47 protein-coding genes (2 of these 47 only partly in view) are annotated in these 57,671 nt (G+C 58.8%); 19 read left to right on the plus strand and 28 right to left on the minus strand.

What is annotated here, in order from left to right; translation table 11 throughout:
* On the minus strand, positions 1 to 978 hold the 5' portion of the coding sequence (gene tkt, locus ABFX35_RS11520) for a transketolase (protein WP_346081123.1). It extends 1,017 nt beyond the left edge of the window; 978 of the gene's 1,995 nt are visible here — the first part of the coding sequence; its start codon is at positions 976 to 978; its stop codon lies off the left edge, out of view.
* 237 nt (positions 979 to 1,215) lie between these two features.
* Between tkt and loiP the strand changes: the two genes are divergently transcribed.
* Positions 1,216 to 1,968 carry a metalloprotease LoiP gene (gene loiP, locus ABFX35_RS11525; protein WP_279024828.1) on the plus strand — a complete coding sequence of 251 codons (753 nt, stop codon included), beginning with the start codon at positions 1,216 to 1,218 and terminating at the stop codon, positions 1,966 to 1,968.
* Positions 1,969 to 2,063: 95 nt separating this feature from the next.
* Here loiP and speB read toward each other — a convergent pair whose 3' ends face one another.
* From speB to ABFX35_RS24190, 3 genes are all read right to left on the minus strand, one after another.
* Entirely contained in the window at positions 2,064 to 2,984 is a 921-nt protein-coding gene (gene speB / locus ABFX35_RS11530; RefSeq protein ID WP_279024826.1) for an agmatinase, read from the minus strand.
* 227 nt (positions 2,985 to 3,211) lie between these two features.
* Positions 3,212 to 5,200 carry a biosynthetic arginine decarboxylase gene (speA, locus tag ABFX35_RS11535; RefSeq protein ID WP_423783647.1) on the minus strand — a complete coding sequence of 663 codons (1,989 nt, stop codon included), beginning with the start codon at positions 5,198 to 5,200 and terminating at the stop codon, positions 3,212 to 3,214.
* A 220-nt stretch (positions 5,201 to 5,420) separates the two neighbouring features.
* Positions 5,421 to 5,564 carry a hypothetical protein gene (locus ABFX35_RS24190; protein WP_423783649.1) on the minus strand — a complete coding sequence of 48 codons (144 nt, stop codon included), beginning with the start codon at positions 5,562 to 5,564 and terminating at the stop codon, positions 5,421 to 5,423.
* Positions 5,565 to 6,076: 512 nt separating this feature from the next.
* Between ABFX35_RS24190 and metK the strand changes: the two genes are divergently transcribed.
* Complete coding sequence (metK, locus tag ABFX35_RS11540) at positions 6,077 to 7,231, plus strand: methionine adenosyltransferase (protein WP_346081125.1); 1,155 nt, start codon at positions 6,077 to 6,079, stop codon at positions 7,229 to 7,231.
* Between the two features lie 102 nt (positions 7,232 to 7,333).
* On the opposite strand, the gene fhuB is transcribed toward metK, so the two are convergent.
* The 6 genes from fhuB to hrpB form a co-directional block, all read right to left on the minus strand.
* Positions 7,334 to 9,322, minus strand: coding sequence for a Fe(3+)-hydroxamate ABC transporter permease FhuB (fhuB, locus tag ABFX35_RS11545; RefSeq protein ID WP_346081127.1), 1,989 nt, complete (start codon positions 9,320 to 9,322; stop codon positions 7,334 to 7,336).
* Positions 9,319 to 10,215: a Fe(3+)-hydroxamate ABC transporter substrate-binding protein FhuD gene (fhuD, locus tag ABFX35_RS11550; protein WP_279024820.1), complete on the minus strand. Its 897-nt coding sequence runs from the start codon at positions 10,213 to 10,215 to the stop codon at positions 9,319 to 9,321. Before fhuD ends, fhuB begins: the two co-directional genes overlap by 4 nt.
* Positions 10,215 to 11,009 carry a Fe3+-hydroxamate ABC transporter ATP-binding protein FhuC gene (fhuC, locus tag ABFX35_RS11555; protein WP_346081129.1) on the minus strand — a complete coding sequence of 265 codons (795 nt, stop codon included), beginning with the start codon at positions 11,007 to 11,009 and terminating at the stop codon, positions 10,215 to 10,217. Before fhuC ends, fhuD begins: the two co-directional genes overlap by 1 nt.
* A 45-nt stretch (positions 11,010 to 11,054) precedes the next feature.
* Positions 11,055 to 13,238, minus strand: a complete 2,184-nt coding sequence (fhuA, locus tag ABFX35_RS11560; RefSeq protein WP_346081131.1) for a ferrichrome porin FhuA — start codon at positions 13,236 to 13,238, stop codon at positions 11,055 to 11,057.
* A 223-nt stretch (positions 13,239 to 13,461) separates the two neighbouring features.
* Positions 13,462 to 16,002: a bifunctional glycosyl transferase/transpeptidase gene (gene mrcB, locus ABFX35_RS11565; RefSeq protein ID WP_346081133.1), complete on the minus strand. Its 2,541-nt coding sequence runs from the start codon at positions 16,000 to 16,002 to the stop codon at positions 13,462 to 13,464.
* Between the two features lie 99 nt (positions 16,003 to 16,101).
* Complete coding sequence (gene hrpB, locus ABFX35_RS11570) at positions 16,102 to 18,540, minus strand: ATP-dependent helicase HrpB (RefSeq protein ID WP_346081134.1); 2,439 nt, start codon at positions 18,538 to 18,540, stop codon at positions 16,102 to 16,104.
* Between the two features lie 136 nt (positions 18,541 to 18,676).
* Here hrpB and thpR point away from each other — a divergent pair, with 136 nt between their 5' ends.
* The 6 genes from thpR (at position 18,677) to folK (ending at position 23,638) form a co-directional block, all read left to right on the plus strand.
* A complete protein-coding gene (thpR, locus tag ABFX35_RS11575) occupies positions 18,677 to 19,219 on the plus strand; it encodes an RNA 2',3'-cyclic phosphodiesterase (protein WP_346081136.1) in 543 nt (180 codons plus the stop codon).
* Complete coding sequence (gene sfsA, locus ABFX35_RS11580; RefSeq protein ID WP_346081138.1) at positions 19,216 to 19,923, plus strand: DNA/RNA nuclease SfsA; 708 nt, start codon at positions 19,216 to 19,218, stop codon at positions 19,921 to 19,923. The genes thpR and sfsA overlap by 4 nt, the downstream gene beginning before the upstream one ends.
* A 182-nt stretch (positions 19,924 to 20,105) precedes the next feature.
* Positions 20,106 to 20,561, plus strand: coding sequence for an RNA polymerase-binding protein DksA (dksA, locus tag ABFX35_RS11585; RefSeq protein WP_095847315.1), 456 nt, complete (start codon positions 20,106 to 20,108; stop codon positions 20,559 to 20,561).
* Between the two features lie 64 nt (positions 20,562 to 20,625).
* On the plus strand, positions 20,626 to 21,537 hold the full coding sequence (gluQRS, locus tag ABFX35_RS11590; protein WP_095847314.1) for a tRNA glutamyl-Q(34) synthetase GluQRS: 912 nt from the start codon (positions 20,626 to 20,628) through the stop codon (positions 21,535 to 21,537).
* Between the two features lie 62 nt (positions 21,538 to 21,599).
* Positions 21,600 to 23,144, plus strand: coding sequence for a polynucleotide adenylyltransferase PcnB (gene pcnB / locus ABFX35_RS11595; protein ID WP_423783648.1), 1,545 nt, complete (start codon positions 21,600 to 21,602; stop codon positions 23,142 to 23,144).
* Positions 23,144 to 23,638 (plus strand): 2-amino-4-hydroxy-6-hydroxymethyldihydropteridine diphosphokinase, encoded by a 495-nt coding sequence (folK, locus tag ABFX35_RS11600; protein WP_279024807.1) that lies wholly within the window; start codon positions 23,144 to 23,146, stop codon positions 23,636 to 23,638. The genes pcnB and folK overlap by 1 nt, the downstream gene beginning before the upstream one ends.
* A gap of 11 nt (positions 23,639 to 23,649) precedes the next feature.
* On the opposite strand, the gene qseC is transcribed toward folK, so the two are convergent.
* Positions 23,650 to 25,020, minus strand: coding sequence for a quorum sensing histidine kinase QseC (gene qseC / locus ABFX35_RS11605; protein WP_346081141.1), 1,371 nt, complete (start codon positions 25,018 to 25,020; stop codon positions 23,650 to 23,652).
* Positions 25,017 to 25,679: a quorum sensing response regulator transcription factor QseB gene (qseB, locus tag ABFX35_RS11610; RefSeq protein ID WP_279024803.1), complete on the minus strand. Its 663-nt coding sequence runs from the start codon at positions 25,677 to 25,679 to the stop codon at positions 25,017 to 25,019. Before qseB ends, qseC begins: the two co-directional genes overlap by 4 nt.
* A 172-nt stretch (positions 25,680 to 25,851) precedes the next feature.
* On the opposite strand from qseB, the gene panB reads away from it, so the two are divergent.
* The 3 genes from panB (at position 25,852) to panD (ending at position 28,219) form a co-directional block, all read left to right on the plus strand.
* Positions 25,852 to 26,646 carry a 3-methyl-2-oxobutanoate hydroxymethyltransferase gene (panB, locus tag ABFX35_RS11615; RefSeq protein ID WP_279024830.1) on the plus strand — a complete coding sequence of 265 codons (795 nt, stop codon included), beginning with the start codon at positions 25,852 to 25,854 and terminating at the stop codon, positions 26,644 to 26,646.
* Positions 26,647 to 26,705: 59 nt separating this feature from the next.
* Positions 26,706 to 27,560 carry a pantoate--beta-alanine ligase gene (panC, locus tag ABFX35_RS11620; RefSeq protein WP_346081143.1) on the plus strand — a complete coding sequence of 285 codons (855 nt, stop codon included), beginning with the start codon at positions 26,706 to 26,708 and terminating at the stop codon, positions 27,558 to 27,560.
* Positions 27,561 to 27,838: 278 nt separating this feature from the next.
* Positions 27,839 to 28,219, plus strand: coding sequence for an aspartate 1-decarboxylase (gene panD / locus ABFX35_RS11625; protein WP_279024800.1), 381 nt, complete (start codon positions 27,839 to 27,841; stop codon positions 28,217 to 28,219).
* A 51-nt stretch (positions 28,220 to 28,270) separates the two neighbouring features.
* On the opposite strand, the gene ABFX35_RS11630 is transcribed toward panD, so the two are convergent.
* Positions 28,271 to 29,041: an ABC transporter permease gene (locus ABFX35_RS11630; RefSeq protein WP_346081145.1), complete on the minus strand. Its 771-nt coding sequence runs from the start codon at positions 29,039 to 29,041 to the stop codon at positions 28,271 to 28,273.
* Complete coding sequence (locus ABFX35_RS11635; protein WP_095847305.1) at positions 29,038 to 29,961, minus strand: ABC transporter ATP-binding protein; 924 nt, start codon at positions 29,959 to 29,961, stop codon at positions 29,038 to 29,040. The genes ABFX35_RS11630 and ABFX35_RS11635 overlap by 4 nt, the downstream gene beginning before the upstream one ends.
* Positions 29,962 to 30,148: 187 nt before the next feature.
* Between ABFX35_RS11635 and can the strand changes: the two genes are divergently transcribed.
* Positions 30,149 to 30,841 (plus strand): carbonate dehydratase, encoded by a 693-nt coding sequence (gene can / locus ABFX35_RS11640; protein ID WP_279024794.1) that lies wholly within the window; start codon positions 30,149 to 30,151, stop codon positions 30,839 to 30,841.
* Positions 30,842 to 30,894: 53 nt separating this feature from the next.
* Here the strand turns inward: can and hpt are convergent, their stop codons facing one another.
* Together hpt and cueO are read right to left on the minus strand one after the other, a co-directional pair.
* Positions 30,895 to 31,431 (minus strand): hypoxanthine phosphoribosyltransferase, encoded by a 537-nt coding sequence (gene hpt, locus ABFX35_RS11645; RefSeq protein ID WP_346081148.1) that lies wholly within the window; start codon positions 31,429 to 31,431, stop codon positions 30,895 to 30,897.
* A gap of 141 nt (positions 31,432 to 31,572) precedes the next feature.
* Positions 31,573 to 33,168, minus strand: a complete 1,596-nt coding sequence (cueO, locus tag ABFX35_RS11650; RefSeq protein ID WP_346081150.1) for a multicopper oxidase CueO — start codon at positions 33,166 to 33,168, stop codon at positions 31,573 to 31,575.
* Positions 33,169 to 33,419: 251 nt separating this feature from the next.
* On the opposite strand from cueO, the gene ABFX35_RS11655 reads away from it, so the two are divergent.
* From ABFX35_RS11655 to speD, 3 genes are all read left to right on the plus strand, one after another.
* Positions 33,420 to 33,767 (plus strand): YacC family pilotin-like protein, encoded by a 348-nt coding sequence (locus ABFX35_RS11655; protein ID WP_121554469.1) that lies wholly within the window; start codon positions 33,420 to 33,422, stop codon positions 33,765 to 33,767.
* Positions 33,768 to 33,883: 116 nt separating this feature from the next.
* Positions 33,884 to 34,747: a polyamine aminopropyltransferase gene (gene speE / locus ABFX35_RS11660; protein ID WP_279024789.1), complete on the plus strand. Its 864-nt coding sequence runs from the start codon at positions 33,884 to 33,886 to the stop codon at positions 34,745 to 34,747.
* Positions 34,748 to 34,774: 27 nt separating this feature from the next.
* Positions 34,775 to 35,569: an adenosylmethionine decarboxylase gene (gene speD, locus ABFX35_RS11665; protein ID WP_346081153.1), complete on the plus strand. Its 795-nt coding sequence runs from the start codon at positions 34,775 to 34,777 to the stop codon at positions 35,567 to 35,569.
* Positions 35,570 to 35,697: 128 nt separating this feature from the next.
* Here the strand turns inward: speD and ABFX35_RS11670 are convergent, their stop codons facing one another.
* From ABFX35_RS11670 to ABFX35_RS11695, 6 genes are all read right to left on the minus strand, one after another.
* Positions 35,698 to 36,693: a VirK/YbjX family protein gene (locus tag ABFX35_RS11670; RefSeq protein ID WP_346081155.1), complete on the minus strand. Its 996-nt coding sequence runs from the start codon at positions 36,691 to 36,693 to the stop codon at positions 35,698 to 35,700.
* 460 nt (positions 36,694 to 37,153) lie between these two features.
* Positions 37,154 to 40,225: an efflux RND transporter permease subunit gene (locus ABFX35_RS11675; RefSeq protein WP_346081156.1), complete on the minus strand. Its 3,072-nt coding sequence runs from the start codon at positions 40,223 to 40,225 to the stop codon at positions 37,154 to 37,156.
* Complete coding sequence (locus ABFX35_RS11680; RefSeq protein ID WP_346081158.1) at positions 40,222 to 41,436, minus strand: efflux RND transporter periplasmic adaptor subunit; 1,215 nt, start codon at positions 41,434 to 41,436, stop codon at positions 40,222 to 40,224. Before ABFX35_RS11680 ends, ABFX35_RS11675 begins: the two co-directional genes overlap by 4 nt.
* 24 nt (positions 41,437 to 41,460) lie before the next feature.
* Positions 41,461 to 42,306 carry a MipA/OmpV family protein gene (locus ABFX35_RS11685; RefSeq protein ID WP_279026906.1) on the minus strand — a complete coding sequence of 282 codons (846 nt, stop codon included), beginning with the start codon at positions 42,304 to 42,306 and terminating at the stop codon, positions 41,461 to 41,463.
* 170 nt (positions 42,307 to 42,476) lie between these two features.
* On the minus strand, positions 42,477 to 43,667 hold the full coding sequence (locus ABFX35_RS11690) for a sensor histidine kinase (protein WP_279026905.1): 1,191 nt from the start codon (positions 43,665 to 43,667) through the stop codon (positions 42,477 to 42,479).
* Positions 43,664 to 44,362, minus strand: a complete 699-nt coding sequence (locus tag ABFX35_RS11695; protein WP_279026904.1) for a response regulator — start codon at positions 44,360 to 44,362, stop codon at positions 43,664 to 43,666. Before ABFX35_RS11695 ends, ABFX35_RS11690 begins: the two co-directional genes overlap by 4 nt.
* A 244-nt stretch (positions 44,363 to 44,606) precedes the next feature.
* On the opposite strand from ABFX35_RS11695, the gene ABFX35_RS11700 reads away from it, so the two are divergent.
* Genes ABFX35_RS11700 through ABFX35_RS11715 form a run of 4 tightly spaced genes read left to right on the plus strand, consistent with a single transcriptional unit; the run spans position 44,607 to position 49,668 of the window.
* Positions 44,607 to 45,869, plus strand: a complete 1,263-nt coding sequence (locus ABFX35_RS11700) for an aminotransferase class I/II-fold pyridoxal phosphate-dependent enzyme (protein ID WP_346081161.1) — start codon at positions 44,607 to 44,609, stop codon at positions 45,867 to 45,869.
* Positions 45,870 to 45,884: 15 nt separating this feature from the next.
* Entirely contained in the window at positions 45,885 to 47,021 is a 1,137-nt protein-coding gene (locus ABFX35_RS11705; RefSeq protein ID WP_279026902.1) for a GNAT family N-acetyltransferase, read from the plus strand.
* Positions 47,018 to 48,238 carry an MFS transporter gene (locus tag ABFX35_RS11710; RefSeq protein WP_346081163.1) on the plus strand — a complete coding sequence of 407 codons (1,221 nt, stop codon included), beginning with the start codon at positions 47,018 to 47,020 and terminating at the stop codon, positions 48,236 to 48,238. Before ABFX35_RS11705 ends, ABFX35_RS11710 begins: the two co-directional genes overlap by 4 nt.
* Before the next feature lie 8 nt (positions 48,239 to 48,246).
* A complete protein-coding gene (locus ABFX35_RS11715) occupies positions 48,247 to 49,668 on the plus strand; it encodes an efflux transporter outer membrane subunit (protein ID WP_346081165.1) in 1,422 nt (473 codons plus the stop codon).
* A gap of 118 nt (positions 49,669 to 49,786) precedes the next feature.
* Here ABFX35_RS11715 and ABFX35_RS11720 read toward each other — a convergent pair whose 3' ends face one another.
* From ABFX35_RS11720 to aceF, 6 genes are all read right to left on the minus strand, one after another.
* Complete coding sequence (locus tag ABFX35_RS11720) at positions 49,787 to 50,419, minus strand: ECs1377 family protein (protein ID WP_346081167.1); 633 nt, start codon at positions 50,417 to 50,419, stop codon at positions 49,787 to 49,789.
* Between the two features lie 256 nt (positions 50,420 to 50,675).
* On the minus strand, positions 50,676 to 51,041 hold the full coding sequence (gene yacL, locus ABFX35_RS11725; protein ID WP_346081169.1) for a protein YacL: 366 nt from the start codon (positions 51,039 to 51,041) through the stop codon (positions 50,676 to 50,678).
* A gap of 137 nt (positions 51,042 to 51,178) precedes the next feature.
* The gene (gene acnB, locus ABFX35_RS11730; RefSeq protein WP_346081171.1) at positions 51,179 to 53,776 is read right to left on the minus strand and encodes a bifunctional aconitate hydratase 2/2-methylisocitrate dehydratase; all 2,598 of its coding nucleotides are present in this window, start codon (positions 53,774 to 53,776) and stop codon (positions 51,179 to 51,181) included.
* A 325-nt stretch (positions 53,777 to 54,101) separates the two neighbouring features.
* Positions 54,102 to 54,386 carry a hypothetical protein gene (locus ABFX35_RS11735; RefSeq protein ID WP_095847287.1) on the minus strand — a complete coding sequence of 95 codons (285 nt, stop codon included), beginning with the start codon at positions 54,384 to 54,386 and terminating at the stop codon, positions 54,102 to 54,104.
* Positions 54,387 to 54,546: 160 nt separating this feature from the next.
* The gene (lpdA, locus tag ABFX35_RS11740; protein ID WP_346081700.1) at positions 54,547 to 55,971 is read right to left on the minus strand and encodes a dihydrolipoyl dehydrogenase; all 1,425 of its coding nucleotides are present in this window, start codon (positions 55,969 to 55,971) and stop codon (positions 54,547 to 54,549) included.
* A 210-nt stretch (positions 55,972 to 56,181) separates the two neighbouring features.
* Positions 56,182 to 57,671: the 3' portion of a pyruvate dehydrogenase complex dihydrolipoyllysine-residue acetyltransferase gene (aceF, locus tag ABFX35_RS11745; RefSeq protein ID WP_346081173.1), read on the minus strand. It continues 394 nt past the right edge of the window; only the last 1,490 of its 1,884 coding nucleotides appear in the window; its start codon lies beyond the right edge, outside the window; it ends in the stop codon at positions 56,182 to 56,184.

A 57,671-nucleotide genomic window follows, 5' to 3' on the forward strand; every position in this document is an offset into this window, starting at 1 on the left:
TTTGAACTCGGCGGCCTGTTCCGGGAAGGCCTGCGCATAAGCGGCGAATTTGGCGTTCCAGGCGGCTTCACGGGCCTTGCCGGCTTCTTTGGCGTCCCACTGGGCGTAGATGTCCTGCGGGATAACGAACGGCGGGTAGTTCCAGCCCAGTTTTTCACGGGTGGCGGCCACTTCGGCATCACCCAGCGGGGCGCCGTGCGCATCGTGCGAACCGGCCTTGTTCGGTGACCCGAAGCCAATCACGGTCTTGCACATCAGCAGCGATGGCTTGTCGGTCACCTGGCGGGCCTCTTCAATCGCCGCCTTGATGGCTGCGCTGTCGTGGCCGTCCACGCCGCGCACCACGTGCCAGCCGTAGGCTTCAAAACGTTTGGCGGTGTCGTCGGTGAACCAGCCGTCGATGTGGCCGTCAATGGAGATGCCGTTGTCATCATAGAAGGCGGTCAGCTTACCGAGCTTGAGGGTGCCGGCCAGCGAGCAGACTTCGTGGGAAATACCTTCCATCATGCAGCCGTCGCCCATGAACACGTAAGTGTGGTGGTCAACGATGTCATGGCCCGGGCGATTGAACTGCGCCGCCAGGGTGCGTTCGGCGATGGCGAAGCCGACACCGTTGGCGATGCCCTGGCCCAGCGGCCCGGTGGTGGTCTCCACGCCCGGGGTGTAGCCGTATTCCGGGTGGCCCGGGGTTTTGGAGTGCAGCTGGCGGAAGTTTTCCAGCTCGCTCATCGGCAGGTCATAGCCGGTGAGGTGCAGCAGGCTGTAAATCAGCATCGAGCCGTGGCCGTTGGAGAGCACGAAGCGGTCGCGGTCGGCCCAGTGTGGGTTGGCGGGGTTATGGTTAAGGTAATCACGCCACAGGACTTCGGCGATGTCCGCCATTCCCATAGGCGCGCCCGGGTGGCCGGATTTTGCTTTTTGCACGGCGTCCATGCTGAGTGCGCGGATCGCGTTGGCAAGGTCTTTACGAGAGGACATGTTTTACTCCAGGTCGGATTAAAAAATCGGTCAAGATTACCATTTTCTCAGACTCCGTATTAAAACGGCAATCCCTAATGCCAAATAAGAGCCAGTTCACAACTTATGAGCACAATCGGCTCATTTTTCGGAATAACGCTGTTTCAGCGCGAAACAACGTAAACTAGGCTCTTACTGCCAATTTGTTTTATTTAAGATTGCCCTTTTCCCTTGTTACTATCACAGGAAGATAGCTTTATGAAATTCCGTACTTCTTTGATTATGTTGAGTATTACCGCCATGTTAAGCGGCTGCCAGAATCTTGACACCAATACGCTGATGCAGTCTGGGGCACAGGCCTACCAGGCCGCCACGCTCAGCGATAGCGACGTAAAAACCTTAAGTGATAAATCCTGCGCCGAGATGGACAGCAAGGCACAAATCGCGCCGGCCAACAGCCCCTATACGCAACGCCTGAATAAAATCGCCGCGGCGCTGGGCGATAACATCAACGGCACGCCAGCCAACTATAAGGTCTATCTGACCAAAGACGTCAACGCCTGGGCGATGGCCAATGGCTGCATCCGCGTTTACAGCGGCCTGATGGACATGATGACCGATAACGAAGTTGAAGGCGTGCTGGGGCATGAAATGGGCCACGTGGCGCTCGGCCATACCCGTAAAGCGATGCAGGTGGCCTATGGCACCGTCGCCTTGCGCACCGCGGCGGCTTCTACTGGCGGCGTGGTGGGCTCATTGTCTCAATCGCAGTTGGCGGATCTGGGGGAAAAACTGGTGAATGCGCAGTTCTCGCAAAAGCAGGAAATAGAAGCGGATAACTACTCGTTCGATCTGCTGAAAAAACGCAGGCTCGATCCGAACGGGTTGGTCACCAGTTTTGAAAAGCTGGCGAAGCTGGAAGCCGGCCGCCAAAGCAGCATGTTTGACGATCACCCGGCTTCCGAAACCCGCGCGCAAAATATCCGCGAACGCATTGCCGCCGGCAAATAAACCGCGATCGGGTTAATACGACAATGCTGTTCAGCCGGCACCGGCTGAACAGCATTTTTTATGGTGGGCGGCAAGCCGCCCCGTGAAAAAGCGGATTACGCGCCCTTCTTCGCCGCCTGCAGGTACAGCATTTCCAGCGCCAGAGTCGCGCCCGCCAGCGCCGTGATCTGCGAGTGATCGTAAGCCGGCGCCACTTCCACCAGATCCATACCGACAATGTTCAACGGTTGCAGCCCGCGCAGCAGCTTCAGCGCGCGATCGGAGGTCAGGCCGCCGATCACCGGGGTGCCGGTGCCCGGTGCAAACGCCGGATCCAGGCAGTCGATGTCGAAGGTCAGATAAACCGGCATATCCCCGACGATCTGTTTGATCTGCGCCAGCAGATCGTCCACGCTGCGATCGTTAACCTGTGCGGCATCCAGCACGGTAAAACCGTTATCGCGATCAAACTCGGTGCGAATACCGATCTGTACAGAATGGGTAGGATCGATCAGGCCTTCATTCGGCGCATGGTAGAACATGGTACCGTGATCGAATTTACTGCCGTTAGCGTAAGTGTCGGTATGGGCGTCAAAATGCACCAGCGCCATTTTGCCAAAGTGTTTGGCATGGGCGCGCAGCAGCGGCAGAGTGACAAAGTGATCGCCACCGAACGACAGCATGCGCTTGCCGGCGGCCAGCAGTTTTTCCGCGTGCGCCTGCAGTTTGTCGGTCAGATCCTGCGCATCACCGAAGTTAAACACCACGTCACCGCAGTCAACCACCTTCAGGCGATCGCGCAGATCAAAATCCCACGGCCAGCGGGCGCCTTCCCAGGCCAGATTGGTGGAAACCTGGCGAATGGCCGCCGGGCCGTGGCGGCCGCCGGCGCGGCCAGAGGTCGCCATATCGAAAGGAATACCGGTAATCACCCACTCCGCATCGCTGTCATACGGCATGAAATTCAGCGGGAAGCGCAGGAAACCAAAAGCGTTAGACACTAAAGAGTTATCGAACTGATGGCCTAAGGTACTCATAAAAAACCTCATTGATCAACAGATTGCCTGTAGCTCAAGTGCTCAGGCAAGGGCAAGGGCAAAAAAAAATCCCTCCCGCGTCGTTAACCCGACGAGGAAGGGATTGATTTGATATAGGTTACGGTAATGCCGATAGCGCAGATTATCGCCGGATTCTCATCCGGCTTCAAGTGCGGCAAACCGGCAGCGCCAGGTCGCTAATCGTGATGAACCCGGCAACCGCCCGCTTACTCATCTTCCAGATAAGTATAGCCATACAGGCCGGCTTCGAACTCTTCCAGGAATTCCTGTTGCAGCACGCTGTCCAGATCGGTTTCTTTCACCTGATCGCGGAAGCGCGCCAACAGCACCTGGGGATCAAGCTGAACGTACTGCAGCATATCGGCAACGCTGTCCCCTTCGTCGGAGAGTTCGCTTTCCACCGTGCCGTCCGGGAACACATAGACATCGACCGATGCAGTGTCACCAAACAGGTTGTGCATGTTGCCGAGGATCTCCTGATAAGCGCCCACCATAAAGAACCCCAGCGCCGGCGGGTTTTCCGGATCGTACGGCGGCATCGGCATGGTGGTAGCCACGCCGTCGCCGTCCACGTAGTGATCGATGGTGCCGTCGGAGTCACAGGTGATATCCAGCAGCACGGCACGGCCTTCCGGCGGCTTATCCAACCCTTCCAGCGGCAGCACCGGGAACAGTTGGTCGATGCCCCAGGCATCCGGCATTGACTGGAACAGCGAGAAGTTAACGTAGAATTTATCCGCCATCCGCTCCTGCAACTCATCAATGATCGGGCGGTGGGCGCGGTTGCTCGGATCCAACTGCTGCTGGATCTTGTTGCAAATATTCAGGTAGATCTGCTCCGCCCAGGCGCGTTTGCTCAGATCGAGCATGCCATGCGCGTACTGGGTGTGCACATCGTGCAAATCCATCTGGCTGTCGTGCAACCATTCACGCAGCGAACGGCGATTTTCCGGCTCGTTCAGTTCCAGCCAGGTTTCCCACATGCTTTCCAAGGCGCGCGGCGCATCTTCCATCGGTGGCTGCGGTTCGCTGAACTCATTACGCTCAACGCCAATAACGTTGGATACCAGCACCGTATGGTGCGCCGTCACGGCACGGCCGGATTCGGTGATTACCGTCGGGTGCGGCAGGCCATGCTCATTACAGGCGTCGCCAATACCCCAGATCACGTTATTGGCGTATTCGTTCAGGCCGTAGTTCACTGAACAATCAGACTGCGAACGGGTACCTTCATAATCGACGCCCAGTCCGCCGCCAACGTCGAAGCATTGGATATTGACGCCCAGCTTGTGCAGCTCAACGTAAAAACGGGCGGACTCGCGCACACCGGTAGCGATATCGCGAATATTGGCCAGCTGCGACCCCAAATGGAAATGCAGCAGTTGCAGGCTATCCAGGCGGCCCGCTTCGCGCAGGGTCTCAACCAGTTTCAGCACCTGCATCGCCGCCAGACCGAACTTGGACTTTTCGCCGCCGCTCGACTGCCATTTACCGGAACCCTGCGACGCCAGACGCGCACGCACGCCCAGGCGCGGCACCACGTTCAGCCGCTCGGCCTCTTCCAGCACCAGCTTGATTTCCGACATCTTTTCAATCACCAGGTACACTTTGTGCCCCAGTTTCTCGCCGATCAGCGCCAGGCGAATATATTCACGATCTTTATAACCGTTGCAGACGATTACCGAACGGGTCATACCGGCATGCGCCAGCACCGCCATCAGCTCCGCCTTGGAACCCGCTTCCAGCCCTAACGGTTCACCGGAATTAATCAGGGATTCAATCACGCGGCGGTGCTGGTTGACCTTGATCGGATAAACCAGGAAGTAGCCGCCCTCATAGCCGAATGATTCACGCGCACGTTGAAACGCCCCGTTAATCGAACGCAGGCGATGCTGCAAAATCTGTGGGAAACAGAACAGCGCAGGCAAACGCTGGCCGTCTTGCTGGCGCTCTTTCACCAGCTTCGCCAGATCGACACGGGCCTGCGGAACGTCAGGATCCGGGCAAACGCTGATGTGCCCCAGTTCGTTGACGTCGTAGTAGTTGTTGCCCCAGTAGGCGACGTTATAAGTACGCAGCATCTTGCTGGCGTTACGATCATTCATGGCAACCTCCTGCATGGAGCGCAAAGATAGAGATTCACCCACCGCTGACGGACGGTGAACCAACGGATCATCAGACATAACTCGCCTCATCTCGCATGTTGGCGATATAGCCAACTACTATCGCAGCTACACTGCGCAAGAACAACCCAGCAACCCGCCTGGCAACAGCGTATTCTGCTGCCGCTCGCGATTGGCGATCGGTTGATCATGCATATCATTGTAAGACACCCTGTTCAAACTTCATGAATCGGGCAAGGAAACTTCCCACAGGAAGGCTGCAGGCACCCTTAATTCGTTTTTCAGGCGGTGATTAGCCGGCCCGGGAATCCTGAGTGGCGCCCTGATGTGCATAACATCGGGTGGATGGTAGAGAAACAAGACGGGAAGGCGCTGAAACATGTGCGCCAGAACGGCGATATTGTTGAAACTCAACAACCAGGAAACAACGGATCATTAATCCAACCACCTCCACGCCAGCCGTCCACAGTGAACGACGAAGCCTCTATATATAGTGTAAGAACGTGACCGTTCGATGAAGCGGCGGCGCCGCAACGGCACCTACGGTTGGTGATGGTTTCGCTACCGGCCGGTCACAGACTTTTACAACTTCGTGCCGGGCAGTGCGCCATAATGAACCGCGCGCGCCGTTTATACCGGTAAGCCATACAAAATGCAAAATGAAAATATGTGGCCAACCATTTCAAGCGATGAATATAGCACCGCTTTAGGCGCGCAAATCGCTACACCGGCAAAAAATTACTGGCAATCCGTCTAAACCCTGACCTAAAATAGACGTCCAGATGTTAATCCATCTATACTAATTAACTGTTAAACTGCTTAACGGCTTTGCCATAGCGGCGTTGCAGGACGCATCTCGCCATCGGCGGAAGACCCTTAGCTTTAATGCCCGGATCTCCAGCGCTGTGCAGTAATTTCTAACCCGTTTCATGCAAGGTAAAGAAGACAATGGCTAAACACCTCTTCACGTCCGAATCCGTTTCTGAAGGACATCCTGACAAAATTGCTGACCAGATTTCCGATGCGGTTCTTGACGCGATCCTGGAGCAGGATCCTAAAGCGCGCGTTGCCTGCGAAACCTACGTCAAAACCGGTATGGTATTGGTCGGCGGTGAAATCACCACCAGCGCTTGGGTGGATATCGAAGAAATCACCCGCAACACCGTGCGTGAAATTGGCTATGTCCATTCAGATATGGGCTTTGACGCCAACTCCTGCGCCGTGCTGAGCGCCATCGGTAAGCAATCCCCGGATATCAACCAGGGCGTTGACCGCACCGATCCGCTGGAACAGGGCGCCGGCGATCAGGGCCTGATGTTCGGCTACGCCACGAACGAAACCGATGTGCTGATGCCAGCCCCCATCACTTACGCCCACCGTCTGGTGCAGCGCCAGTCTGAAGTGCGTAAAAACGGCACCTTGCCATGGCTGCGTCCAGATGCGAAAAGCCAGGTCACCTTCCAGTACGACGACGGCAAAATTGTCGGTATTGATGCCGTTGTGCTTTCAACCCAGCACGCGGAAGACATCGCGCAGAAAGATCTGCAAGAAGCGGTGATGGAAGAGATCATCAAACCGATCCTGCCTGCTGAATGGCTGAACACCGGCACCAAATATCACATCAACCCGACCGGCCGTTTTGTCATCGGCGGCCCAATGGGCGACTGTGGCCTGACCGGCCGTAAAATCATCGTCGATACCTACGGCGGCATGGCTCGCCACGGCGGCGGCGCGTTCTCCGGTAAGGATCCCTCCAAAGTTGACCGCTCAGCGGCCTACGCGGCACGCTACGTAGCGAAAAACATCGTTGCTGCCGGCCTGGCGGACCGCTGTGAAATTCAGGTGTCCTACGCGATCGGCGTGGCGGAACCGACCTCCATCATGGTGGAAACCTTCGGGACGGAAAAAGTATCGACCGAACAGCTGACACTGCTGGTGCGTGAATTCTTCGATCTGCGCCCATACGGCCTGATCCAGATGATGAACCTGCTGCAGCCTATCTATCGTGAAACGGCAGCCTATGGCCACTTTGGCCGTGAGCACTTCCCTTGGGAAGCCACCGACAAAGCTGCGCAACTGCGCGACGCGGCGGGCTTGAAGTAAACTCGGCGGCGGTAAAGAAACACGCAAACGGCGGGCCAAGTGCCCGCAGTTTTTTTATTAGCCGTTAAACCGAGTGATAATGGGCACCATGCCCTTTCTCCATTAAAACGACTGCCGACGCAGCAGATAAACAAAATAAGGCGCGCCGATAAACGTCGCCAGCAGCCCGGTTGGGATCTGATACGGAAACATCATCATCCGCCCGCACCAATCTGCCACCACCATCAGCAGGCCCCCCAGTAATGCGGCCGTGACCATTTGCGGCATCGCGCGGCGGAAACCCAGCATCCGCGCCATATGCGGCGCCATCAGGCCGATAAAGCTTAACGGCCCGACGGTCAGCGTTGCCATCGCGGTCAGCGTTGCGGCCAGCAGCAGGATTGCCAGACGGGCCGGTGCCAACGCCAGCCCCAATGAACGCGCCGTCGAGCTGCCCAATGGCAAAATCACCAGCCAGCGACGGCACAGCGGCGCCAACACCATCAACATCGCGGCCCCCCCGAGCGTGCGCAGCGCTTGCGTTGTACCCACGCTATAGGTCGAGCCGGAAAGCCAGGTCAACAGCCCGCCCAGGCGTGGATCGCCACTGGCGAGCAGCAAATACATGGCGGCGTAAAACGCCGTGCTGAGCGCAATACCGGCCAACAACATACGCTCGGTTGAAAACCCGCCGCGGCCGGCGGCCAGCATAATGAGCAGCAACGTGGCCGCCGCCCCCAGGCTGCCGGCCGGCAATAGCCAGGCAAAGGCATCGCCCGGCACCATGAACAGCATGACGACCACGCCGAACGCCGCGCCGGAACTAACGCCCAGCACTTCCGGGCTGGCCATCGGGTTGCCGGTCAACTTCTGGATCAACGTGCCTGCTACCGCCAGCATCATGCCCGCCGCCAATGCCGCCGCCAGGCGCGGCCAACGCCACGGCAACAGCGCCTCCAGCTCAGCGCCCAGGCTCCAGTGCCAGCCGGCGGCGTTTTGCCCCAGCGTTAACGCCAAAGCCAGCGTCACCAGCAACAGCCCCGCGCCCCCGGCGCACCACAGCGGCAGATGCCGCCGCTCTGGCTGCACGTTGTCCCCCAGAACCATTGGCGCAGGAAGCGCATGGGCGCGCAAGCGCGGCAGTAGCCACAACAACAACGGCGCGCCAATCAGCGCCGTGGCGGAACCGGTAGGGATTTCGCGCCATACCTGCGTCAGCCAGATCATGATCTGATCGGTCAGCCACAGCAACAGCGCACCCAGCAGCGGCGTCAGCAGCATGCGCGGCAACAAACGGCGCGCGCCGAGCATTTTCGCCATCAGCGGCGCAAACAGGCCGATAAAGCCAACCACGCCGACGGCATTCACCAACATGGCGCTGAAAATAATCGCCAGCGCCAGAGCGCCCAGACGGGCGGCGTTAAGCCCCAACCCCAGATTGCGCGCCACGCCGTCATCCAGCCCAAGCAGCGTTAACGGGCGCAGCAGTAGCAACGCCAGCAGCAGTGCGATCAGCAAGCGCGGCAGCAGAAACGCAACCGTCGACCAATCCTGCTGGTTCAGGGCGCCGGTGCCCCACAGGAATACGCCTTGCAGTTGATCATAATTAAACAGCGCCAGCAGGCTGTTTACCGCCCCGCAATACAGGCCCAGCACCAGCCCGGCCAGAATCAGCGTCACCGGCGACATACGCTTGCCCCAGGCCACACCGAATACCAGCACGCCCACCACCACTGCGCCGACCATCGCCGCCAATTGCCGGGTGAACTCGCCGCCTGGCAACAGCCACAGCGTTGCCGCCGTCAGGCCAAGCTGGGCACCGGCGGAAACGCCCAGCGTTGCCGGCTCCGCCAACGGGTTACGCAATACCTGCTGAAACAGCACGCCGGCCAGCCCCAACCCCGCCCCCACCAGCAGTGAAACACAAAGCCGCGGCAACAGGCTGTAGTGGAACAACATCTGGCGGATGTCATCAACATTGGGCGTAAAGAACCCCTGCCGCCACAGCGCCACCGGCAGTTGTTGCCACAGGTTATAAACCGTCAGGCCGGCCGCAACGGCCAGCAGTAGCAACAGCACCGCCAAAGGAAACAGACGCAAACGTGAACTCATTGGCGGTGCTCCTGCACCTGTTGCAACAGGCGGCAAAAACGCATGGCGGATAGCGTGGCGCCGTAAAACCATACCGCCGGCGCTTGCCGGAGCTGATTCTGCCGCACGAACGGCAATGCCTGCCAGAGCGGCGTGGCGCTGACGCGAGTGAACATCGCCGGATTATGGTGATCGAGATAAATGGCGCGCGCCTGCTTCACTTCAGCCAGGCGTTCAATCCCCACCACGGAGGTGCCCCAGAAGTTGGTTTCCCCTTGCCAGGCATTGCGGATCCCCAATCTGTCCATCACCTCCTGGAACAGGCTGTTTTGCCCCATGATCAGCGCATGGCGGGTATCCAGCAGCGAGAACAGCAGCAACGGTTGTTCGGTATAGGCCTGTAACCGTTGGCGCGCCCCTTGTACAAAAGCATGGAACTGCGCCAAATGTTGCTCGGCCTTCGCTTCCAGCCCCAGGCGCTGCGCCAGCTCGCGTAATGATCGCATACCCACGGTTAACGGCTTGCCGCTGCCATCGTTAAAACCAAACGCCATGCTGGGAGCGATCGCCCCCAGCGTCTGCGGCGAGGGGCCATAGCCTTGCGAAAGCAGCAGCAGCGAAGGGCGCAGCTGCTGCAACAATTCCAGGTTAGGCTCAGTGCGCATACCAACGTTTACCACCGCCGCCGGCAGGCGCGGCGATGCCACCCAGCGGTTGTAGTTGGGAATATCGGCCACCGCCATCGGCATAACGCCCAGCGCAAACAGCAGCTCTACCGGCAGCCATTCCAACGCCACAATGCGCGCCAGCTCCGGGGCAGAGTTGCTCCGCCCCGGCAGGGAATAAAACAGTGGGGACAGCGCCAACGCCGCCAACAGGCGGCGGCGCAGAGGGTCTTGTGGGTAATCAGCCATCAATATACAAAGCTTACCGGCGCCCCGCCGCTGGGGTGCGGCAGCGTCCCCATCGGGATGCCGTAAATCTGTTCAAGCACTGGCGCACGCATCAGTTCCAGCGGCGCCCCTTGCGCGATCATCGTGCCCGCACGCAGCGCCACCAGCCGATCGCAGTACCGCGCCGCCATATTGATATCGTGCAACACGGCAATTACCGTCAGCCCGCGCTGATGGCTCAGGCGCTGCACCAGGGCCAATACCTCGACCTGATGGGCGATATCCAGCGCTGAGGTGGGTTCATCCAGCAGCAGGCAGCGGCTGTCTTGCGCCACCAGCATCGCCAACCAGGCGCGCTGGCGCTCGCCGCCGGATAGGCTATCCACCAGGCGGTTAGCAAACCGCTGCAAACCAACCAGCTCAATCGCTTCTTCGACCCGTTGGTGATCGCCGGCGCCAAAACGCCCCAGCGCGCCATGCCACGGATAGCGCCCCACCGCGATCAGTTCACGCACCGTCATCCCTTCCGCGGCGGGCAACTGCTGCGGCAAATAGGCCACGTGGCGCGCAAAGGATTTGTTGCCCCACTGGGCCAGCGGTTGGTCATTGAGCAATACCTGGCCGCTACTGGGCGGCTGATGGCGGCCCAAAATTTTCAACAGCGTGGATTTGCCGGAGCCGTTATGGCCGATCAACCCACTGACCTGGCCTGGTGGAAAGGCCAGCGACAGCGGCTGCAACAGCACGCGCCCCGCCACGGCGAAACTCACTTCGGCCAGTGAAAATCGTGCTTCGTGATGATGTGTATCCTGCATAAGCCCTGTTTTTACCGGGCCGGCATGGCGCCGCCCGGTTATCAATTAGAAACGGAAGGTTGCGGTAGCTACCACCTGGCGATCGCTGCCCCAGTAGCAAGCATAATCAGCGTAGCAACTGGCGACATATTCACGGTCGAGCAGGTTTTTCACATTAAGGCCAACGGAAGAGCCAGCCAACCCGAAACGCGCCAGATCGTATTTAACGGCGGCGTCAACCACACTGTAGCTGGCCACCTTGAAACTGTTGGCGGTATCGCCCTGCGAGCTGCCGACATAGCGCACACCGCCGCCGACGGTCAGGCCGCTAAGCGCCGTTTCGTTGAAGGTGTAATCCGTCCAGAGCGATGCCATATGGGTCGGTACCTGCTCCGGGGTGTTGCCTTGGTAGGTGTTGTCGTGGGTGTACTCGGCGTTGGTATAGGTATAGGACGCGGTCAAATTGATATTGGCGTTCAGGGCGGCTTTGGCTTCCAGCTCGACGCCGCGCGCGCGTATCTCGCCGCTTTGCACGTTAAAGCCGGCATGATCCGGATCCGCCGTCAGGTTTTTGGTCTTGGTCAGTTGATAAAGCGCCGCCGTCAGCGTAATGGGTCGGTTTTGCGGGATATACTTCACCCCGGCTTCGTACTGTTTGGCCCGGGAGGCATCAAAAGGTTGCTGTAACGCATCAGTGCCCGGCGTCGGCAGGAAAGATTCACTGTAGCTGAAGTACGGTGAAATGCCGTTATCAAACAAATAGTTCAGCCCGCCGCGCCAGGTGAACTGCGCATCATTTTTTTCTACCGTACTCAGTGTAGAGCGATTATATACCGAGGTGGTCGCCCAGTCGTAGCGGCCGCCAAGCGTCAGCACCCAATGGTTCCACTCGGCCTGATCCTGCACATACAGGCCGGTTTGTTCCTGCCGGTTAAGTATTTTATACGGGAAGGTCAGCACGATGTTCGGGTTGCCATAGTCAGGCGCCAGCATGTTGAGGCTGCTGGCGGTGCCGTAATAGGCATTGATGTCGTTACGCATGCGCATGTAATCCACCCCCAGCAACAGGGTATGGTCAACGTCGCCGTAACGGAACTTCGCCTGGGCCTGGGTATCCACGGTAAAACTGTTCAACTTTTCCTGCGATTGGACATAGGCGCGGTTCAGCGTGGCGGGCGCGCTGTAGCCGTTGCCGTACACCGCTTTATAATCGCTGTCGATTTGCATATAACGCAGGTTCTGGCGCACCGTCCAGACATCGTCAAACTGGTGCTCGGCGCTGTAGCCCACCATTTTCTGCTTACGCGCCAACTTATTGCTGGCCTCGCCTTCGTTGAAATTGGTCGGCAACTTGTGCTGGTTGCCTTCAGCATCGGTATAGGGCACCACGGTGCCCTGCCGCGGCAGCCAGCCGTAAAAGCCGGCGTCTGGCTCATTCTGGAAATAGCTCAGGAAGGTCACGGTGGTTTTATCATCCGGCCGCCAGCTAAAGGCCGGTGCGATGGCATAGCGTTTTTCCTTCGCCATTTCCTGCTGGCTGTCGGCGCTGCTGGCCAACCCGGTCAGGCGATAGGAGTATACCCCGCTGTCATCCAGCGCCCCGCCGAAGTCAAAGCCGGTGGAGAATAGATTGTCAGTGCCCATCTGGAACTGCACTTCACGCAGGGTTTCGGTGGTCGGCTGCTTGCTGACCAGGGAAACCACCCCGCCAGGATTGCTTTTGCCGTACAGCACCGAAACCGGGCCGCGCAGCACCTCTACGCGTTCCAGCATGTAGGGGTCGATTTTCGCTTCAGAGTAGTTATCCCCCTGCAGCTTGAGGCCATTCAGGTACTGGTTGGTGTTAACTTCCGTGAAGCCGCGGATCGATAGCGCGTCATAGGAATTGGAGCTGCCGCGCGTGCCCACCATCACCCCTGGCGTATAACCCAGCACCTCTTTCACCGAAACCGGCTGGTGCATCTCTATTTCTTCACGCGTCACCACGGAAACCGACTGCGGCGTTTTTTCCAACGGCGTATCGGTTTTCGTCCCGGTGGCGCTATGCCTGGCTACATAGGTGCCTACCGGCCCCCAGGCGCTCTCCTGCGATGCGTCGCTGCCGACAACCGTAAGCGTTTCGCTATTGCCCGCCGAGCTCTGTGCCGCAAAGGCAGGGCCGGCAACTGCAGCAGCGACGGCTAACGCTACACCTCGCAAACCATTTTTCCCTTTGCGGGCATGCGCCAAAACCAGGCTTTTGTTCGGCATTTTTTACCTCCACCAGATAAAAACCACAATAACGCTAATAATAATGATTATTATAAGCATATCATCTTGTTCATTCGGGGAGAATAATAACTGAACAATATTTGGGCCGGCGGCAGCACGCGATTAAACGCGGCGCATAATAATGCTGTATCCAACTGAAAAAGAAAGAAAAAGCCCGTAGCATTCGCTACGGGCCTGATACGCACAACAGGGTGAATGGCGCTTACTGGCCGAACATGTCCTTAATCCAGCCGGCAACGCCGTCGCTGTCTTTCTGCTCATTCTGCTGTTGCTGCTGCTGCTGGGGCTGTTGCTGCGAAGGCTGCTGCGCCTGTTGCTGCTGTTGCACTTCAGCCTGACTGGCCTGACACATCCCCTGCGGGTTGTCTGTCCAGACAGGGATGGTACGCCAACTACCGCCGCCGCAGATGAAGTTGCCGGCAGAGTCAATGCCTATTTGGCTGATGCCTTCCGGCGGTTGCAGCATTAGCGGCAACGGCGTTTGGTTTTCCAGATAACGCCGGTACAGCGTCAGGGCACCGTTGGCGCCGGTCAGTTTGGCCGGGCCGTTATTGTCGCGCCCCACCCAGGCGATCGCCACTTCTTTGCCATCGATGCCGGCGAACCAACTGTCACGCAAATCGTTGGTGGTACCGGTTTTGGCCGCTAGGTGGTAGTTGGGGAACTTCACCGACAGCGAACGGGACGTGCCGCGCGCGACGCCTTGTTGCATGGCGTACAACGTCAGGTATGCCGCCTGAGCCGGCACCACACGCTCTGCCTGTGGGAAGCTCTGGTACAGCACGGTGCCGTCTTCGGCAATCACTGAACGCACGGCCGATAACGGCGCCCGGTTCCCCAGGCCGGCAATGGTCTGGTATTCCTGTGCCACTTCCATCGGCGTCAGGCCGATTGCCCCCAGCAGCATCGAAGGCACTGGGTTGATGGCGCTTTTCGGTATCCCCAGGCGCTGCAGCGTGGCGCTGATCTGATCAAGCCCCACCGACATCCCCAGGTTGACCGTTGGCACGTTGAGCGAGTTGGCCAACGCGTCCACCAGCATCACCTTGCCGCGGAACTGACGATCGTAGTTGTTCGGCTGCCAATTCGTGCCGTTCGGCAATTTGATGCTCACCGGCTGATCGCCCAGCCAGGTATTCAGGCGATATTTGTCCGGCTCGGATAACGCGGTCAGATAGGTTGGCGGCTTCGCCAGTGAGCCCACCAGGCGGCGTGCCTGCATCGCGCGGTTAAAGCCGGCAAACTGCGGCTCGGCCCCGCCCACCATGGCGCGCACCTCACCGCTGAAACGGTCGACAATCACCATCGCCGCTTCCAGATCGCTGACGTGGCGGGCCGCGCGCAATGCCGGAATGCCGTCTTCCACCGCTTTTTCCGCCGCATCCTGCGATACCGGATCCAGCGTGGTGAAGATTTTCACACCGGACAGATCGTTCACCTTATCGCCCAGCCGGGCCTGCAATTCCTGGCGCACCAGTTGCATAAAGGCCGGCTGCGGTGTAATCACTCCGCCCTTCGGCTGCACGCCCAGCGGGCGCGCGCTCAGCATGTCGTACAACTCCGCGTCGATCACCCCCTGGTTTTGTAACAGTTTCAGCACCAGGTTGCGGCGCTCCAACGCCAGCCGTGGATTGCGCCACGGGTTATACAGAGAAGCGCCTTTCACCATGCCCACCAGCAGGGCCTGCTGATCAAGGCTCAGTTCGTCCACCGGGCGGCCGAAGTAATACAGGCTGGCCAGCGGGAAACCGCGGATCTGATCGCTGCCGCTCTGGCCCAGGTATACCTCGTTCAGATACAGCTCCAGGATGCGATCCTTGCTGTAACGGTAGTCCACCAGCAGCGCCATATAGGCTTCGTTCGCCTTACGCCACAGCGAACGTTCGTTGGTCAGGAACAGGTTTTTCACCAGTTGCTGCGTCAAGGTGCTGCCCCCCTGCACCGCGCGGCCGGCGGTCAGGTTCGCCAGCAGCGCGCGGCCGATCGACCCCAGGCTGATGCCGTCATGTTCATAGAAATGGCGGTCTTCCGTCGCCAGCAAGGTATCCACCAGCAGATCCGGGAAGCCGGCGCGCGGCACGAACAGGCGCTGTTCGCCATTCGGCGATTGCAGCATGGTGATCAGGCGAGGATCGAGCCGGAAAAAGCCGAAGCTGCGTTGGTTATCCAGGTTCTCGATCTTCGACAGCCGGTTGTTCTGGAAATACAACCGCGCACGGATTTGCCCTTCTTTCCCATCCGGGAAGTCAAACGGGCGGCGCAGCATTTCGATGCTGTTGGCCTGCACGGTGAATTCGCCAGGGCGCGTCATCCGGGTGACCTGGCGGTACTGCATGCCCGCCAGCAGATTGACCATTTCGTTTTTGCTGTACGGCATGCCCGGTTCCAGGTTGACCATCCGGCCGTAAACCGCCGCCGGCAGTTGCCATACCTTGCCGTCGATGCGGCTACGAATCTGGGAATCGAGATACACGCCATAAATCGCCACCAACACGGCAATCACCAGCAACAGTTTGATTATCAGCCCGAGCCAACGGCGTTTTTTACGCGGAGGTGCCGCTTTTACCTTACGTGACATCGGCGCCTCCTCGTCATCCTTCTCATCATCGTCATACTCATCCTGATACTCGTCTTCCTCGTAATCATCGTAGTCGTCTCTGCGACCACGCAGCGGCCTGCGCGGCGTACTGCGTTTCGGTTGTTTCCCTTTGCGCCCAATCGGTTCGCGGTCATCCCCAGCCATTGCTGTCGTTCTCCACGCTTGCGGCTCTGCTGGCCATCATCTTGTCGCTTAATCTGTTCCTGCACCCGGCCGCTGAACAGAAGAAACATCTGAATTATCTTACTGATATTTTTTAGTGCGCCGCGTCGGTGCCGCATTGGCGGGATCATCCGGCCATACGTGTTTCGGGTAGCGCCCTTTCATCTCTTTCTGCACTTCCCGGTAGGCACCCTGCCAAAACGCCGCCAGATCGCCGGTGATTTGCAGCGGCCGCTGCGCCGGCGAAAGTAACTCCAGCACCACCGCGATGCGCCCTTCCGCCAGCATCGGGCTACTGCGTTCGCCAAACATCTCCTGCAGGCGAACGGGCAACAGCGGCGGTTTATCAACATGATAACGGATAGGCAGACGGCTACCGGTTGGCACAGTGTAATGAGTGGGCAGCGCATTATCCAGCCGCTGTTTTTGCGACCAGTCCAACAGGCGGCTGAGCGCCTCAGTGATATTCACCTGTTTCAGGCCGCGCAAATCGCGCACGCCCGTGAGTGAGGGCAGCAGCCACTGCTCAAGCGCCGCCAACAGCGCCTCATCGTCCACCGCCGGCCACGCCGCCTCCGGCAACCATTGGCGGGCGCACTGCAGGCGGGCCCGCAGTTGTTCGGCGGCAACATCCCAATTCAACACCGCCAGCCCCTGCGCCCGCACCCACGCCAGCAGCGCCTGCTGCAACTCTTCGTCGGCGGGCTTGGCCAACGGCTGCGCCCGCAGTGTCAAACGGCCGATCTGCTGGCGCTTCCAGGCACGCAGCGTGCCTTTTTCTTCATCCCACTCGACCGCCGTCTGTTGTGAAACCAACCCCGGCAGTTCCGCCGCCAGCGCCGTTATCTCCACCGGCAACGCCAACAGAATACGCGCTTCCGAGCTGTTCGCCCCTTGCAGCAGCGCAGGCGCGATCAGCCAGGCCGCACGCGACAACGCTTCATCACGCTCCAACGCGGCGCCAAAACCGTTAGCCAGCAGATAGTGCCCGTCCTGCCCGCGTTGCAGGGCGATGCGATCGCTCGCGCCCTGCGCCAACAGACGCGGCGCCAGATCGACGTCCACCTGCCCGGCGCGCTGCGCCACGCGCTTGATCAACTGCGCAGCGCGGCGTTGCCAGTGCGGCTGTGGGCGGCTTAACCAGTAGCCGATATCCGCCTGGCCTGAACGCGGCGGCTCTTCCAGCAACGCCACCAGCAACGCCGCCGTCGCCAGCCCATCCGCCCCTAACTGCGCCCCGGCCAGCAGCATTGCCGCCAACCGTGGTTCGCACCCGAGCGCGGCCATCTGCCGCCCGTTGGCGGTGAGTTTGCCGCCGGCATCCACCGCGCCAAGATCGTGCAGCAAGCGCCGGGCGGCCGCCAGCGCGCTGGCCGGCGGGGCATCCAGCCAGGTGAGTTGGCTCGCGTCATGGCAGCCCCATTGCAACAGTTCCAGCCAGAAGCCGGTGAGTTCGCTTTGCAATATCTCAGGCTGCGCATGTTCCGGGGCGCGTTCAGCCTGCTCTTTGGCAAACAGGTGCCAGCAGATGCCCGGTTCCAGGCGCCCTGCCCGGCCGGCGCGCTGGATCATCGAAGCCTGGCTGATACGCTGCGTCACCAGCCGCGTCAAGCCGGTGCGCTGATCGTAGTTCGCCACGCGTTCCAGGCCGCTATCCACAACCAGGCGGATCCCTTCGATAGTCAGGCTGGTCTCGGCAATGTTGGTCGCCAACACCACCTTGCGCCGCCCGGCCGCGGCGGGCTGGATCGCTTTTTGTTGTTCCGCCTGCGGCAGCGCGCCGTACAACGGGCACAGTTCGGTATCCGCCGCCAGTTCGCCGTTCAGCCGCTCCAGCACGCGGTGGATCTCCCCCACGCCCGGCAAAAACAGCAGCAGCGAGCCGTGCTGCTCTGCCAGCAGACGTTTAACGGCATTGGCTATGCCGTCTTCAACGCGCTGATGGCTGGCAAGCGGATGATATTGGCGCGCCACCGGGAAGCTGCGCCCTTGCGACACCGCCACTGCCGCCGCCGGCAGGCACTGCGATAAGCGCGCGTTGTCCAACGTCGCCGACATGATCAGCAGTTTTAGATCGTCACGCAGCCCCTGCTGAACATCCAACAGCAGCGCCAGCGCCAAGTCGGCCTGCAGGCTGCGCTCATGGAATTCATCCAGGATCACCAAGGAGACCCCTTGCAGTTCGGCATCCTGCTGCAGCATCCGCGTCAGAATGCCTTCAGTCACCACCAGCAGCCGGGTGTTGGGCCCGCTTTTGCTTTCCGCGCGCATACGGTAGCCAACGGTTTGGCCCACCTCTTGGCCTAACTGCTGCGCCAGCCGGTAAGCCACGTTTCTCGCCGCCAGCCGCCGTGGCTCCAGCATGATAATGCGCCCGGGCAGGTTGGCCCGCGCCAGTATCTGTAGCGGCAACCAGGTGGATTTACCGGCGCCGGTCGGCGCGTGCAGCAGCACCTGCGGGGCGGATTGCAGCGCGGCCAATATTTCATCGACAACCTCGCTGACGGGCAGTGAAGACACAGCATTCTCCCTGGGTTCCCCCCAACACTTGATGGCGGCACAGGCGCCATTGCCAGAAAGCTGAAGGGGATGGTTAACATTAAATGGCGCACATTGTAGCATTACGCCCAGCGTTTCATTCATTTGCCGGGGTTCCATGTCCAATTCACGCCGCCTGTTTTTTGCACTGCCCATGCCAGCTTCGCTGCAACAGCAGATCGTCCGCTGGCGGGCCGGCGCGTTTGCTGCAGAGGCTGGCCGGCCGGTGGCGGCGGCAAACCTGCACCTGACGCTGGCGTTCCTTGGCGAGATCAGCGCCCAAAAAGAAGCGGCGCTGCAAGCGCTGGCGGGCCGCATCCGCCAACGCCAGTTCAAGCTGGTGCTAGACGATCTCGGCCACTGGCCCGGCCCCGGCGTGGTTTGGCTTGGCGCCAAACACGCGCCGCGCGGGTTACTGCAACTGGCGGAGATGCTGCGCTCACAGGCGGCGCGCAGCGGCTGTTACCAAAGCCCTTTGCCGTTTCATCCCCATATCACCCTACTGCGCGCCGCCAACCAACCGGTGGCGATCCCGCCGGCAACGCCCGGCTGGGCTTACCAGGCCGACCATTTTTCCCTTTGCCAGTCCATTTTTGAAAACGGGCGCACACGCTACCACGAGCTGGCCCAATGGCCGCTGAACAACGCAGGAAACACATGAAATTCACCCCACCGCTGCAACCCGCCACGCTGATCAAGCGCTATAAACGCTTTCTGGCCGATGTCGTGACCCCGCAAGGGGAAACCTTCACTCTGCACTGCGCCAACACCGGTGCCATGACGGGCTGCGCGACGCCGGGCGATACCGTCTGGTACTCCACCTCGGATAACGCCAAACGCAAATATGCGCACAGTTGGGAACTGACCCACACCCAGCAGGGCGACTGGATCTGCGTTAACACAATGCGGGCTAACGGTCTGGTGCGCGAGGCGATTGAGCAAAACCGTATCGCGGAATTATCCGGTTACAGTAAAATCAGCGGCGAGGTAAAGTACGGCAGTGAAAACAGCCGTATCGATTTGTTATTACAAGCGGAAAACCGGGTTAACTGCTATATTGAAGTCAAGTCGGTCACATTATTGCAACACAACCGTGGTTACTTTCCTGATGCGGTAACGCTCAGGGGGCAGAAGCATCTGCGGGAGCTGCAAAACATGGCGGCTGATGGGCAACGGGCAGTGCTGTTTTTTGCCGTTTTGCATACCGGCATCACGCAGGTTGCCCCGGCACATCATATAGATGCGCATTATGCAGAGCTTTTGGCTCAGGTTCAGCAATCGGGGGTGGAAGTGGTGTGTTATGGGGCCGATGTCTCACCCGGCGGCCTGTCTCTTCGTGGGAAAGTGCCATTATTTACCGGTTAATAATGTCCGGCATTAATAATGCAAAAGAGAGATATTACGCCGCCAAATACGCCTTCCTTCACACCATTGTCAAGCAGGCGACAGGAATAATTGCCAACCCCCTCACCATCTGTTATTTATAGCGGCCTGTTTTTCCCCCGCATTGGGGATTCGATAGTGCGTGTGTATGTAGGAGAAGCAACATGCAAGAAGGGCAAAACCGTAAAACCTCGTCCTTGAGCATTCTCGCCATCGCTGGGGTGGAGCCGTATCAAGAGAAGCCGGGCGAAGAGTACATGAACGACGCCCAGTTGGCGCACTTCAAGCGTATTCTTGAAGCATGGCGCAACCAGCTCAGGGACGAAGTGGACCGTACTGTCTCGCATATGCAAGATGAAGCTGCCAACTTCCCGGATCCGGTCGATCGGGCCGCTCAGGAAGAAGAGTTCAGCCTCGAACTGCGTAACCGTGACCGTGAACGCAAACTGATCAAAAAGATCGAAAAAACGCTGAAGAAAGTGGAAGACGAAGATTTCGGCTACTGCGAATCTTGCGGCGTGGAGATCGGCATTCGCCGCCTTGAGGCGCGCCCAACTGCCGATTTGTGTATTGATTGCAAAACGTTGGCTGAGATCCGCGAAAAGCAGATGGCCGGCTAATCGCGTTACCCTGCGGCGCGCTTAACGGCGCGCCGTATCTATGAGGTAACGGCCTTTTCCAACTATGTCTGAACATCATTATGTGGGGCGTTTCGCTCCATCGCCTTCCGGGGATCTGCACTTCGGTTCACTGATTGCCGCCCTGGGAAGCTATTTACAAGCCCGCTCGCAACATGGGCAGTGGCTTCTGCGTATTGAAGATATCGATCCTCCCCGCGAAGTCGCCGGCGCTGCCGACAGCATCCTGTTTACGCTGGAACACTACGGCCTGCATTGGGACGGCCCGGTGCTCTACCAATCCCAGCGCCACGACGCCTATCGCGCCGCCTTAGCGTGGCTCCGGCAACAAGGGCTCTGCTATTACTGCACCTGTACCCGCAGCCGCATTCAACAAACCGGCGGGCTGTATGACGGCCACTGCCGCAATCTGCAGCTTGGCCCGCAGGGTGCGGCAATCCGCCTGCGCCAGACCAACCCGGTATACCGCTTCCACGATCGCCTGCAGGGCGAACTGCTGGCCGATCCGGCATTGGCGCAAGAGGACTTCATCATCCGCCGCCGCGATGGCCTGTTTGCCTATAACCTGGCGGTGGTGGTGGACGATCACGCGCAGGGCGTCAGCGAAATCGTCCGCGGCGCCGATCTGATCGAACCCACCGTCCGCCAGATTGCCCTTTACCGGCAGTTACAGGCACCGGTGCCGGCCTACGTGCACCTGCCGCTGGCGCTGGGTGAACACGGGCTGAAACTCTCCAAGCAAAACCATGCTCCGGCGCTGCCGGCGGGCGATCCGCGCCCGGTATTGGTTGCAGCGCTGAAATTTCTGCGCCAACCGCTGCCGGAAAGCTGGCAAGATCTTGACCTGCCGTTATTATTGAGCTGGGCAGTGGACCATTGGGCGCTGGAAAGCATCCCGCGCCAGAAGGCCATTCCCCTGGATAAAGCCACATCAGCATTCTCAAAGGCGCCATGGTGAGCTATGATTAGCCGCTATTTTTTTATTAGCGCCATTTTTATCAGTCACTATCGAGGTGTACCATTTTTACCCGAGTAGCCAATTTCTGCCGTAAGGTACTAATCCGCGATGACAAGCCGGCAGGCGAACAGTCTCCCGCCAGCGATAAAAACGCAGCTCGCGAACCACGCCAGGCTGCCAAGCCGCCGCGCGCCATCGAAAGCAGCAAAGAAGCCCCGCGTCGCCGCCCTGCGCCGGCAAAACGCCCGCAGCCGCCCGTTAGCGAAAGCGCCGGCTCTATGACCGTCATCCCGCGCGATCAGCACGCCATTTCACGCAAAGACATCAGCGATAACGCACTGAAGGTGCTGTACCGCCTGAATAAATCAGGCTTTGAAGCCTATCTGGTCGGCGGCGGCGTGCGCGATCTGCTGCTGGGCAAAAAGCCCAAAGATTTCGACGTCACCACCAATGCGACGCCGGAACAGGTGCGCAAACTGTTCCGCAACTGCCGCCTGGTCGGCCGCCGCTTCCGCCTGGCGCATGTGATGTTCGGGCCGGAAATCATCGAAGTGGCCACCTTCCGCGGCCACCATGAACAGCACCTGGAGCAAGACCAGGAGCACGATAAAAATTCATCCCAGCAGGCGCAAAACGGCATGCTGCTGCGCGACAACATCTTTGGTTCGATCGAAGAAGATGCCCAGCGCCGCGACTTCACCATCAACAGCCTGTATTACGGCGTGGCGGATTTCACGGTGCGCGATTACGTCGGCGGCATGCGCGATCTGCAAGCGGGTGTGATACGCCTGATCGGCGATCCGGAAACCCGCTATCGGGAAGATCCGGTACGCATGCTGCGGGCGGTGCGCTTCGCCGCCAAGTTGGATATGACCATCAGCGAAGAAAGCGCGGAGCCGATCCCTCGCCTGGCCGCCCTGCTGCACGAAATTCCGCCGGCGCGCCTGTTTGAAGAGTCGCTCAAGCTGCTGCAGGCCGGCTACGGGCTGCCGACCTACCTGAAGCTGTGTGAATACCAGCTGTTCCAGCCGCTGTTCCCGTTAATCGCGCGCAACTTCACGCCGAACCACGATACGCCGATGGAACGTATCCTGATCCAGGTGCTGAAAAACACCGATCACCGGTTGCAGAACAACATGCGCGTCAACCCGGCGTTCCTGTTCTCGGCCATGCTGTGGTATCCGCTGCTGGAGCACGCGCAGAAACTGGCCCAGGAAAGCGGGCTGGCCTATTACGATGCCTTCGCGCTGGCCATGAACGATGTGCTGGACGAGCAGTGCCGTTCGCTGGCGATTCCTAAACGCATTACCACGCTGGTGCGTGATATCTGGCAATTGCAGCTGCGCTTGTCCCGCCGTCAGGGGAAACGTGCCCACAAACTGATGGAGCACCCCAAATTCCGCGCGGCTTACGATCTGCTGGCACTGCGCGCCCAGGTGGAAAACAACCCGGAAATGCAACGCCTGGCCGACTGGTGGGGCGAATTCCAGGCCGCCACCGCCGCGCAGCAGAAAAGCATGCTCAGTACGCTGGGCGACGATCCGGCGCCGCGCCGTTCACGCCAACGCCGGCCACGCCGCCGTGCGCCGCGTAAAGAAGGCGAATAATGATCCGCGTCTATGTCGCGATCGGCAGCAACCAGGCGCAGCCGTTGCAACAGGCGAATGCGGCATTGGAAGCGCTGGCGCACATTCCGCAAACCCGGCTGATCGTGTGTTCGTCATTTTACCGCACCAAGCCGCTGGGGCCGCAAAACCAGCCTGATTTCCTCAACGCGGTGGTGGCGCTGGATACCCGGTTGCCCGCCGAGCAGTTGCTCGATCACACCCAGCACATTGAACGCAATCAAGGGCGGGTGCGCAAAGACGAGCGCTGGGGGCCACGCACTCTCGATCTGGACATGCTGTTGTATGGCGACAACCAGATCGCCACTGAACGGCTGACGGTGCCGCACTACGGCCTGAAAGAGCGCGAATTTATGCTCTACCCGCTGGCCGAAATTGCACCGGATCTGGTGCTGCCCGACGGCACGCCACTGGCCGAATGCCTGAAGCGCGTGCCGCGAAACGGCATGCAGCTGTGGCACCATCCCGGTGCATGATCCCGGGCCGGCTAGCCGCGCCCCGGGAACACCACCGTAGCAATAAAACCCCCTTCCGTGCGGTTAGCGAAACGCATTGTCAGCCCATGCAATGTTGCGATGCGTTGCACTATCGATAAGCCCAACCCGCTGCCGCTCTGCACCTGCCCCGGCGGCCGGTAAAAGCGCTCTCCCAGCCTGGCTAGCTGCTCCGCACTCACCCCCGGCCCGTTATCCGCCACTTGCAATTGCCCTTCATTCAACGTGACCGTGACCCGGCCGCCCACCGGCGTATAGCGCAGCGCGTTATCCACCAGGTTGCGCACCAGCAAAGACAGCAGCAGCGGTTGCCCAGGCAGCGGCTTCGGCGTGCCCTGCGGCTGATAGTGCAAGGCAACGCTGCGGCTGTTGGCATAACGCTCCTGCTCGGCCAGCGCCGCCGGCACCAGTTGGCACCAGTCGGCCGGCTCCAGCGGCTCAAGATCCGACAGCGAATCCAGCCGCGAAAGCGTCAGCAGTTGGTCCACCAAGCGTGTGGCGCGGTCGATACTGACCATCAGGTTTTCTACCGCATGCATACGCACCGGCACATCATCACCGGCCAGTTGCACCACTTCAGCCTGCACCCGCAACGCCGCCAACGGGCTGCGCAGTTCATGGGCGGCGTCGGAGGTGAAGCGGCGCTCGCGCACCAACATGGTATTGATGCGGGTAAACAATGTATTGAGCGCGTCCACCAGCGGGCGCACTTCCGTTGGCACCTGCCGGGCGTCGATCGGCGCCGCATCATCCGGCGCCCGCTGGCGCAGCCCGGCGGCCACGGCGCGCAGCGGCCGCAGTTCCCGCCCCACCATCAAGGCGATCAGCAGCATCAGGATCGGTAAGGTGATCAACCATGGCAGCAGTTGCCCGGTCACCATATCCAGCGCCATATCCTGGCGGTATTCCAACTCCTGCCCCACCGCGATGCGATAGCGGCCATCGGGGCTGGTCAGCCACAGCAGCCGCCAGGCATCGTCATCGCCCCTTAGGCGGCCAACGATAAACCCGTCGTTGCGCTCATCGAACATCACATCGGCGCCGTTTTCACCGTCATGCAGCAGCATGTGGCCCTGGCGGTCGAAAATGGCGAAGGCCAGCGCATCGTCATCCTGCTCACCCCGTTTGCCGTTGCGCACCAGCCTCTTGGTTTGCGGCAGGCTGCGCACCTGCTCGCTAGCCAGCAGATCGCCCAGGCTAGCGGTAGCCAGCCGTTTGGCAAACAACATCTGCTGGGTGTCGAACACTTCGTTGATGTTATCGCGCGTGATTTTCCACGCCACCAGGCTGGCACAGCACCAGGTCACCAACGCCAATAGGCCGAAAATAACGATCAGCCGCAGCCGCAGGCTCCAACGCTTCATTCAGCCGCCCCCAACGTATAGCCCACGCCGTGCACCGTGCGGATAAAACCGCTGCCCAGCTTGCGCCGCAGGTGGTGGATATGCACCTCCACCGCGTTGCTGCTCACCTCATCGTCCCAGGCATAGAGCTTTTCCTGAATCAATGGCCGCGCCAGCACCCGCCCTTTGTTGTGCAAGAACAGCTCCAGCACCGCCAGCTCGCGCGGCGTCAGCGCCACCGGTTCACCATTAACGCTAACGCTACGGGCGGCGCTATCGAAAACCACGTTGCCGTGCGCCAACTGCGGCATCAGCTGCCCGTGGCGCCGGCGGATCAACGCCTGCAGGCGCGCCGCCACTTCCGCCAGCGCGAAGGGTTTGCACAGGTAATCGTCCGCGCCGTTCTGCAAACCGCTGAGGCGCTGCTCCAGCGCATCGCGGGCGGTGAGAATCAATACCGGCACATCATGGCCGGCCTGGCGCCAGGCGCGCAGCAAATCCAGGCCATCAAGGCCCGGTAGGCTAAGGTCGAGGATCACCGCATCATAGGGCGCGCTGGCCAGGGCGCGTTTGCCTACCACGCCGTCGGTAAACCAGTCCAGGGTGAAACCGAGCTTGGTCAGGCCGGCTTTGATGCCATCGCCGATCAGCGTGTCGTCTTCAATCAGCAGAATTCTCATGCATATCCTTATTCATCATTAGTCGCTTTATTACAACATCCATTTCTTAAGAAGCGCTTAAGCATCATGATCTGCGCTACCCACCCCGTAAGGCTTACAGTAGAATGACCGCACTTTTTTTGTAGTCAGGGGCCAGGCTAACGCCGTGCGGCCCTATTCAGGAGACGTTGTGATGAAACCCACCACCATAACCCATCTGCGCCAGTGGAAGCAGGAACAGCGCAAGTTCGCTACCCTTACGGCCTACGATGCCAGTTTTGCCAAGCTGTTTGAAGAGCAAGGCATTAACGTTCTGCTGGTTGGGGATTCACTGGGGATGACGCTGCAGGGCCACGACTCCACGTTGCCCGTCACCGTCGCCGACATCGCCTACCATACCCGCGCGGTGCGCCGCGGCGCACCGGCCTGCCTGCTGCTGGCCGATCTGCCGTTTATGAGCTACGCCACCCCGGAGCAAACCTTTACCAGCGCCGCCGAACTGATGCGCGCCGGCGCCAATATGGTCAAAATCGAAGGCGGCAGTTGGCTGTGCGATACGGTGAAAATGCTGGCCGAGCGTGCGGTGCCGGTTTGCGGCCACCTTGGCCTAACGCCACAGTCAGTGAATATTTTTGGCGGCTATAAGGTTCAGGGCCGCGACGAGCTGGCGGCCAAACAGCTGCTGGAAGACGCGCAAAACCTGGAGCTGGCCGGCGCGCAGTTGCTGGTGCTGGAATGCGTTCCCAGCGAGCTGGCGCGCAAAATCACCGAGCAGCTCACCATCCCGGTGATTGGCATTGGGGCGGGCAACGCCACCGACGGCCAGATCCTGGTGATGCACGATGCGTTCGGCATCACCGGCGGCCACACGCCCAAGTTCGCCAAAAACTTCCTGGCGCAGAGCGGCGATATGCGTGCAGCGGTGCAGCAGTATATTCATGAAGTAGAACAGGGCAGCTACCCTGGGCCAGAACACTCTTTTAATTAATCTTGCCGCAGGCTTATTGGCCTGCCCGGGCCAAAAACGGCCCGTAACGGAGTTATGCAATGCTGATTATCGAAACGCTGCCGATGCTGCGCCAACACGTTCGGCGCTGGCGCCTGGAGGGTAAACGGATCGCGCTGGTGCCCACCATGGGGAACCTGCACGAAGGCCATATGACGCTGGTTGATGAAGCGCGCGCGCGCGGTGACGTGGTGGTGGTGAGCATCTTCGTCAACCCGATGCAGTTCGATCGCCCGGACGATCTGGCGCGCTACCCGCGCACGCTGCAGGAAGACTGCGAGAAACTGACGCGCCGCGGCGTCGATTTGGTGTTTTCACCCGCGCCCGCCGAAGTGTACCCACAAGGCCCGGATAGCCAGACCTACGTCGATGTGCCGATGATCTCCACCATGCTGGAAGGCGCCAGCCGCCCCGGCCATTTCCGCGGCGTCACCACCATCGTCAGCAAGCTGTTCAATCTGGTGCAGCCGGATCTGGCCTGCTTCGGCGAAAAGGATTACCAGCAACTGATGCTGATCCGCAAAATGGTGGCGGACATGGGCTACGATATTGATATTATCGGTGTGCCGATTGTCCGCGCCCAGGATGGCCTGGCGCTCAGCTCACGCAATGGCTATCTGAGTGCCGAAGAACGCAAAACCGCCCCGCAGCTTAACCAGATCATGAACGAACTGGCCGAGCGGCTCGGCAATGGCGAGCGGCAAATTGATGAACTGCTGGAGCAGGCCGCCTATAAACTACGCGTGGTGGGGTTCACCCCAGACGAGCTGTTTATCCGCGATGCAGACACGCTGCTGCCGCTCACGGTGGAGAGCAAACGCGCGGTGATCCTGATGGCGGCCTGGCTTGGCAAAGCGCGCTTGATCGACAACCAGCAGGTCGATTTAACGCTGTAAGCCATTTGCACAGCGGTTGCCGTTTCCCCTGGTTTTATCGGCAACGATCATATATACCCCAAATAATTCAAGTTGTCGGGTATATACACAAAATCATTCATGATGCATCGCGGCGGCAAGTCAGTAAGTTCCCGGGAGCCTAGATGGCTATGTGACCGGGACGCGCTGACGCAACCAACAAAGAGGCAACCTGAAGGATGATGTGTATGGCAGGGATGCAGGAAGATGTTTAACCCCAGTCGCCCGCAAGGGCCGACATTCAGTTAGGTTTAAAAGCTATGATACGTACAATGCTGCAAGGCAAGCTGCATCGGGTGAAAGTAACTCAGGCCGACTTGCACTATGAAGGCTCCTGCGCCATCGATCAGGACTTCCTGGAAGCCGCCGGGATCCTGGAATACGAAGCCATTGATATTTACAACGTTGACAACGGCCAGCGTTTCTCCACCTATGCGATCGCCGCCGAACGCGGCTCGCGCATCATTTCGGTCAACGGCGCTGCCGCACGCTGTGCCTGCGTCGGCGACAAACTGATCATTTGCTCCTATGTACAAATGAGCGATGCCGATGCGCGCCAGCATCATCCGAAAGTGGCCTACTTCGAAGGCGAAAACACCCTGCTGCGCAAAGCGAAAGCCGTGCCGGTACAGGTTGCCTGACCCCTCACGGGCGCCTGTTGCCCCGGCGCCCGTTTCCCTGCCTTTCCCCAGTTACGAACGCAGGCCGCGGCCGCGCTCGATCAGATACCAGGTCAGCAGGTAAAACACCACAATAAACACCACCAGCACCAGCAAGGTCAGCGCCAGCGGTACGTCGGTAATGCCGAGGAACCCGTAACGGAATCCGCTGATCATATACACAATCGGGTTCAGTTTGGACACCGCCTGCCAAAACGGCGGCAGCAGCGTCAGCGAGTAAAACACCCCGCCCAGATAGGTCAACGGCGTCAGCACGAAGGTCGGGATCAGGCTGATGTCGTCAAAGGTGGTGGCAAAAATCGCATTCAGCAGCCCGGCCAGCGAAAACAGAATCGCCGTCAGCAGCAGCGTTGCGGCAATCACCCACCAGGCGTGGACATGCAGCGGCACAAAGAACAGCGAGATGGCGGTGACCAGAATACCGATGCAGATCCCGCGCGCCACGCCGCCGCCGACGTAACCGGCGATCACCACATGGGTGGGCACCGGCGCAACCAGCAGTTCCTCAATGTTACGCTGGAATTTGGCGCCGAAAAACGATGACGCCACATTGGAATAGGCGTTGGTGATCACCGACATCATGATCAGCCCCGGCACGATAAACTGCATGTAGCTGAAGCCATGCATATCGCCAATACGGGAACCAATCAGATTGCCGAAAATAATAAAGTACAGCGTCATGGTGATCACCGGCGGCACCAGCGTCTGTACCCAAATACGTGCGAAGCGGTGGATCTCTTTCGCCCAGATGCTTTGCAATGCCACCCAGTATAAACGCGTCATGCTTTCCCTCCATTACCGTTAACCAGTGTGACAAACAACTCTTCCAGCCGGTTGGCCTTGTTGCGCATACTCAGCACCTGAATGCCCTGGGCGCTCAGTTGGCTAAACAGCGCGTTCAGCCCCTGCTCGCGCATCACTTCCACCTCTAAGGTCGAGGTATCCAGCAATTGGCTGCGATAGCCGTCCAGCTTCGGCAATGGGCTTTTGGCCGCCAGATCGAGGATGAAGGTTTCCGACTTCAGCTTGGCCAGCAACGCTTTCATCGAGGTGTTTTCCACCAGTTGGCCGCCCTGAATAATACCGATGTTACGGCACAGCATTTCGGCCTCTTCCAGATAGTGGGTGGTCAGGATAATGGTGGTTCCCTGCACATTCAGCTCTTTCAAAAAGCCCCACATGGAGCGGCGCAGTTCGATATCCACCCCGGCGGTCGGCTCATCGAGGATCAGCAGCTTCGGCTGATGCATCAGCGCGCGAGCGATCATCAGCCGGCGTTTCATCCCGCCGGACAGCATGCGCGCACGATCGTTACGTTTGCCCCACAGATCCAGCTGGTTGAGGTACTTTTCGGCACGGTTCAACGCTTCACGGCGCGTAACGCCGTAGTACCCCGCCTGATTGACGACGATTTGCATCACGGTTTCAAACGGGTTGAAGTTGAACTCCTGGGGCACCAGACCAAGCTGGCGTTTGGCGTTGACGATGTCTTTATCGATATCAAAGTCAAATACCCGCACCGTGCCGGACGTTTTGTTGACCAGTGAGCTGATAATGCCGATGGTGGTGGATTTCCCTGCGCCGTTTGGCCCCAACAGGGCATAAAAATCCCCGGCCTCGACGCGAAGATCGATACCGCGCAATGCCTTGACGCCACCTGCGTAGGTCTTGGTCAATTGCGCTAATTCCAATGCGTAACTCATAAATTAGAAAACACCTTGTAGCGTTATGTATGCTGCAGAATTCTTATCATTGGGCGAATTTTATCACCGCGCGCATTTTCATCGCGGTCTAATCCGTGCGGAAAATTCAACAGTTATGATTTTCAAATGGTGACGCTTGTCCTATATTACCTCAACGCAATCTGCTCGTTACAGGTCAATAACTTCCATGAAAGAAATAGAAAGGCTCATTGCCAACAATCAGGTTTGGTCGGCGAATATCAGCCAAGACGATCCCGGTTTTTTCGAACGCCTGGCGCAGGCGCAAAAACCCCGTTTTTTATGGATTGGGTGTTCTGACAGCCGGGTGCCCGCCGAGCGTTTGACCGGCCTGGAGCCCGGTGAACTGTTCGTTCACCGCAATGTGGCTAACCTGGTCATCCATACCGATTTGAACTGCCTGTCGGTGGTGCAGTATGCCGTCGACGTGCTCGAAGTGGAACACATCATCATCTGCGGCCACCTGGGCTGCGGCGGTGTGGAAGCGGCGGTGGAAAACCCGGAGCTGGGCTTAATCAATAACTGGCTGCTGCACATCCGCGATCTGTGGTTCAAACACAGTTCACGCCTGGGCGAACTGGAGCCGGAAAAACGCCTGGATGCGCTGTGCGAAATCAACGTTGTGGAACAGGTGTATAACCTCGGCCACTCCACGATTATGCAATCGGCCTGGAAACGCGGCCAGAAGGTGATGATCCACGGTTGGGTGTACGGTATTCATGACGGCCGCCTGCGCGATCTGGAAGTCACCGCCACCAGCCGTGAGAGCCTGGAGATGGGCTACCGCAAAGGGATGGCCACGCTGCTGCAAGAGAAAGAAAAAAGCGTCGTCGATAAACCGCACCCGCTGCACGCCGATTAAACGCAACCGGCGGCCGCCCCTTTACCCTCTGGGTGCGGCCGCCTGCATGGGGTTTATTCGTCCAGCAGGATGACTTTGCCCACGTACGGCAGATGGCGATAGCGCTGAGCGTAGTCAATGCCGTAGCCCACCACGAACTCGTCAGGAATGGAAAAGCCGACAAACTCGACCGGCACTTCCACTTCGCGGCGCTCCGGTTTATCCAACAGCGTACAAATCGCCAGTGATTTTGGCCCGCGCAGCGCCAGGATTTCGCGTACCTTGTTCAGCGTGTTGCCGGAATCGATGATGTCTTCAACGATCAGAATGTCTTTACCGCGGATATCTTCATCCAGGTCTTTCAGGATTTTTACGTCGCGGGTGGTGGACATACCGCTGCCATAGCTGGAGGCGGTCATGAAATCCACTTCGTGCGGCACGTCAATCGTGCGGCACAGATCGGCCATGAACATGAATGAGCCGCGCAACAGGCCCACCAACACCATTTCACTGCCGCTGTTGCGGTAATGTTCGGTGATCTGGCGGCCGAGTTCGGCGATACGGGTTTTAATTTCCTGTTCGGAAATCATGACGTCTACAGTGTGTTTCATAGGTTTTCAGATCGGTTGCCGGAAGGAAGGCGCAAAGTTTATCACAGCAGGAAGGCGCTGGCGACGCGCAGCGGCACGGCAAGCCGCCGCGCCCGCAGCTTGAAGCGCGGCCTGATGGCCGCGCCGCGTGCATCAGGCGGGTTAAGCCTGGTCGGTGACCGTGAACCCCAGCATCATGCCGGTATCTTCGTGTTCCAGCAGGTGGCAATGTGCCATATAGGCATGTTCTGCGCTGGCCAGATGATCGAAACGCACCAGCACCTCGCTGCGCCACCCCTCAACATGCACGGTATCTTTCCAGCCCGCCCGGTGTGCCGCCGGCGGCTTGCCGTTTTCCGACAGGATGCGGAACTGGGTGCCGTGAATGTGGAACGGATGCAGCATCATGTCCCCTTCGCCGGAGATAGTCCATTTCTCATACTGGCCGCGTTTGGCGGCAAACATCGGCTTCATCATGTCGAAAGCCTTGCCGTTGATCATATTGCCGTGGCTGAAATCAAACGGCGCTTCGCCGTGCGCCATGCCGGCCATATCGCCATGATCCATTCCGGCCATACCACCGTGCCCTGCCTCGCCCATGTCGCCATGATCCATGCTCATGCCGGCCATCGCCTGGTGGCCGTAGCGCTGCATCAAGGCCTGCATACCGAGCTTATCCAGCGTGGGATCCATCATCAGTTGCAGCCAGCGCTCCTGCACGCCGTCAAGCGCGGGCAAGGCCGGCAGCGCCACCAGCGAGTCGGGCAACGTTGTTACCCCCGGCGCCTGGGTGGGCTGAATGCGCAGCACCGGCAGCGGCTTATCGAACGGCGCCAGCGTCATCCCCATTTGTTTGACCGGCAGCGTGACGATGTCAAACGGCTGACCATCCGTAGTATCCACCAGCACTTCAAAACGCTCGCCCATCAGTATCGGCAGTTCATGTAACTTGACCGGCTCATTGAGAAAGCCACCATCGCTGGCTATCACATACAGCGGGCGGTTATCGCTGGCGGCCAGCCTCAGTGAGCGCGCATTGCAACCGTTGAGAAAGCGCAGGCGCAGCCAGCCGCGCGGCGCCGGGTGCTGCGGATACTGCACGCCGTTGGTGAACATCCGATCGCCGAACCAGCCAACAGCCGCGCTCATCACATCCAACTGATAGGCGATCTGGCCGTCGTTACCCAGGCGTTTGTCCTGCAAGATCACCGGAATGTCGTCCTGGCCCCAGGTTTTCGGCAACGGCAGGCGGCTGCTTTCTTCGTCCTCTACCAGCACCAGCCCCGCCAGGCCCATCATCACCTGCTGGCCGGTTTTGCCATGGGTATGCGGATGGAACCAACAGGTCGCCGCTGGCTGATCGACGGTAAAATGCGCCGTACGGGTTTCCCCCGGCGGGATCAAGGCATGGGGGCCGCCATCGACTTCGCCGGGGATCGCCAGGCCATGCCAATGCAGGGTGCTGGCCGCAGGCAACTGATTACGAATATCAACGGTCACCGGCTTCCCACGTTGCAGCCTGACCGCCGGCCCCAGCAATGCGCCATTCACGCCCCAGGTTTTGCTCGCCACATGCGGCAACCAACGGGTTTCCCCCGCCTGGAACGCCAGCGCGATGTTCCCCTGCGCGTCCGGCGCTAACAGCGGCGGGATCGGCAACGCAGGCTGTTCAGCCGCCCAGGCAGCACGGCTCCATAGCGGCAAAGCGCTCGCCGCACCCAGTGCGGCGGTCAGTTTGATAAAATCACGGCGCAGCATCGCAGGCTCCCTTGATGAATGGCGTAGCATATAGAACCTAAGCCTAAACCCTCCCCCTGGCGGAAGGTCAAGCCTTAACAGCCCGCCACAGGCGCGCCGGTAATAAAATTTGGTGCCTTTACAAACAAGTGTGGTAACGTCACACAGGTTGTCTCCCGCGATGGGCACACTCGCCGCCAAAAGCCAAACGGCCGCGCGGCAAGCCATCGCCGCCGGGAGCACAACCTGATAATCAACGGGTCTATTTCATGCTGAAAAAAACAACGTTACTGATGCTGTTACTGTCTATGCTGGGGTTCTCACGCGCCAGCCTGGCCTTGAATGAGTCTGAAGCGGAAGATCTGGCCGATCTTACCGCGGTGTTCGTCTATCTGAAGAACGACTGTGGCTACAACGATTTGCCCAATACGCAAATCAAACGTGCGATCGTGTTCTTTGCCCAGCAAAACCGTTGGGATCTCAGCAACTACGACAGTTACAACATGAAAGCTCTGGGTGAAGCCAGCTACCACGATCTGCGCGGTATCGCCATTCCAACCCAGACGAAATGCAAATCTCTGGCGCGCGATTCACTCAGCCTGTTAGCCTACGCAAACTAGCCCCCCTTCCTTTCTTCTGCTATCTCTGTTTGAAATTCAGCCGTGCAACATCAGGCAGAGTTAGCTATCATGTTGCGCCAATTTTTCATGGCTGTTATTTACGGAGTATGCCGAATATGACCCAGAAAGAAATTTGGTATGAGACGCTGCATGCCAACTTCGGCCAGTACTTTTCTGTAGAGAAAGTACTGTACCGCGAGAAAACCGAGCATCAGGATCTGGTGATTTTTGAAAACCCGGAGATGGGCCGCGTCATGGCGCTCGACGGCGTGGTGCAAACCACGGAACGCGATGAGTTTATCTACCATGAGATGCTGACCCACGTTCCCCTGCTGGCGCACGGCCAGGCGAAGAAAGTCCTGATCATCGGCGGAGGCGACGGCGGCATGCTGCGGGAAGTCAGCCGCCATCAAGGCGTCGAACAGATTACCATGGTGGAGATCGACGCCGGCGTGGTGGCGTTTTGCCGCCAGTACCTGCCCAATCATAACGCCGGTGCTTATGACGATCCGCGCTTTAACCTGGTGATTGACGACGGCGTCAACTTCGTCAGCCAAACCGATGAAAAATTCGACGTCATCATTTCAGACTGTACCGATCCGATCGGCCCCGGCGAAAGCCTGTTCACTTCAACTTTCTACCAGGGTTGCGCCCGCTGCCTGAACGAAGGCGGGATCTTCGTGGCCCAGAACGGCGTCTGCTTCCTGCAACAAGATGAAGCGGTGAACAGCCATACTAAACTGAGCCACTACTTCAAGGACGTCAGTTTTTACCAGGCGGCGATCCCGACCTACTACGGCGGCATCATGACGTTTGCCTGGGCCAGCCAAAATCCGGCGTTGCGCCAGCTTGATTTGGCCACGCTGCAGCAACGTTTTGTACAAAGCGGGCTGCCTTGCCGCTACTATAACCCGGCGATCCACGTGGGCAGCTTTGCTCTGCCGCAATATTTACTCAATGCACTGAACGTTTCACGTTAAGCGAGAAGATAAAGGAGGTGAACCAAATTGCACAAGCTGAAACTGCACGGCTTCAATAACCTGACCAAGAGCCTGAGTTTTTGTATTTACGATATTTGTTACGCCAAAACCGCGGATGACCGCGACGGCTATATCGCCTACATTGACGAACAATACAACGCCAACCGGTTGACGGAGATCCTTACCGAGACCTGCTCAATCATCGGCGCCAACATTCTGAACATCGCACGTCAGGACTACGAGCCACAGGGCGCCAGCGTGACCATCCTGGTCAGCGAAGAACCGATGGATCCGAAAGATGTCGATACCTCGGAGCACCCCGGCCCGCTGCCAAACACGGTAGTCGCACACCTGGATAAAAGCCATATCTGCGTTCACACCTACCCGGAAAGCCATCCGGAGGGCGGCCTTTGCACCTTCCGCGCCGACATTGAAGTGTCGACCTGCGGGGTGATCTCACCGTTGAAAGCGCTGAATTACCTGATTCATCAGTTGGAATCCGATATCGTCACCATGGATTACCGCGTGCGCGGCTTTACGCGCGACGTCAACGGTGTGAAACACTATATCGATCACGAGATCAACTCGATCCAGAACTTTATGTCAGAGGATATGAAGTCGCTGTATCACATGATGGATGTGAACGTTTATCAGGAGAACATCTTCCATACCAAGATGCTACTGAAGGACTTCGATCTGCAACACTATCTGTTCAACGCCAGGCCGGAAGCGCTCGGCGAAGAAGAACGGAAACGGATTACCGATCTGCTGTGGAAAGAAATGCAGGAGATCTATTACGGGCGCAATATTCCACACCTGTAATGGCAGGCCGTGCCCCCAGAGGCACGGCCCACTTTTCCCGCATTCATCGCGGCCGCCAAGAAACCTTGCTTATACCCGTCATACTTCAAGTTGCAGGTGTGTTGGCTGCACTCAGTCACCCGAATCACTTACCGGCGTAAGCTCATCGGGATTCCTTCGATTGCCGCCTGCCTGCAACTCGAATTATCTTGGGTATATAAACCGAAGTTCAACTGATCGAGCAGTTCATAGCGCTTGCGGTATTCCGATCGCTTTTTGCTTGGCAATTCGCTATTGTCCTTTCGCGGAATAGATAGCGGCAATGCATAAAGATGTTTGGAGACTTTCTGCCCGCCAATCGCTTGCCAGAAATTATTGTAGCTGGCATGGAACTGGCTGCGTTTACTGAACACGTAACGCAGGCTTCTAAATACATGCGAGTTATCACTTACGCCAAATATTTTATCGATATTATTTTCACGGGCGAACTGGAAAATAACCTCCATTAAAATTCTTTTCGGGAATAACCCATAGCACAGCTTGGTGGCTTGTTTTATCACCTCGTTGCCGACGCCTTTGCTAGCCCCCTGCACGCCGCCGATAAAAATACTCTGCCGCTGGTTATGGCTAGCCACGGAAAAGGTGATGCTGGCGAGCAGCGTATCACCCATTTTTAAAAATACGGTGCTTTCTCCTTCGCGCTCCGCCCTTTTCGCCGTGCTGCCGCAAATAGCAAACTCAACGCCATCCTTCCCTTTCAGGGTATAAATACATTTATCTTCCAAACTGGTGAGGGCGTTGCTCATTTGGAAATTCTGCATTTCCCCCAGGAAAGTATAATGATTAATGATGACGTCCGTACGTTGCTTGACGGTCAACGCGCGATAGAGATACGGACGGTGTACCTTTATCGGTATATTATTCTGCGATTGTAATAACTCGCGATAATAGGGCAGCCCGGCAAGCAGCGAAAGCAGCCGGGATGTTTGCAGCGGGAAAATTAACGAACGCAGCAGAAACTTTACCCGATGCGATTTTTTATCCCAATAAGTATTCGGACACAATTTCCCTGTCGCTAACGACAGCGCAAAGCCGATGTTATTCAACGGCTGAGCATTTGACGTTTCCTTTTCTATTAAATACATATTCTCACCTGTAATGACTATACCCGTCATACTTCAAGTTGCAGGTGTGTTGGCTTTCCTCGCTCACCCCAGTCACTTACTCCAGTAAGCTCCTGGGGATTCGCTGCGTTGCCGCGTGATTCGGCCATACGGCCTCACCCCTACGGGGCCAGCGCTAGCGCTGTTCAAAAACGCTTTTGCGTTTTTGTCCTGCAACTCGAATTATTTTGGGTATACAACCGCCGCCTTTGCCTGTTTGCGCGCCAATAAAAATACCAGGCCAGCCCGTTATCATCGGCAGCAATAGCGAAGGGAATTGATGGCTAACAAAAATTATGATGAACCTTTAGTGTTAGGATTCTATCAGTGTTTCGTTAAGAAACTGTCAACGACACTTAAACAACCAGCGATACGGCGATCAAAAAATAATGCGGATGCCGCTGCTGTCGGCGCCCGCTCGCGGGGCGCCGTCAGTCTCCTGTTATTCGCCGGCTAAATCTTCCGGGCTGACCGTCGTCAGGCGGGTCAAACGCGGCCCCAGCCACGCACGCAGATTGTCGATGCGGGCAAACACTACCGGCACGCACACCAGGCTGAGCAAGGTCGAGGTTACCAGCCCGCCGATCACCGCCGTGGCCATCGGGATACGAAACCCCGAATCGGCGCCAAAGCCCAGCGCCGCCGGCGCCATACCGGCGACCATCGCCACCGTGGTCATCACAATCGGCCGCGCCCGCATCATACCGGCATGGATCAGCGCATCATGCGTCGTCATCCCATTGCGCCGGCCCTCCAGCGTGAAGTCCACCAGCAGGATCGCGTTCTTGGTGACGATCCCCATCAGCATCAGCAGCCCGATGATCGCCGGCAGATCCAGCGCAGCGCCGATCAGCCACAGTGCGGCGATGGCGCCGACCAGCGACAGCGGCAGCGTGAACAGAATGGTGAACGGCTGCAGGAAATCGCGGAACAGCAACACCAGAATGGCGTACATCGTCAAAATACTGGCTGCCATCGTCAGCGAAAAGTTGTCAAACATCTCCGCCATGTATTCCGCATCGCCGTATTGCACCTGCTGCACCCCGGCGGGCAAATGTTGCAACGCCGGCAACGCTTGCACCGCATCCAGCGCCTGCCCCAGCGAGGCCGATTGCAGGTTGGCCTCGACGCTGATACGGCGTTGGCGATCGTAACGATCGATCCGCGTTTGCCCCTCGCCGTAGCTGATGTCCGCCACCGCCGACAACGGCACCCCGCCTTCCCGACGGATGCTGGAAACGCGCAGGCTGCGCAACAGATCCAGATCGGCGCTGTCGTGCTCGGCAAGCCGGACGCGCAGCGGGATCTGCCGCTCCTGCAAATTGTAATGCGCAGACAAGGACTTCTGCTCACCGGTCGTGGCGATGCGTAATATGTCGCCGATGGCGCTGGTGCTGACGCCAAGCCGCGCTGCGTCGCCCGGGCGCGGCCGCACCCGCAGTTCTGGGCTAACGGGCGAGAGGCTTATCTGCACGTTGGTCAACTGCGGCAGCCCGCGCATTTCACCCGCCAACTGGCGCGCCGCGGCCTCCAGCGCCTGCGCATCGCGCCCCACCAGCATGATCGAGACTTCACTGCCGCCATCAACCAGAAACTGGAAGCGCATGTCGGGCAACGCCGCCAATTGCCGGCGGATCGCGTTTTCAAATTCCTTACGCGTCACCTGGCGCTGGTCGCGCGGTTGCAGCGTGATGCTGAAGCTGGCTTCATCCGGTGAGCCGGCGACCGCCAACACATGTTTAACCGCCGGATGCGTGCGCAGCACGGCGGTGATGCGCTCGGAGGTCTGTTGCGCCTGAGACAATGAGCCGCCCGGCGGCAGTGTTACACGCAGCTGCGACAGGTTTGCATCGTTAGCAGGCAGGAAACCGCCGGGCAGATACCCAGCCAACATCACGGCCGCCACAAACAGCGCCCCGGCGGCCAGCAGAGTTTTCCAGGGATGCCGCAACACCTGTTCCAGCCAGCTCACATAGCGGCGCATCAGCCGCCCTTGCGGCTCGCCGTGATCCTCCGGCGCGGCGTTCACCTTGCGCGTGGCGCGCAGGAAATAGGCCGCCAGCAACGGCGTTAGCAGGCGCGCCACCAACAGCGAGCACAGTACCGCGATGGAGGCGGTCAGCCCGAACTGGCGGAAATATTGCCCGACGACCCCCTGAACAAAGCCGACCGGCGCAAACACCGCAACAATGGTCAGCGTGGTGGCCAATACCGCCAGCGCGATGCCGTCTGCCGCATGCAGCGCCGCGCTGTAGGGCCGCTCGCCCATATGAATATGGCGGTCGATGTTCTCGATCTCGACGATCGCATCATCAACCAGAATGCCGATCACCAGCGTCAACGCCAACATCGTGATGCTGTTAAGCGTGAAATCCAGCCACAGCATGGCTAAAAATACCGGCAGCACGGACAGCGGCAAGGCGACGGCCGCAATGGCCGTGGCGCGCCAGTCACGCAGAAACAGGAACACCACCAGAATCGTCAGCACCGCCCCTTCCACCAGGGTATGCATCGCCGTATCGTAACTGGCGCGGGTGTATTCCACCGTCGATGTCACCTCGCGGATGACGACGCCGGGATGCTGCGCCTGCAACGTTTGCAGCCGTTCGGCCACGCGGGCGGCAACTTCGGTGTCGCTGAACCCTTTACGGCGCCACACCGAGAACCCCACTGCCGGTTTACCGTTGAGCTGGGCAAACCCCGAACGATCGGCGACGGTATCGCTGATGCGCGCAATGTCGCCCAGCGACAGCCAGCTACCGCCCGGCATCGCGATCGGCAACGCGCCTAGCGTTTCCGGCGAAGCCAGGCGCCCTTGCACCCGGATCGTCTGGCGTTGCCGCTGCGTTTCCAAGTGGCCGCCGGGCACGTCGGTGAACGTCTCACGCAACTGGCTATTCAGCGTATCTATCGTCATGCCGTACTGCGCCAGCACCGCCGGGTTCGGCTCGATGCGCAACTCACGTTCGGCGCCGCCAAAGCGGGCGACGCGCTGTACCCCCGGCACGGCGAGCAACTCACGGCTGATACTGTCATCAACAAACCAGGACAGCGCCTGTTCAGATTCCCCAGGCGCCTCCATAATGTATTGCAGCATCGCGCCGCCTTCGACATCGACGCGCTGCACCACCGGCGCCGGAATATTTTGTGGCAGTTCACCGCGGATCTCATCCACCGCCGCGCGCACATCGTTTGCGGCACGATCGGGATCGGTGCCCAGTTGGAACTCCACCGTGGTGCTACTGACCGAGGCTTTGACGGTCGACTCAAGATGGCGCACGCTCGGTAAACCTGACAGCGCGTTTTCGACGCGGCGGGTGATTTCGGCTTCAATTTCCGCCGGCGCAGCGCCCGGCTGCAACACCGTGACGCTGACCAGCGGAAAAGCCACCGGCGGGTTGGCGTTCACCGGCAAACGCAAAAAAGCGGCGATGCCCGCCAGCGTCAGCACGCAAAATAACACCAGCGTCGGAATTGGGCGGCGAATCGCCCATGAAGAAATGCCTTGTTTCATGGCTGCGTGTTCTCCGCTGTGCGCCGCTCTGTCGGCATTACGCGCAGTTCCTTGCCGGGCGCCGCCGGAGCCACGCTCTCAACCGGCTCCCCTTCCGCCAGCAGCGCCGCACCGGCCAGCACCACCCGATCCTGCGGCGACAGCCCTTGCTGAATCTCCACCCACTCGCCGTCACGCCAGCCAACCCGCACCGCCACGCGTTTCACGCGGCCATCCGGCCCGACGATAAACACATAGGGTTGCTCATCGCTGGCATAGCGTAATGCGCGCGCATCCAGCGCCATCGCCTGGCGTTGCCCCAGCGCAATGCGAGCGCCGCCCACGGCACCGACGCGCAGTTGTGGCGGCACGGCGCCGTTAATGGTAATGCGCGCTTCGCCATAGCCGCTGTCGAGGTCCACCATAGCGCCCACCAGCCGGATCTGCCCGGCCAACGCCTGTGACGGCAACACCAACCGCGCAGCCATGCCGGCTTGAAGATCCGCCAATGCCGAAGCGGGGATCTGCGCGACAAACTCCAGCTCGCCGTCGCGAACCAAGCTGAACAATGCGCTCTGAGCATTAACCAACGCGCCGGCCTGCACCTGCCGTTTGACGATCAAACCGGCCATTGGGGCGCGCACTTCCGCATGGGCGAAACGAATGCGCGACTCTTCCACCTGCGCGCGGGCCTGCCGTAGCGCCGCCTGCGCCTGATCGCGCGTTGCCCGCGCGGCAGCATAAGCGGCGGCGGCGGCTTCAAACTCCTGACGGCTGATCGCGCCGTCAGGCTGTAAACGGCGCGCACGGGCGTAAGCAGACGCGGCCTCGTTAAGCCGCGACTGTGCCTGGGAAAGTTCGGCGCTGCCGCGCTGCACGCCCTGGCGGCTCTGCTCCAGTTGCGCGTCCAGCATGTTGCGCTCCAGGCGCGCCAGCACCTGCCCCTGCCGCACCCGCTCGCCGACGTCCACCAGCACCTCACTGACGCGCAACCCTTCCACCGGCGCCATCAGCGTAACGTCTTCACGCGCAGCCCAATGGCCCGACACATCAAGCTGCCGCACCAATAACCGCTGTTCCAGGTGCTGCGTTTCCACCTGTTGCACCGGTGCCGGCTGAATATTCTCAGTGCCGCCAGACAGCAACCATCCGCCCAGCAATAACACCAAGACGGCTATCGCCAGGAAAACCACCGGCCTGATACGCCGTAAATCTTTCCTATGGGAATCCATTGTGTACTACTGCCGCCTTCTGTCTCAGAACGTATAATTGAGCATCGCAATGCCCGTCACGTTGGTGTTGCCTTCCACCACCGGGCTACGGTGCGCCCGATCGCTGAACGTCATCACTTCCAGCCCAACGAACAACGACCAGTTCTGATCAAAATTGTGTTCCCAGTCGGCCGACGCCGAATAGGCATAAATCCCGGATTTGGCGTCAAAACGAGAAAAACGCGAATGGCGGTGCTGCTCTTCGCTCACGCCGAAGTAAGTGCGGTTATAGCGGCTGTCGCCCGCATGCACGTTCACGCCCAGGGTGAACGCATCGCGGCTGTCGCGAAAAACGGTGCCTTCCAACCCCACCCGGTAGCGGTTCCCACGATCGGCGCCGGCCACGCGAAACTCGGCTTCACTGTTGATCGCCAGCCAGGAGGTAATTTGTTGGGATATCAGAAAATCGGCCGTGGTGGCGCCTTTGACTTCGCCCATGCCGCGCAGCCGTTTGGAGCCGGGCTGCCAGGTGCTGTTTTCATCCTTGCGGCCAAGGTCGTAAGACAGTGCGCCGCTTAGGTAAAACCCACTGTCAGTCAGATACTCCGCGCCGATGCCGCGCAATGTATCGATAAAAAAGATACCGCGAGAGACGCTTAACGCCAGTTCTGGCGACACCCGCGTCTGGCGTGCGCCCATGTAACGCGGGCCGATAGACGCTCCGAACCCCACGTTGACGTCGGTTTTATCGCCGAACAGGCTGGTCGGCGCTGGCGCCAAGGGATCGATTGGCTGCGCCTGGCTGGCCTGCGGCAATACCGCCAGGGCGCAAGCCAGACAGATCAACGCAGGCGTATAGCGCCGCGCCGGGAAACGGTGTGTATCGCTCATCCGTACTCATCCTCAAGCTGAATGGAAACCGCATGCAGTAAAGCAGCGTTCGGACAAGTTCCAGCCGAGAAACGATGAAGATTCTATGAAGAGAGGGGAAAAACCTGCGGTTTTACCCCGCCATAGGCCGTGGCGCTCAACGCCCGTTATGCACGATGGCGGGACACTGCCTAGCCGGGCAGATCGATACGGGTCAGTGCGCCGCCGCCGTCACGGTTGCGCACGGAAAGCCGCCCCCCGTGCGCCTGACAGATCGCCACCGCGACCGCCAGCCCCAGCCCGCTGCCGCCGGCATGCCGTGAACGCGAGCTTTCGGCGCGCCAGAAACGATCGCACACACGGTCAAGGTGCTCCGGCGCGAAACCGGCGCCGCCGTCTTCTACTTCGATACGTACGCCAGCGCCTTGCCGCCGGGCGCTTAGCGCAACCCAACCGCCTGACGCCGCGTAGCGGATGGCGTTATCGAGCAGGATGGAAATCACCTGCCCCACACGCCCGCGATCCGCCAGCACGCGTAAATCCTCCGCCACATCAAGGCTCGCCTGCATCTGCGAGGCCTGCAAACGCGGCGCAGCCCAGGCGATACGCTCTTCCAGCAGAGAACGCAGCGTAAACTCAGAGGGCAACAGCGACAGTTGCCTGGCGGAAACCAGAGACAACAGATACAAATCGTCGATCAGCCGGTTCAACTGATCCAACTGGCACATAATCAGTTGGAAATTTTGCGGCGTTGGTTCGAACACGCCATCCAGCAGCCCCTGCAAACGGCCCTTGGCCGCCGTTAACGGCGTGCGAAGCTCATGAGCGGTGGCCGCGCTGGAGGCCTGCAACTCCCGTTCCTGGCGCTCCAGCCGTTCGGCCATGCGATTAAAATCACTCGTCAGGCTACGCAGCGCCGGCGGCGTATGGGCCACCCGCGTAGCCCGCGTGGTGAAATCCCCCTGGGCGATGTGGTCTGCGGCGATCGCTACGGCGCTGAGCTGGCGCGACAGATGCAGCGAAACCCAGACGCCGCCGCCAACAATCAGCGGGATCGACAGCAGCACGAAGGCGCCGAAAAAAAGCATGTCTTCATTCACGGCTTCGTTGGTGAAGTATTCGCCATACAGATATTCGCCGTAAATCTGCAGTAGACGCTGCCGGTGTTCGGTCGGCTGTGCCTCCAGTTGCTGCAACTCCTGCCGCACCGGTTCAGGGATCGCCGCGCGCTGATGCGCCTCCCACCAGGAGAAACGCAGCCACATGCCGCCGCCGATCACCAGAATCGCGACCATCGCCAGGCCGATCATGCGCAGGCTGATCCAGCGCCATAACGGCTCGGCGGCGCAGCGTTCGCTTTTGTTGATGTCGTTATTCGTCATAGCACGTTGCAGAAACGGTAGCCCAGCCCACGCACCGTCTGCAGCACATCGCTAATGCCGGCACGCTCCAGTTTACGGCGCAAATTATAGATGTGCGCATCGACTACCCGCTCCAGCGCGTCGCTTTCCGGCAGGCAGCCGGCGAGCAGTTCCGCACGAGAGAACATTCGGGTCGGGCAGGCCATCAACATGGCCAACAGGTTGAACTCCGTGCGCGTCAGCTCCAGCGGCTGCCGAACGCCGTCGGCCTCAACCGAAACCTGCACCGCATCAATATCCACAATTAAATTACCGTGGCGCAGGCAGCGGGTGCGCGCCTGGGCATTGTTGCCCCAGCGCCGCAACACGGCATGAACGCGGGCCACCACTTCGCTGGGGTTGTAAGGCTTGACCACATAATCGTCGGCGCCATACAGCAATGAATTGATACGGTTGGATTCGCTGCCGACCGCCGTCACCATAATCACCGGCGTGGAGGCATGCTGGCGGATTGCCGCCAGCACGTCGTTGCCGCTCAACCCTGGCAGCATGATATCCAGCAAAACCAAATCCGGCCGCCACTGCGCATGTTGTTCCAACGCCTGGCGCCCATCGGCCACATGACGAGTCTGGAATCCATCCCGGCTCAGGTAAGCACTCAACACCTCGGCACCGTCGAAATCATCTTCGACGATCAATACTCTCCGCAGACTCATAGATTCTATCCCTTCATGAAACCTTGATAATTCATTAAGCATCACTTGATGCTGCAATGCGAAGATCAATCTCGCTTCTCGTTTGTGCGTGCGGTTTTCTGCTGGTATTCATCAAGCGGCGGCGACTGCGGGCAATTATAGAAAAAGCAGATAGTTATTTCAATTTCAATTGTTTTTACGGGCCATTTGGTGAAAAGAAACGGCAAAATCCCGAACGGGTATTGGGTCAACGGGGCAACATATTATGGATAATATTCACAGCAAAGATCGTTGGGGATTCAAAAGTTTTGTTGAACATTCCAAGCAGGAAGGCTTCTTACGCGAGCCGGTCGTCATGCAGGGAATGTCAGGGCCGCGAATCATACGCGACGGTCAACAGCATGTTAATTTTTCCGGCATTAATTACCTCGGCTGGCAGCAGAATCCCGAAGTGCTCGATGCCTTCTGCGATTCAGTCAAACGCTATGGCTTATCGACAGGCGGCTCGCGCGCGACACAAGGCATCTGCGAACCGCATTACCGGCTGGAAACGCTGCTCAGCAAACTTCACGGCAAGGACAAAACGCTGACCTTCGCCTCTGGGCTATTGGCCAATATCGGGTTTATCAATGCGATAACGGCGAAATTCAATTTCTCGGCCAAAAGCGGCATCGATAACCGTGATGCCGTGCTGATTTTCGATCACGATTGCCACTGGAGCCTATGGAAAGCTGCCTCACACCTGAAATACGGTGAACAGCTGTTTGCATTCAAACATAACGATCCGGACGATCTGGAACGCCTGCTGCGCCGCGTCGGCGATCGCAAAGCCATCGTGGTGTTCGAAAGCATCTATTCTTCCGACGGCAGCATCGCGCCAATCGGTACCATCCTCGATCTCTGCGAACGCTACGGCGCGTTGAGCTACATTGATGATGCAAACGGCTTCATGGTCTACGGCGAGCCGCAGCGTGCGTTCTATAACGAATTCCGCCATGTGCCGCGCGCCGATTTCGTGATGGTTTCACTGTCTAAAGCCGTAGGGCTTGAAGGCGGCGCCATCAGTGCGAATGCGGAATATATTGATGCCTTTGAAATTCTTAGCGGAACCTCCATCTTTACCGCCGCCATCCAACCACCGACGGCGGACGTTGCGGCATCGATCATCCAGCGCCTGCATGATGAACCGGCAATCATGGACGGCTATCTGCAAAAAAGCGAACGCTTCCGCCGCCGCCTGCTGGAAGCGGGGCTGCAACTGAACGAAACGCCGTCCTATATCACTTCCGTACTGCTTGGCGCTGACAGCGAAGCCGAGAAAGTGCGCGTCACGTTGGAAAAACAGCGTTATTGCGTACCAATTTTCCGCTACCCCGCCGTCAAACTGAACCAGGCGCTGATACGTCTGATTCTGCATAAAGATCATACCGATAGCGAGATCGAGCAGTTCATTCGCTGCCTGACGAATTCGCTTAACAACGATACGGGAAAAGAGGCGGCGCAGCGCGATCTGCTCACCGCGAACTGACAGGGAGATATTGATATGCAAGGTGTTAATTGCCAACCGGCCCCCACTTGTCAGGTTCACCACCAGGCGGTGGGCACGGAGGGTGCGCTACGTATAGAATTCAGACATTCGGTAGCCGACATCGACGCGCAGGATTGGGACCGGCTTTGTCAGCCGCATCAATTCTGCCGGCACGACTATATGGCGGCGCTGGAAGCCAGCGGGCTGGACTGCCGCTTTCTATACGCACTGGCAATAACGCCAGCAGGGCTGGCGGGTATCGGCATCGCCACACGGTGGTCGCTCGCCATGCCCTGCCGCCTGTCGCTAAGCATTATGACGTTAGGCACACCGGTCAACACCGGGCTCCCCTTGATGATCGCCCCCTGGGCAGACCCTGCTGCGGTGTCGCAAAAGCTGGTTCAGGCGCTGGCGGCACAATCCGGCAAACAGGGAGGCCGCCTGTTTATCGGCAGGGATTTTCCAGAGCCGCGTTTTTTAGGGCCCACCCGGCTTGACCGGCTCTATGCCTGCGCTCATTTGGATCTGACCTGGCCCGATTTTGAAACCTATCTGGCTGGGCAACCCAAACGTAAATCACTGCGCCGCGATATCCGCAGCCTGGGAAAAGCGGGTTATGAGCTTGAAATCCGCAAGGGCCAAAGACTGTCGGAAGAAGAAGCGCTGCGCCTGCATGCGTTGTGGCTGCAGTTGTATAAGAAATACCAGTCACCCGACCAAATCATGGTGACAAAAGAATTTTTCCTTGCAATGAGCCGCCTGGAACATACCGTATGGCTTCTGTTGCGCAAAGATGGCCGCATTGACGCGTTCGATATGTGTTTCACCCTGGGCGATACGCTGGAATCCACTTACTGCGGCGTGGATATTGAACAAACGGGGCGGCTCTCGGTACACCGCGTTATGGGTTATGAGATCGTACGTTATGCGCTCGAACAGGGGCTGCGCAGCATCAACTTCGGCATCTCCAACGAACAGAGCAAAGTTGATATGGGGTGCCGGCTGGAAACCTGCTACGCCTGGTTCAAAGCTAACCCTAACTGGCTTGGGTTCCTTTTCCGCCCGCTGATTTTCAAATTCGTGCTGGAAAACGAAGAGTTTACGCCCTATGAAACCCGGCCGAAAATCAGCGTGCCGGAAGCCTGCCAATGAAATCGTATCTTGTTTGCCAAAATCCGGCGTTTTTCCGACTGGCCGCCCTGCAACTGATCATTTCGCTGGCCGACTGGATGCTGATCGTACTCTTGCAAATCATCGTCTTCGATCTGACGCACTCGGCGTTCAACGTGATGTTGCTGATCATCTGCGAGCTGGTGCCCATGCTGCTCTTTGGCGCATTGGCCGGCGCGCTGACGGATCGCGCCAATCTCAGGCGAGTGCTCGGCTGGGCCTGCCTGCTGCGCCTGGTGGTGATTGCGGCGTTGCTGGTGCCGTTTTTTCGCCAGCAGCTCATTCCGCTGTTCGTGGTGACAGCGCTCAGCGCAACCTGCAATCGTTTTTTCGTGCCGGCGGCCAGCGCGCTGTTGCCGCGGCTGGTGCCAGCTGAGAAGTTGTCGGCAGCGAATGCCCTGATCATGAGCGTGCGCATGGCCGGCATGGCGGCAGGCACACTGATCGCCGGCGTTGTCGCCAGCCACTATGGGCATACCGTGGCGGTAAGCGCTATCGCCGTGCTGTTACTCATTGCCGGCGTGCTCTGTTTGGCGATTCCCGGCCTGCGCAGCCAGCCGCCACAGGCCCACGAAGGCAGCCTGTGGGGCGATCTGCGCCTGACGATTACCCGTTACGGCGCCAACCTGACTCTGCCGTTGGCGGCCAGTATGCTGGTCATGCTGGCGCTGGGCAGTTTCGAAATCCTCGCGCTGATTTACGTTTCCCGCATCCTCCACCGCCCCTCCTCAGACGTCAGCCTGCTGTTCGGTTGCTATGGTTTCGGCATGTTGGCCGGACTGGTGCTGTCGTCAATGAAGAACAGCCTGCCGCGTTACAACCGCTGGATGCTGATCAGCCTGGTTTTAATGTGCGTCTCCATCTGGGCGCTTTCTCAGGCCAAAACGATGGCCTGGGCGCTGCCGATGGTGGCGATCGCCGGCCTGGCGGAAGGGCTGGTGATCACGCTAAGCCTGCTGCGGATTTATACGCAGGTGCCGGATGAATTCTGCGCCCGGGTTATCGCTCTGTTAGATACCGGCACCGGCGCCGCTTACCTGGTATCGGTGCTGCTGACGGGGTTTTTGGCCGATCGCTACGCAGCCGACGTGCTGCTGCACGGGATCGCGCTAACGCTCTCCGCATTACTGGCGCTGGGATTCATTCTGACGCAAACGGGCAATACCCGTCGCTCACACAAACATTTATCAAAACAATGAGAGCCGTTATGAACAAAACGCTGCGCCGCACCGGCCTGCTACTCGCTTTGCCGCTGGTGGGCTGCACGATGGCGCCGGATTATCAACGCCCGCCGCTGCCGGTCGCCCCGCTTTACCCGCCGCACGAGGCGAAAGCGGCGACAGTGCATAGTGAAACGCCAGACTGGCAGGATTTCTACCGCGATGAACGCCAACGCCGCCTGATCGCGCTGGCGCTCGACAACAATCGCGATCTGCGGCTCGCTGCGCTAAACGCAGAACGGCTGCAGGCGCAATATCGGGTGCGCCGCGCAGAACTGTTGCCGACGATCAACGCCGGCATAGAGCAAAGCCGCATTCGCCCGGAAACCACGGAAGATCTCGCCACCTACGGCGTCACAGTCACGGAATACGAACTCGATTTGTTCGGCCGGGTTCACAGCCTGAAAGACGCCGCGCTGGCGGATTATTTCTCCTCCCTCGCCACGCGCCAGGCGGCGCAGATCAGTTTGATCGCCGCGGTGGCAACGGCGGATCTCACGTTGCGGGCCGACGACCAACAGCTGCAGCTCGCCCGCGACGCGCTGCAGGCGCAGCAGAAAACCACCGCGCTGGCGCAGCAGCGCGTTAACGAAGGCCTGGACAGCGAGACCACCTATCATCAACATGCGGTGTCTTTGCAGGATGCCGCCACCAACGTGGCGCAACTGGAGCGGCAACAGGCGCAGGATCTGCATACGCTGCTGTTTTTGGTTGGGGTGCCCCAATTGCCGGCCGATCTGCCCGCCGGCACAGATGCGCAGCTTGCCGGCCTCAACACGCTGCCGGCCGTTCCCGTCGGCCTGCCGGCCGATCTGCTGACGCGCCGCCCCGATATCATCGCCGCCGAGCAAAAGCTGATCGGCGCCAACGCCAACATCGGTGCCGCACGCGCCGCCTTCTTTCCCCGCATCGCGCTGACCGGCTCCTACGGCCAGGCCAGTTCCAACCTGTCTGACTTGTTCAACCATTCAACCCTCGGCTGGTCGTTCTCGCCGAAGCTCACCCTGCCCCTGTTCGATTTCGGCGCCAATAGCGCCAACCTGGAGGCAGCCAAAACGGAAAGAAAGATGGCGGTGGCGGAATATGAAAAAACCATTCAGACCGCCTTTCGGGAAGTGGCCGACGCGCTGAGTGCAGAAACAACGTGGCGCAACGAATTGGCGGCAGCCCGCGCCAAAGCGCAAGCGTTGGGCAGAAGCGCCGAACTGGCGGAGCAACGCTACCGCGACGGCAGCGACAATATGCTGGAGCAGCTCAACGCACGAAACACCTGGTTGGATGCGCAGCAAGCGTGGGTTCAGGCCAGCCTGCACCAGCAGTTAAACCTGATTTCGCTGTATAAATCGCTGGGCGGCGGCTGGGACAAACACGCGGTGCCGGCACAGATATTGCCGCCGACACAGGGCTGAAGAGCATCATCGCCGCTGCAAAACAGGCAGCGGGCACTGTTGTCTGCACCGATGTAGAAAGCTGTCAATATCCGGTGCAATCGAATGGGGAAATAAGCCCGAGAAAATCCCGGTCGGCTTAACTCACTGCGCGTAAGTAAACCGGGATGCGTCGGGTTGTCCCCGTCAGATTATCAAAAACGTCCGTTTCCGATGTCGCTATTCTCATCCCCGTTTTTCTTAGCCTCTGCACATCAGCGGCAATGCGTTGAAGCCCAAACCAGAAAAGTCCGTCCAGGGCTGTGACTGCCAGCCCGTTTTCCAGTGCCAGCCTGAGACGTTCACGGGGTGGTTTTACCTGCTGCGCGATTTGCCGGTAGGGAGCTTCGGTGCTCCCAGTGGGGTCAATCCGCCTGATTCGGGTAGTCAGACGGTACTGGTATTCGTCGGGTATTCCGCTTAAATCATGCTTCAGGCTCCAAACGCAGCCAAACCGTTTACCATTAAAGATGACATTCTTCTGGCTGAGCTGCAGTTCGTCCCGTAGCCCGGCAATGAGCTGGGGTGCTCGGGTGAGCAACAGTCTGAAGGGGAGTTCAAAACTGGTGACGTAATCCACGTTTAGCAGGGCAATACGCAGGCGTTCTTCTGCGCTGGCCTTATTCTCCTGACATTCGGCAAGCACATCGGCCCACTGACGGATCAGACGAGGGGATTCATCCGCTTCCGTGAAGCAGTACTTTTCAATCTGGTAGTCAACGCGTCCGCTCACCCTGCATTCCCTTACGGTCAGATGTCAGTATCCATTGCTCAATTTACCAGCGTAAAGCCCCTGCGGAAAGCCCGTTACTGCAGCGGATAGCCTTCTTTTTATCTCCAAATAGTCATCCAACCGTGGTTACGGTTTTATCGCATGGCCGTTGCGGGCGCGGGCCAGTTTTGTTTTGATGTGGGATTGAACAGACCAAAATCAGGCAATGACACAAATCTATATACTGGCCCCTGTGCCGCAATGTCCCACCCCGGTATCAGCCATATTGGCGGATAAAGGTGCGGTAGGCTTTCAGCGCCGCCAGAAAGTCCTCCACGCCGCAGAAGGAGAGGCTTTCATCATCGTAGTAATTCATGCCCTCTTCCATCTCATCGCCTTCAAACGCCAGTTGGTTGGCGCGGATCATGACCTCTTCACCGTCCATCAGCAGCGTATATTCATGCCCTTCCAACTGCCACTGGCGCTCGCTGCCTTTTACCTGCTCCGCCCCGGCTTCGATTTTATCCAGCAGGGTAAGATCGCCTTTCACCTCTTCGTTGATCCAGTGGCCGATCGCTTCATGCCCCATCGAAAATCTGACCATTACCTGCCCGGTCACATCACGCAGAAATTCGTAGTCCATAGCATGCCTCCTGAGCCGTTTTTACCAGTTTAATCATTAATGCATTTCTTACCTGGCGCGCGCTCGCAAAGTTGACGGCCGGAAAAGAAAACGGGAGGCCAAAGCCCCCCGTTTGTCGCGTTGCGCAATATAGCGGCTTAAACGGCCGTTTGGAAGATGACGCCATCGGCTTTTTCGGTGTACTGGCTCAGCCGATCGAAGTTCAGGTAACGGTAGGTGTCCAGCGCGGTTTTATCAACCTGCTCCATGTAAGCCTGATATTCCTCCGCCGTCGGCAAACGCCCCAACAGCGAAGCCACCGCCGCCAGCTCGGCCGAAGCCAGATAAACGTTGGCGCCGGTGCCCAGGCGGTTAGGGAAGTTACGCGTCGACGTGGAAACCACCGTGGCGCCGTCCGCCACCCGCGCCTGGTTGCCCATACACAGCGAGCAGCCAGGGATTTCAATACGCGCGCCACTCTTGCCAAAGACGCTGTAGTAGCCCTCTTCGGTCAACTGCGCGGCATCCATTTTGGTCGGCGGCGCAACCCACAGGCGGGTCGGCAGTTGCCCTTTGTGCTGATCCAGCAGCTTGCCGGCGGCACGGAAGTGGCCGATATTGGTCATGCAGGAGCCGATAAACACTTCGTCGATCTTCGCACCGGCTACGTCAGACAGCAGGCGTGCGTCGTCCGGATCGTTCGGGGCGCACAGGATAGGCTCTTTGATCTCAGCCAGATCGATATCGATCACCGCCGCATACTCGGCATCGGCATCGCCTTCCAGCAGTTGCGGATCGGCCAGCCATTTTTCCATACCCTGAACCCGGCGCTCCAGCGTGCGGAGATCGCCATAGCCTTCAGAGATCATCCACTTCAACAACACGATGTTGGAGTTCAGATACTCTTCGATCGGCGCTTTACCCAGCTTGATGGTGCAACCGGCGGCGGAACGCTCGGCGGAAGCATCGGTCAGTTCGAACGCTTGCTCCACTTTCAGATTCGGCAGGCCTTCGATTTCCAGGATGCGGCCAGAGAAGATGTTTTTCTTGCCCTTCTTCTCAACGGTCAGCAGGCCCTGTTTGATCGCATACAGCGGGATGGCGTGCACCAGATCGCGCAGGGTAATGCCCGGCTGCATTTCGCCCTTGAAGCGCACCAGTACCGATTCCGGCATGTCCAGCGGCATCACGCCGGTGGCGGCGGCAAACGCCACCAGCCCGGAGCCGGCAGGGAAAGAGATGCCGATCGGGAAACGGGTGTGGGAGTCGCCGCCGGTGCCGACGGTATCCGGCAGCAGCATGCGGTTCAGCCAGGAGTGGATAACGCCGTCGCCCGGGCGCAGCGAAACGCCGCCGCGGTTCATAATGAAATCCGGCAGCGTGTGATGGGTGGTGACGTCAACCGGCTTCGGATACGCCGCGGTATGGCAGAACGACTGCATCACCAGATCGGCAGAGAAGCCCAGACAAGCCAGATCTTTCAGTTCATCACGCGTCATCGGGCCGGTGGTATCTTGCGAGCCCACAGAGGTCATCTTCGGTTCGCAATATTCGCCAGGGCGCACGCCGGCAACGCCGCAGGCGCGGCCCACCATTTTCTGCGCCAGCGAGAAGCCTTTCGTGCTGGCGGCCACCGCCTTGGCGATACGGAACACCTCGCTATGCGGCAGGCCCAACGCTTCACGCGCTTTAGTGGTCAGGCCACGGCCGATAATCAGTGGGATACGGCCACCGGCGCGCACTTCATCCAGCAGCACGTCGGTTTTCAGTTCAAAATTGGCCAGCAGTTCGCCGGTTTCGTGGTTACGGACTTCGCCTTTGTAGGGGTAGATGTCGATCACATCGCCCATGTTCAGCGCATTCACGTCCACTTCGATCGGCAACGCGCCGGCGTCTTCCATGGTGTTAAAGAAGATTGGCGCGATTTTACCGCCCAGCACCACGCCGCCGCCGCGCTTGTTCGGCACGTACGGGATATCGTCGCCCATAAACCACAGCACGGAGTTGGTGGCGGATTTACGCGAAGAACCGGTGCCCACTACGTCGCCCACATAGGCCAGTGGGAAGCCTTTTTTATTCAGCAGTTCGATCTGCTTGATCGGCCCGACGCTGCCCGGCTGGTCCGGCACGATGCCGTCGCGTTCGTTTTTCAGCATCGCCAGGGCGTGGAGCGGGATATCCGGGCGCGACCAGGCATCGGGTGCCGGCGACAAATCGTCGGTGTTGGTTTCGCCCGTCACCTTGAACACGGTAACGGTGATTTTTTCTGCCAGCTCGGGGCGCGACAGGAACCATTCCGCTTCGGCCCACGACTGCATGATCTGCTTGGCATGCGGGTTGCCAGCTTTCGCTTTGTCTTCCACATCGTAGAAGTTATCGAACATCAACAGCGTATGGGACAGCGCTTTGGCGGCGATCGGCGCCAGTTTTTCGTTATCCAGCGCTTCAATCAGCGGGTGAATATTATAACCACCCTGCATGGTGCCCAAGAGTTCGATGGCTTTTTCGGGGGTAATCAGTGGAGAGGTTGCTTCACCTTTGGCGATGGCCGCCAGAAAACCGGCTTTGACATACGCCGCTTCGTCGACGCCCGGTGGAACGCGGTTGATTAACAGGTCCAACAAGAATTCTTCTTCGCCCGCAGGCGGGTTTTTCAGCAGTTCTACCAGCGCGGCCATTTGGGTTGCATCTAAGGGTTTGGCAACAATCCCCATGGCGGCACGCTCAGCTACGTGCTTACGGTATTCTTCTAGCACGACGGTTCTCCTCGCTCTCATTGTAAAATGCGGCGGGCGATTCTCTTCACGCTCCTGTGAGACAGTAGTTTGTAGGGTAAATGCCCGATACCGCATCGGCAGCATAGCAGGATTTTGGTCAGGCGTTAATCCGTTTACAAAAAAGCAACATTAAAATTTAGCTGAATCGTTAAGGTCAGGAATTTTACAGGCTTTCCGCGCCTTTCCCGGGATATAAATTCCATCCGGTTATCGATAACTGCCCACGGGGGCAGTCTGACGCGCCCTTGCTGGGGCTTAAGCCATAAAAAACGCCCGGCGCATTACCCTGCGGCCGGGCGTTTTGTTAGCCCTGATGGGGCATCAACTCTGGGTAGCCTTTAAATGCCGGCTTGTTGCTGCTCAACGCGGCTTCATCATCATGGATGCTGCCGGAGTTCGTTGCCCATACCCCTTCCGTCGTTTTCGTTATTTTCTGGTGCTGTCCGTTCAGATCCTGGCCCATCGCGGCGATATGCGTACTTTCCGTCCCGCCGCTGTTGGTCGCCCAGGGAATCGAAGGATCCGCGGCGCAGGCAATCCCGGAAGCCAACGTTGCGGTTAACAGAGCCGTTGTTAAAAGAATTTTCATAACACACCTCACTCATTATTAACATGCTATAAGTTTAGTTCGTAATTATTTCCGTGGTATCTATAAGATGTGCCAGGTTGTTAACGCAGACATAGTTCTGAACATCCGGCGTAAAAAAAGCGGCTCTCAGAGCCGCTTATGCTTTTGCCGGAAAGAAAAATTACTTTTTCTTGGCTTTCGGGTTCGGCAGGTCAGTGATGCTGCCTTCGTAGACTTCCGCCGCCAGCCCAACGGATTCATGCAGCGTTGGGTGCGCGTGGATCGTCAGCGCGATGTCTTCAGCATCACAGCCCATCTCGATAGCCAGGCCGATTTCACCCAGCAGCTCGCCGCCGTTGGCGCCGACAATCGCCCCACCGATAACGCGGTGGCTTTCTTTGTCGAAGATCAGCTTGGTCATACCATCAGAACAGTCAGAGGCGATAGCACGGCCTGAAGCCGCCCAAGGGAACACCGCGGTTTCGTAGCTGATGCCCTTTTCTTTGGCTTCTTTCTCGGTCAGGCCCACCCATGCCACTTCCGGTTCGGTGTAGGCAATGGAAGGAATGACTTTCGGATCGAAATAGTGTTTCTTGCCGGCGATCACTTCCGCGGCGACGTGGCCTTCATGCACGCCTTTGTGCGCCAGCATCGGTTGGCCGACGATGTCGCCGATAGCGAAGATGTGCGGCACGTTGGTGCGCAGTTGCTTGTCGACGTGGATGAAGCCGCGCTCGTCCACTTCCACGCCCGCTTTACCGGCATCCAGCAGTTTGCCGTTCGGCACGCGGCCGATAGCAACCAGCACCGCGTCATAACGTTGTGGTTCTGCCGGCGCTTTTTTGCCTTCCATCGTCACGTAGATGCCGTCTTCTTTCGCTTCTACCGCGGTGACTTTGGTTTCCAGCATCAGGTTGAACTGCTTGCTGATACGCTTGGTGAAGACTTTCACCACGTCTTTATCAGCCGCCGGGATCACCTGATCAAACATTTCGACCACGTCGATCTGCGAACCCAGCGCATGGTATACGGTGCCCATTTCCAGGCCGATGATACCGCCGCCCATGATCAGCAAACGCTCAGGAACGGTTTTCAGCTCCAGCGCATCGGTAGAATCCCATACGCGCGGATCGTCATGAGGAATAAACGGCAGCTTAATCGGGCGGGAACCTGCGGCGATGATCGCGTTGTCGAAGTTGATAGTGGTGGCGCCATTTTCACCTTCAACCACCAGGGTGTTTGCACCGGTGAATTTGCCCAGGCCATTGACCACTTTGACCTTGCGGCCTTTCGCCATGCCAGCCAGACCACCGGTCAGCTGATTGATGACTTTTTCTTTCCAGAGGCGAACTTTATCAATATCGGTTTTCGGTTCGCCGAATACGATGCCATGCTCCGCCAGCGCTTTGGCTTCTTCAATCACTTTGGCAACGTGCAGCAACGCTTTGGAAGGGATACACCCCACGTTCAGGCACACCCCGCCCAGCGTTGAATAACGCTCGACCAACACGGTTTCCAGCCCTAAATCAGCGCAACGAAAGGCAGCAGAGTAACCTGCAGGGCCTGCGCCAAGTACCACGACCTGAGTTTTGATTTCAGTACTCATCATGACCTCTTAATTTGTTTCCGGCGGGTCTGACGTTATTGTTCTTGTCTTAACGCCCTGTTCCACCGGGACGTGTCTTGCCGCGACAGTTTACAAAATCGTTAACAATTTTGAAACAACAAGCGACAAACGATTTGTCCTTTATCACTGGCAACCGCCACCAAAAGATAGCTTACCAGAAAAAAGCCGGCCGTCAGGCCGGCTTGCCGATTACATCACCAGACGGCGGATATCAGACAACGTGTTGTTGATGATGGTGATAAAGCGAGCACCATCAGCACCGTCAATGACACGGTGGTCGAAGGACAGAGACAGCGGCAGAATCAGGCGCGGCACAAAGTCTTTACCATTCCAGACCGGTTCCATAGAGGACTTGGAAACACCGAGGATCGCCACTTCCGGCGCGTTGACGATCGGCGCGAAGTGGGTTGTGCCCAGGCCGCCGATGCTGGAGATGGTGAAGCAACCGCCCTGCATTTCACCTGCGGTCAGCTTGCCATCACGCGCTTTTTTGGAGATGACCATCAGCTCACGAGACAGCTCAACGATGCCTTTTTTATCCACGTCTTTGAAGACCGGAACCACCAGGCCATTCGGCGTATCAACCGCAACACCGATGTTGATGTATTTCTTCAGCGTCAGTTTCTGGCCGTCTGCGGACAGGGAGCTGTTGAAGCGCGGCATCTGTGCAAGTGCAGCGGCGGCGGCTTTCATGAGGAAGACAACCGGCGTGATCTTCACGTCCAGCTTTCTTTTCTCCGCTTCAACGTTCTGCTGTTTGCGGAACGCTTCCAGATCGGTGATATCCGCTTTGTCGAAGTGCGTAACGTGCGGGATCATCACCCAGTTGCGGCTCAGGTTAGCGCCCGAGATTTTCTGGATACGGCCCAGCTCCACTTCTTCGATCTCGCCAAACTTGCTGAAATCGACTTTCGGCCATGGCAGCATGCCTGGCAGACCGCCGCCGGCAGCAGCAGCCGGCGCCGCTTCTGCACGCTTAACCGCGTCTTTCACGTAAGCCTGGACGTCTTCGCGCAGGATGCGGCCTTTGCGGCCGGTGCCTTTCACTTTCGCCAGGTTAACGCCGAATTCGCGCGCCAGGCGGCGAATGACCGGGGTAGCATGCACGTAAGCGTCGTTCTCGGCGAACTCGCTCTTGCCTGCCGCAGCGGCAGCCGGAGCGGCCGCTTTAGCTTCCTGTTTGGCCGGAGCCGGTGCTGGCGCAGAGGCCGCAGCCGGTGCAGCAGCAGGGGCTGCGCCTTCTACTTCGAAGGTCATGATCAGCGAACCGGTTTTCACCTTGTCGCCCACGGCCACTTTCAATTCTTTGACCACGCCGGCAAACGGCGCAGGCACTTCCATTGAGGCCTTATCACCTTCAACCGTGATCAGCGACTGTTCAGCAGAGATCTTATCGCCCACTTTTACCATCACTTCGGTGACTTCAACTTCGTCGCCGCCGATATCCGGTACGTTAACGTCTTTCACCGCCGATGCGGCAGGCGCGGCAGCAGTAGGTGCGGCGGCTGGCGCAGCTTCCTGTGCGGCAGGCGCGGCGCCGGCGATTTCAAAGGTCATGATCAGCGAGCCGGTTTTCACCTTGTCGCCGGTGGCGATCTTGATTTCTTTCACGGTGCCCGCGAACGGCGCCGGTACTTCCATCGAGGCTTTATCGCCTTCAACGGTGATCAGCGATTGTT

This window comes from Gibbsiella dentisursi, assembly GCF_039539505.1.
GTDB lineage: Bacteria > Pseudomonadota > Gammaproteobacteria > Enterobacterales > Enterobacteriaceae > Gibbsiella > Gibbsiella quercinecans.

What these genes read in the sequence shown, in the direction of transcription:
- loiP (WP_279024828.1), top strand. Translation starts at nt 1,216, where the DNA reads ATGAAATTCCGTACTTCTTTGATTATGTTGAGTATTACCGCCATGTTA.
- speB (WP_279024826.1), bottom strand. Translation starts at nt 2,984, where the DNA reads ATGAGTACCTTAGGCCATCAGTTCGATAACTCTTTAGTGTCTAACGCT.
- speA (WP_423783647.1), bottom strand. Translation starts at nt 5,200, where the DNA reads ATGAGGCGAGTTATGTCTGATGATCCGTTGGTTCACCGTCCGTCAGCG.
- ABFX35_RS24190 (WP_423783649.1), bottom strand. Translation starts at nt 5,564, where the DNA reads ATGATCCGTTGTTTCCTGGTTGTTGAGTTTCAACAATATCGCCGTTCT.
- metK (WP_346081125.1), top strand. Translation starts at nt 6,077, where the DNA reads ATGGCTAAACACCTCTTCACGTCCGAATCCGTTTCTGAAGGACATCCT.
- fhuB (WP_346081127.1), bottom strand. Translation starts at nt 9,322, where the DNA reads ATGAGTTCACGTTTGCGTCTGTTTCCTTTGGCGGTGCTGTTGCTACTG.
- fhuD (WP_279024820.1), bottom strand. Translation starts at nt 10,215, where the DNA reads ATGGCTGATTACCCACAAGACCCTCTGCGCCGCCGCCTGTTGGCGGCG.
- fhuC (WP_346081129.1), bottom strand. Translation starts at nt 11,009, where the DNA reads ATGCAGGATACACATCATCACGAAGCACGATTTTCACTGGCCGAAGTG.
- fhuA (WP_346081131.1), bottom strand. Translation starts at nt 13,238, where the DNA reads ATGCCGAACAAAAGCCTGGTTTTGGCGCATGCCCGCAAAGGGAAAAAT.
- mrcB (WP_346081133.1), bottom strand. Translation starts at nt 16,002, where the DNA reads ATGGCTGGGGATGACCGCGAACCGATTGGGCGCAAAGGGAAACAACCG.
- thpR (WP_346081136.1), top strand. Translation starts at nt 18,677, where the DNA reads ATGTCCAATTCACGCCGCCTGTTTTTTGCACTGCCCATGCCAGCTTCG.
- sfsA (WP_346081138.1), top strand. Translation starts at nt 19,216, where the DNA reads ATGAAATTCACCCCACCGCTGCAACCCGCCACGCTGATCAAGCGCTAT.
- dksA (WP_095847315.1), top strand. Translation starts at nt 20,106, where the DNA reads ATGCAAGAAGGGCAAAACCGTAAAACCTCGTCCTTGAGCATTCTCGCC.
- gluQRS (WP_095847314.1), top strand. Translation starts at nt 20,626, where the DNA reads ATGTCTGAACATCATTATGTGGGGCGTTTCGCTCCATCGCCTTCCGGG.
- folK (WP_279024807.1), top strand. Translation starts at nt 23,144, where the DNA reads ATGATCCGCGTCTATGTCGCGATCGGCAGCAACCAGGCGCAGCCGTTG.
- qseC (WP_346081141.1), bottom strand. Translation starts at nt 25,020, where the DNA reads ATGAAGCGTTGGAGCCTGCGGCTGCGGCTGATCGTTATTTTCGGCCTA.
- qseB (WP_279024803.1), bottom strand. Translation starts at nt 25,679, where the DNA reads ATGAGAATTCTGCTGATTGAAGACGACACGCTGATCGGCGATGGCATC.
- panB (WP_279024830.1), top strand. Translation starts at nt 25,852, where the DNA reads ATGAAACCCACCACCATAACCCATCTGCGCCAGTGGAAGCAGGAACAG.
- panC (WP_346081143.1), top strand. Translation starts at nt 26,706, where the DNA reads ATGCTGATTATCGAAACGCTGCCGATGCTGCGCCAACACGTTCGGCGC.
- panD (WP_279024800.1), top strand. Translation starts at nt 27,839, where the DNA reads ATGATACGTACAATGCTGCAAGGCAAGCTGCATCGGGTGAAAGTAACT.
- ABFX35_RS11630 (WP_346081145.1), bottom strand. Translation starts at nt 29,041, where the DNA reads ATGACGCGTTTATACTGGGTGGCATTGCAAAGCATCTGGGCGAAAGAG.
- ABFX35_RS11635 (WP_095847305.1), bottom strand. Translation starts at nt 29,961, where the DNA reads ATGAGTTACGCATTGGAATTAGCGCAATTGACCAAGACCTACGCAGGT.
- can (WP_279024794.1), top strand. Translation starts at nt 30,149, where the DNA reads ATGAAAGAAATAGAAAGGCTCATTGCCAACAATCAGGTTTGGTCGGCG.
- hpt (WP_346081148.1), bottom strand. Translation starts at nt 31,431, where the DNA reads ATGAAACACACTGTAGACGTCATGATTTCCGAACAGGAAATTAAAACC.
- cueO (WP_346081150.1), bottom strand. Translation starts at nt 33,168, where the DNA reads ATGCTGCGCCGTGATTTTATCAAACTGACCGCCGCACTGGGTGCGGCG.
- speE (WP_279024789.1), top strand. Translation starts at nt 33,884, where the DNA reads ATGACCCAGAAAGAAATTTGGTATGAGACGCTGCATGCCAACTTCGGC.
- ABFX35_RS11670 (WP_346081155.1), bottom strand. Translation starts at nt 36,693, where the DNA reads ATGTATTTAATAGAAAAGGAAACGTCAAATGCTCAGCCGTTGAATAAC.
- ABFX35_RS11675 (WP_346081156.1), bottom strand. Translation starts at nt 40,225, where the DNA reads ATGAAACAAGGCATTTCTTCATGGGCGATTCGCCGCCCAATTCCGACG.
- ABFX35_RS11680 (WP_346081158.1), bottom strand. Translation starts at nt 41,436, where the DNA reads ATGGATTCCCATAGGAAAGATTTACGGCGTATCAGGCCGGTGGTTTTC.
- ABFX35_RS11685 (WP_279026906.1), bottom strand. Translation starts at nt 42,306, where the DNA reads ATGAGCGATACACACCGTTTCCCGGCGCGGCGCTATACGCCTGCGTTG.
- ABFX35_RS11690 (WP_279026905.1), bottom strand. Translation starts at nt 43,667, where the DNA reads ATGACGAATAACGACATCAACAAAAGCGAACGCTGCGCCGCCGAGCCG.
- ABFX35_RS11695 (WP_279026904.1), bottom strand. Translation starts at nt 44,362, where the DNA reads ATGAGTCTGCGGAGAGTATTGATCGTCGAAGATGATTTCGACGGTGCC.
- ABFX35_RS11700 (WP_346081161.1), top strand. Translation starts at nt 44,607, where the DNA reads ATGGATAATATTCACAGCAAAGATCGTTGGGGATTCAAAAGTTTTGTT.
- ABFX35_RS11705 (WP_279026902.1), top strand. Translation starts at nt 45,885, where the DNA reads ATGCAAGGTGTTAATTGCCAACCGGCCCCCACTTGTCAGGTTCACCAC.
- ABFX35_RS11710 (WP_346081163.1), top strand. Translation starts at nt 47,018, where the DNA reads ATGAAATCGTATCTTGTTTGCCAAAATCCGGCGTTTTTCCGACTGGCC.
- ABFX35_RS11715 (WP_346081165.1), top strand. Translation starts at nt 48,247, where the DNA reads ATGAACAAAACGCTGCGCCGCACCGGCCTGCTACTCGCTTTGCCGCTG.
- yacL (WP_346081169.1), bottom strand. Translation starts at nt 51,041, where the DNA reads ATGGACTACGAATTTCTGCGTGATGTGACCGGGCAGGTAATGGTCAGA.
- ABFX35_RS11735 (WP_095847287.1), bottom strand. Translation starts at nt 54,386, where the DNA reads ATGAAAATTCTTTTAACAACGGCTCTGTTAACCGCAACGTTGGCTTCC.
- lpdA (WP_346081700.1), bottom strand. Translation starts at nt 55,971, where the DNA reads ATGAGTACTGAAATCAAAACTCAGGTCGTGGTACTTGGCGCAGGCCCT.